The organism is Pseudomonas sp. 44 R 15 (genome assembly GCF_900004965.1).
GTDB classification, from domain to species: Bacteria; Pseudomonadota; Gammaproteobacteria; order Pseudomonadales; family Pseudomonadaceae; genus Aquipseudomonas; species Aquipseudomonas orientalis_A.
Genome location: NZ_CVTU01000114.1, coordinates 112,861 through 169,580, shown reverse-complemented (window position 1 = coordinate 169,580; position 56,720 = coordinate 112,861). Strand labels below are relative to the sequence as shown.

At 60.1% G+C, this 56,720-nt stretch carries 52 protein-coding genes, 1 tRNA gene and 1 pseudogene (1 of these 54 running past the window's edge); 38 read left to right on the top strand and 16 right to left on the bottom strand.

What is annotated here, in order from left to right:
* Together BFP93_RS23330 and BFP93_RS23325 are read right to left on the bottom strand one after the other, a co-directional pair.
* On the bottom strand, positions 1–735 hold the 5' portion of the coding sequence (locus BFP93_RS23330; protein ID WP_065895093.1) for a stage II sporulation protein M. Its footprint begins 240 nt before the window's first position; 735 of the gene's 975 nt are visible here — the first part of the coding sequence; the start codon lies at positions 733–735; its stop codon lies off the left edge, out of view.
* Positions 732–1,424 carry an RDD family protein gene (locus tag BFP93_RS23325; protein WP_065895092.1) on the bottom strand — a complete coding sequence of 231 codons (693 nt, stop codon included), beginning with the start codon at positions 1,422–1,424 and terminating at the stop codon, positions 732–734. Before BFP93_RS23325 ends, BFP93_RS23330 begins: the two co-directional genes overlap by 4 nt.
* A 166-nt stretch (positions 1,425–1,590) precedes the next feature.
* On the opposite strand from BFP93_RS23325, the gene sbcB reads away from it, so the two are divergent.
* A complete protein-coding gene (sbcB, locus tag BFP93_RS23320) occupies positions 1,591–3,018 on the top strand; it encodes an exodeoxyribonuclease I (RefSeq protein ID WP_065895091.1) in 1,428 nt (475 codons plus the stop codon).
* A gap of 90 nt (positions 3,019–3,108) precedes the next feature.
* Here sbcB and mvaT read toward each other — a convergent pair whose 3' ends face one another.
* Entirely contained in the window at positions 3,109–3,483 is a 375-nt protein-coding gene (mvaT, locus tag BFP93_RS23315) for a histone-like nucleoid-structuring protein MvaT (protein WP_003175830.1), read from the bottom strand.
* Positions 3,484–3,828: 345 nt separating this feature from the next.
* On the opposite strand from mvaT, the gene purU reads away from it, so the two are divergent.
* Positions 3,829–4,677, top strand: coding sequence for a formyltetrahydrofolate deformylase (gene purU, locus BFP93_RS23310; protein WP_065895090.1), 849 nt, complete (start codon positions 3,829–3,831; stop codon positions 4,675–4,677).
* A gap of 115 nt (positions 4,678–4,792) precedes the next feature.
* Here purU and BFP93_RS23305 read toward each other — a convergent pair whose 3' ends face one another.
* The 5 genes and pseudogenes from BFP93_RS23305 to BFP93_RS29750 all read right to left on the bottom strand — a co-directional run.
* Complete coding sequence (locus tag BFP93_RS23305; RefSeq protein ID WP_065895145.1) at positions 4,793–5,902, bottom strand: lysylphosphatidylglycerol synthase transmembrane domain-containing protein; 1,110 nt, start codon at positions 5,900–5,902, stop codon at positions 4,793–4,795.
* Positions 5,890–6,642, bottom strand: coding sequence for a DUF2334 domain-containing protein (locus BFP93_RS23300; protein ID WP_065895089.1), 753 nt, complete (start codon positions 6,640–6,642; stop codon positions 5,890–5,892). The genes BFP93_RS23305 and BFP93_RS23300 overlap by 13 nt, the downstream gene beginning before the upstream one ends.
* Positions 6,635–7,756: a glycosyltransferase family 4 protein gene (locus BFP93_RS23295; RefSeq protein WP_065895088.1), complete on the bottom strand. Its 1,122-nt coding sequence runs from the start codon at positions 7,754–7,756 to the stop codon at positions 6,635–6,637. The genes BFP93_RS23300 and BFP93_RS23295 overlap by 8 nt, the downstream gene beginning before the upstream one ends.
* A 586-nt stretch (positions 7,757–8,342) precedes the next feature.
* Positions 8,343–9,107, bottom strand: a complete 765-nt coding sequence (locus tag BFP93_RS29755; RefSeq protein WP_370737812.1) for a methyl-accepting chemotaxis protein — start codon at positions 9,105–9,107, stop codon at positions 8,343–8,345.
* Positions 9,108–9,200: 93 nt separating this feature from the next.
* Positions 9,201–10,232: pseudogene (locus tag BFP93_RS29750) on the bottom strand (cache domain-containing protein); the annotation flags it as partial.
* A gap of 205 nt (positions 10,233–10,437) precedes the next feature.
* Here BFP93_RS29750 and BFP93_RS23285 point away from each other — a divergent pair.
* Complete coding sequence (locus BFP93_RS23285; protein WP_065895086.1) at positions 10,438–11,916, top strand: helicase HerA-like domain-containing protein; 1,479 nt, start codon at positions 10,438–10,440, stop codon at positions 11,914–11,916.
* Positions 11,917–11,919: 3 nt separating this feature from the next.
* Here the strand turns inward: BFP93_RS23285 and BFP93_RS23280 are convergent, their stop codons facing one another.
* On the bottom strand, positions 11,920–12,375 hold the full coding sequence (locus BFP93_RS23280; RefSeq protein ID WP_065887591.1) for a DUF721 domain-containing protein: 456 nt from the start codon (positions 12,373–12,375) through the stop codon (positions 11,920–11,922).
* 305 nt (positions 12,376–12,680) lie between these two features.
* Between BFP93_RS23280 and secA the strand changes: the two genes are divergently transcribed.
* The 3 genes from secA to BFP93_RS23265 all read left to right on the top strand — a co-directional run bounded on the left by secA (position 12,681) and on the right by BFP93_RS23265 (position 17,827).
* Positions 12,681–15,416, top strand: a complete 2,736-nt coding sequence (gene secA / locus BFP93_RS23275) for a preprotein translocase subunit SecA (RefSeq protein WP_065887592.1) — start codon at positions 12,681–12,683, stop codon at positions 15,414–15,416.
* Between the two features lie 120 nt (positions 15,417–15,536).
* Positions 15,537–16,754, top strand: a complete 1,218-nt coding sequence (gene argJ / locus BFP93_RS23270; protein WP_065895085.1) for a bifunctional glutamate N-acetyltransferase/amino-acid acetyltransferase ArgJ — start codon at positions 15,537–15,539, stop codon at positions 16,752–16,754.
* A gap of 128 nt (positions 16,755–16,882) precedes the next feature.
* Complete coding sequence (locus BFP93_RS23265) at positions 16,883–17,827, top strand: Nudix family hydrolase (RefSeq protein WP_065895144.1); 945 nt, start codon at positions 16,883–16,885, stop codon at positions 17,825–17,827.
* A gap of 160 nt (positions 17,828–17,987) precedes the next feature.
* On the opposite strand, the gene BFP93_RS23260 is transcribed toward BFP93_RS23265, so the two are convergent.
* From BFP93_RS23260 to BFP93_RS23250, 3 genes are read right to left on the bottom strand one after another with little or no spacing between them, the layout of a single operon-like run.
* Complete coding sequence (locus BFP93_RS23260; RefSeq protein ID WP_065887594.1) at positions 17,988–18,566, bottom strand: cob(I)yrinic acid a,c-diamide adenosyltransferase; 579 nt, start codon at positions 18,564–18,566, stop codon at positions 17,988–17,990.
* Positions 18,567–18,568: 2 nt separating this feature from the next.
* A complete protein-coding gene (locus BFP93_RS23255; protein WP_065895143.1) occupies positions 18,569–20,605 on the bottom strand; it encodes a sensor histidine kinase in 2,037 nt (678 codons plus the stop codon).
* A gap of 45 nt (positions 20,606–20,650) precedes the next feature.
* Positions 20,651–21,568: a putative 2-dehydropantoate 2-reductase gene (locus BFP93_RS23250; RefSeq protein ID WP_065895084.1), complete on the bottom strand. Its 918-nt coding sequence runs from the start codon at positions 21,566–21,568 to the stop codon at positions 20,651–20,653.
* 123 nt (positions 21,569–21,691) lie between these two features.
* On the opposite strand from BFP93_RS23250, the gene BFP93_RS23245 reads away from it, so the two are divergent.
* Together BFP93_RS23245 and BFP93_RS23240 are read left to right on the top strand one after the other, a co-directional pair.
* Positions 21,692–22,177 (top strand): YajQ family cyclic di-GMP-binding protein, encoded by a 486-nt coding sequence (locus tag BFP93_RS23245; protein ID WP_003193880.1) that lies wholly within the window; start codon positions 21,692–21,694, stop codon positions 22,175–22,177.
* Positions 22,178–22,314: 137 nt separating this feature from the next.
* Complete coding sequence (locus BFP93_RS23240; protein ID WP_065895083.1) at positions 22,315–23,157, top strand: mechanosensitive ion channel family protein; 843 nt, start codon at positions 22,315–22,317, stop codon at positions 23,155–23,157.
* A gap of 203 nt (positions 23,158–23,360) precedes the next feature.
* On the opposite strand, the gene BFP93_RS23235 is transcribed toward BFP93_RS23240, so the two are convergent.
* Entirely contained in the window at positions 23,361–24,641 is a 1,281-nt protein-coding gene (locus BFP93_RS23235) for an OprD family porin (protein ID WP_065887597.1), read from the bottom strand.
* A 743-nt stretch (positions 24,642–25,384) separates the two neighbouring features.
* Here BFP93_RS23235 and BFP93_RS23230 point away from each other — a divergent pair.
* Together BFP93_RS23230 and BFP93_RS23225 are read left to right on the top strand one after the other, a co-directional pair.
* On the top strand, positions 25,385–25,810 hold the full coding sequence (locus BFP93_RS23230) for an HIT domain-containing protein (RefSeq protein WP_065895082.1): 426 nt from the start codon (positions 25,385–25,387) through the stop codon (positions 25,808–25,810).
* 3 nt (positions 25,811–25,813) lie between these two features.
* Positions 25,814–26,020, top strand: a complete 207-nt coding sequence (locus tag BFP93_RS23225) for a SlyX family protein (protein ID WP_065895081.1) — start codon at positions 25,814–25,816, stop codon at positions 26,018–26,020.
* Positions 26,021–26,091: 71 nt separating this feature from the next.
* On the opposite strand, the gene BFP93_RS29485 is transcribed toward BFP93_RS23225, so the two are convergent.
* Positions 26,092–26,694, bottom strand: a complete 603-nt coding sequence (locus BFP93_RS29485) for a cold-shock protein (protein WP_005790922.1) — start codon at positions 26,692–26,694, stop codon at positions 26,092–26,094.
* A gap of 427 nt (positions 26,695–27,121) precedes the next feature.
* On the opposite strand from BFP93_RS29485, the gene BFP93_RS23215 reads away from it, so the two are divergent.
* The 28 genes from BFP93_RS23215 to nadA all read left to right on the top strand — a co-directional run bounded on the left by BFP93_RS23215 (position 27,122) and on the right by nadA (position 55,415).
* Positions 27,122–27,595: a Dps family protein gene (locus tag BFP93_RS23215; protein WP_003193874.1), complete on the top strand. Its 474-nt coding sequence runs from the start codon at positions 27,122–27,124 to the stop codon at positions 27,593–27,595.
* Between the two features lie 182 nt (positions 27,596–27,777).
* Positions 27,778–28,116, top strand: a complete 339-nt coding sequence (locus tag BFP93_RS23210) for a ribbon-helix-helix domain-containing protein (RefSeq protein WP_065887599.1) — start codon at positions 27,778–27,780, stop codon at positions 28,114–28,116.
* A gap of 172 nt (positions 28,117–28,288) precedes the next feature.
* Positions 28,289–28,510 (top strand): FmdB family zinc ribbon protein, encoded by a 222-nt coding sequence (locus tag BFP93_RS23205; RefSeq protein WP_003193872.1) that lies wholly within the window; start codon positions 28,289–28,291, stop codon positions 28,508–28,510.
* Positions 28,511–28,618: 108 nt separating this feature from the next.
* Positions 28,619–30,394: an aspartate--tRNA ligase gene (gene aspS / locus BFP93_RS23200; protein ID WP_065895080.1), complete on the top strand. Its 1,776-nt coding sequence runs from the start codon at positions 28,619–28,621 to the stop codon at positions 30,392–30,394.
* A 135-nt stretch (positions 30,395–30,529) separates the two neighbouring features.
* The gene (locus BFP93_RS23195) at positions 30,530–31,276 is read left to right on the top strand and encodes a YebC/PmpR family DNA-binding transcriptional regulator (protein ID WP_065895079.1); all 747 of its coding nucleotides are present in this window, start codon (positions 30,530–30,532) and stop codon (positions 31,274–31,276) included.
* A gap of 156 nt (positions 31,277–31,432) precedes the next feature.
* On the top strand, positions 31,433–31,957 hold the full coding sequence (gene ruvC, locus BFP93_RS23190; RefSeq protein ID WP_019821257.1) for a crossover junction endodeoxyribonuclease RuvC: 525 nt from the start codon (positions 31,433–31,435) through the stop codon (positions 31,955–31,957).
* A gap of 67 nt (positions 31,958–32,024) precedes the next feature.
* A complete protein-coding gene (gene ruvA / locus BFP93_RS23185; RefSeq protein WP_003175802.1) occupies positions 32,025–32,636 on the top strand; it encodes a Holliday junction branch migration protein RuvA in 612 nt (203 codons plus the stop codon).
* Complete coding sequence (gene ruvB, locus BFP93_RS23180) at positions 32,637–33,695, top strand: Holliday junction branch migration DNA helicase RuvB (RefSeq protein ID WP_053135842.1); 1,059 nt, start codon at positions 32,637–32,639, stop codon at positions 33,693–33,695. It begins immediately after the preceding gene.
* A gap of 248 nt (positions 33,696–33,943) precedes the next feature.
* Positions 33,944–34,399: a tol-pal system-associated acyl-CoA thioesterase gene (ybgC, locus tag BFP93_RS23175; protein ID WP_003175800.1), complete on the top strand. Its 456-nt coding sequence runs from the start codon at positions 33,944–33,946 to the stop codon at positions 34,397–34,399.
* A 1-nt stretch (position 34,400) separates the two neighbouring features.
* Positions 34,401–35,096 (top strand): protein TolQ, encoded by a 696-nt coding sequence (gene tolQ / locus BFP93_RS23170; RefSeq protein ID WP_034115768.1) that lies wholly within the window; start codon positions 34,401–34,403, stop codon positions 35,094–35,096.
* A 23-nt stretch (positions 35,097–35,119) separates the two neighbouring features.
* Positions 35,120–35,572, top strand: a complete 453-nt coding sequence (gene tolR / locus BFP93_RS23165) for a protein TolR (RefSeq protein ID WP_161793227.1) — start codon at positions 35,120–35,122, stop codon at positions 35,570–35,572.
* Complete coding sequence (gene tolA / locus BFP93_RS23160; protein WP_065887602.1) at positions 35,572–36,645, top strand: cell envelope integrity protein TolA; 1,074 nt, start codon at positions 35,572–35,574, stop codon at positions 36,643–36,645. Before tolR ends, tolA begins: the two co-directional genes overlap by 1 nt.
* A gap of 17 nt (positions 36,646–36,662) precedes the next feature.
* On the top strand, positions 36,663–37,943 hold the full coding sequence (gene tolB, locus BFP93_RS23155; RefSeq protein WP_065887603.1) for a Tol-Pal system beta propeller repeat protein TolB: 1,281 nt from the start codon (positions 36,663–36,665) through the stop codon (positions 37,941–37,943).
* Positions 37,944–37,998: 55 nt separating this feature from the next.
* On the top strand, positions 37,999–38,499 hold the full coding sequence (gene pal / locus BFP93_RS23150; protein ID WP_003193861.1) for a peptidoglycan-associated lipoprotein Pal: 501 nt from the start codon (positions 37,999–38,001) through the stop codon (positions 38,497–38,499).
* 6 nt (positions 38,500–38,505) lie between these two features.
* On the top strand, positions 38,506–39,351 hold the full coding sequence (gene ybgF, locus BFP93_RS23145) for a tol-pal system protein YbgF (protein ID WP_065895078.1): 846 nt from the start codon (positions 38,506–38,508) through the stop codon (positions 39,349–39,351).
* A gap of 164 nt (positions 39,352–39,515) precedes the next feature.
* On the top strand, positions 39,516–40,163 hold the full coding sequence (queE, locus tag BFP93_RS23140) for a 7-carboxy-7-deazaguanine synthase QueE (RefSeq protein ID WP_034128580.1): 648 nt from the start codon (positions 39,516–39,518) through the stop codon (positions 40,161–40,163).
* Between the two features lie 121 nt (positions 40,164–40,284).
* A tRNA-Lys gene (locus BFP93_RS23135) sits at positions 40,285–40,360 on the top strand.
* Between the two features lie 373 nt (positions 40,361–40,733).
* Entirely contained in the window at positions 40,734–42,428 is a 1,695-nt protein-coding gene (gene leuA / locus BFP93_RS23130) for a 2-isopropylmalate synthase (RefSeq protein WP_065895077.1), read from the top strand.
* 1 nt (position 42,429) lies between these two features.
* Positions 42,430–43,170, top strand: a complete 741-nt coding sequence (locus BFP93_RS23125) for an AraC family transcriptional regulator (RefSeq protein WP_065895076.1) — start codon at positions 42,430–42,432, stop codon at positions 43,168–43,170.
* Positions 43,171–43,378: 208 nt separating this feature from the next.
* On the top strand, positions 43,379–44,881 hold the full coding sequence (locus tag BFP93_RS23120; RefSeq protein WP_065895075.1) for an efflux transporter outer membrane subunit: 1,503 nt from the start codon (positions 43,379–43,381) through the stop codon (positions 44,879–44,881).
* The gene (locus BFP93_RS23115; RefSeq protein WP_065895074.1) at positions 44,878–46,050 is read left to right on the top strand and encodes an HlyD family secretion protein; all 1,173 of its coding nucleotides are present in this window, start codon (positions 44,878–44,880) and stop codon (positions 46,048–46,050) included. Before BFP93_RS23120 ends, BFP93_RS23115 begins: the two co-directional genes overlap by 4 nt.
* Positions 46,043–47,587: an MDR family MFS transporter gene (locus tag BFP93_RS23110; protein WP_065895073.1), complete on the top strand. Its 1,545-nt coding sequence runs from the start codon at positions 46,043–46,045 to the stop codon at positions 47,585–47,587. Before BFP93_RS23115 ends, BFP93_RS23110 begins: the two co-directional genes overlap by 8 nt.
* A 459-nt stretch (positions 47,588–48,046) precedes the next feature.
* Positions 48,047–48,823 carry a DUF3050 domain-containing protein gene (locus BFP93_RS23105; protein WP_065895072.1) on the top strand — a complete coding sequence of 259 codons (777 nt, stop codon included), beginning with the start codon at positions 48,047–48,049 and terminating at the stop codon, positions 48,821–48,823.
* Positions 48,820–49,167, top strand: coding sequence for a DUF4437 domain-containing protein (locus BFP93_RS23100; RefSeq protein WP_065895071.1), 348 nt, complete (start codon positions 48,820–48,822; stop codon positions 49,165–49,167). Before BFP93_RS23105 ends, BFP93_RS23100 begins: the two co-directional genes overlap by 4 nt.
* Positions 49,168–49,192: 25 nt before the next feature.
* On the top strand, positions 49,193–50,122 hold the full coding sequence (locus tag BFP93_RS23095; protein WP_065887613.1) for a diiron oxygenase: 930 nt from the start codon (positions 49,193–49,195) through the stop codon (positions 50,120–50,122).
* A 12-nt stretch (positions 50,123–50,134) separates the two neighbouring features.
* The gene (locus BFP93_RS23090) at positions 50,135–53,611 is read left to right on the top strand and encodes an amino acid adenylation domain-containing protein (RefSeq protein WP_065895070.1); all 3,477 of its coding nucleotides are present in this window, start codon (positions 50,135–50,137) and stop codon (positions 53,609–53,611) included.
* A 20-nt stretch (positions 53,612–53,631) separates the two neighbouring features.
* Positions 53,632–54,099 (top strand): SRPBCC family protein, encoded by a 468-nt coding sequence (locus tag BFP93_RS23085; protein WP_065887615.1) that lies wholly within the window; start codon positions 53,632–53,634, stop codon positions 54,097–54,099.
* 257 nt (positions 54,100–54,356) lie between these two features.
* Positions 54,357–55,415, top strand: a complete 1,059-nt coding sequence (gene nadA / locus BFP93_RS23080) for a quinolinate synthase NadA (RefSeq protein WP_065895069.1) — start codon at positions 54,357–54,359, stop codon at positions 55,413–55,415.
* Positions 55,416–55,551: 136 nt separating this feature from the next.
* Here nadA and BFP93_RS23075 read toward each other — a convergent pair whose 3' ends face one another.
* Together BFP93_RS23075 and BFP93_RS23070 are read right to left on the bottom strand one after the other, a co-directional pair.
* Complete coding sequence (locus BFP93_RS23075; RefSeq protein ID WP_065887617.1) at positions 55,552–56,040, bottom strand: RDD family protein; 489 nt, start codon at positions 56,038–56,040, stop codon at positions 55,552–55,554.
* 94 nt (positions 56,041–56,134) lie between these two features.
* Complete coding sequence (locus BFP93_RS23070; protein WP_007253000.1) at positions 56,135–56,347, bottom strand: cold-shock protein; 213 nt, start codon at positions 56,345–56,347, stop codon at positions 56,135–56,137.
* Between the last annotated feature and the right edge of the window lie 373 nt (positions 56,348–56,720).

The following is a 56,720-nucleotide window of genomic DNA, read 5'->3' as shown; positions in this document are numbered from 1 at the left end:
CCAGCCCAGTTGCAGGCCCGCCGCACCGGCCAGTGCGATGGCGCTGAGTTCGAAGGCACCATGGCCGATCACGAATGACCAGAAGGTCTGGCCGTAGCCGATTTCACTCAGGTACCCGGACACCGCCCCGATGGTCAAGCCGTTGAAGACCAGGAAGAACACGCTGCCCAGGCCGAACAGCAAACCGGCGGCAAAGGTCTGGAAGGCGATGCCGATGTTGTGCATCACGTAGTAGCCAAACATCATCCAGTCTTCGCTGGAGGCGCGTTCGGCCGCGCGGCCCAGGCGACTGGCGGCGGGGTCGTACATGCTTTGCATCTCGGCCACCTGTTGCGGGCTGACGATGCTGTAGATCAGGTCGGGAAACAGGTAGACCAACAGGGCTATGCCCAGCAGGCTGCCAAAGAACAGCAGGCTGGCGATCAGCACGAACCGCCATTGTTCGCGTACCAGGCGCGGGAAATCGGCGAGGATGAAGGCCACCACGTTCGCCGTCGTTTGGCTGCGATGGCGATACAGTTGCTGGTGGCCGCGCAGCGCCAGTTGTTGCAGGCGGTCCACCAGGTAACTGCTGTAGCCGCGCTCCTGGGCCAGGGCCAGGTGTTGGCACAGGCGTCGATAGTGATAAGGGAAGTCGGCCACCTCGCAGGCTTTGCCTCGCTCCAACTGTTTCAGTTGTTCGGCGAAAGTCTGCCATTGCTGCTGGTGCCGGCTTTCAAAAAGGCTCTGCTTCATGTCGGCCCCAACAAACCGCGGGCCACACCGTTAAGTTGCTCCACGGCGCGGGCCGGGGACACCTGCAAGGGCGCCGCGAGGATTGCAGCCAGTTCATGCACCCGCTCGGCAGACAGGTCGGCCTGGCGTTCGGCGAAACCGAGGATTGCGCGCTGTTCACTCAGCTCCAGCGCGAAGGGCAGGCGCAGGGCGGCTGCCTGAGGTAGGGGCGGACGGGCCAGCGACTGTTCGCGGTAGACCACCAGCGTGCCCGCTGCCAGGTCGCCGAGCCGCTTGAAGTGCGGATGTTGCAGGCAACTGATGGCGCCGAAGAAGTAGCCGAAGGGCAGTATGTCGACAAACCGCAGCAGGTTGCGGATCAGTGATGCCGACCAACCGATGGCGGTGCCGTCATCCTGTACCACCCGCAGGCCCATGACTTGCTTGCCGGGCGAGCAGCCCTGGTTGAGCACTTCGAACAGCACCATGTACCACCAACTGACCAGGAACAGCAGCAGCGCGCCCAGGCCGAGGCCGAGGTTGCCAAGCAGCGCCAGGGGCACCAGCAGGATGCCCATGATCACGCCGCGCACGAGCAGATCGAAGGCAAAGGCCAATGCCCTTGGCGCAAGGCCGGCAGGGCGCAAGGGCAGGTCGATACCCTCGGGGGTCTCGATCTGGTAGCAGGTATCCAGAGGAGCTGTTGGCATTGCGATCCTTGGCAGTGCGAAGCGACTGAGAGACACGGATGCTAGCAGTGTCGAGGCGGGAAGCAACCCTTCAAGATTTTGCTGGATGTTTGTCCAGTAAGGTATCGCTGGCCCCTGGCCCCTTGCAGCGCCTAGACTTTGCCGGTCTTCAGCACAGGAACAGCCCGTGACCTCCATTTTCTGGTACGACTATGAAACCACCGGAATCAACCCGCGCAGCGATCGCCCGCTGCAGGTAGCCGGCATTCGTACCGACCTCGAGCTCAACGAGGTCGGCCCGCCGATCAATCTGTATTGCCGGCCCAGCGACGATATCCTGCCCCATCCGGCAGCGTGTGCGATCACCGGTATCACGCCGCAGGTCCTGGCGCACAAAGGCCTTGCCGAAGCGGACTTCATGACCCGGGTGCACGCCGAACTCGCGGCCCCCGGCACCTGCGGCGCGGGTTATAACACCCTGCGCTTTGACGATGAAATGACGCGCTACAGTCTCTATCGCAACTTTTTCGACCCTTACGCACGCGAGTGGCAGGGCGGCAACAGCCGCTGGGACTTGATCGATGTGATGCGTACCGCCTATGCCCTGCGCCCGGAGGGGATTGTGTGGCCCGAGCAGGACGGGCGCGTGACGCTCAAGCTCGAACGCCTGACGCAAGCCAACGGCATCGACCACGGCCAGGCCCACGATGCGTTGTCTGACGTGCGCGCGACCATCGCCCTGGCGCGATTGGTGCGGGACAAACAACCCAAGCTGTATGAGTGGCTGTTCCAGTTGCGGAGCAAGCAACGGGTGATGGACCAGGTGCGCCTGTTACAGCCGCTGGTGCATATTTCCGGACGCTTCAGCGCCGAGCGGCATTATCTGGGGGTGGTCTTGCCGTTGGCCTGGCATCCGCGCAATCGCAATGCATTGATTGTGTGCGACTTGGGGCTCGACCCGCAGGCCCTGCTCGAACTGGATGCCCAAACGTTGCGCGAGCGCCTCTATACGCGGCGCGATGAGCTGTCGGCGGGCGATCTGCCGGTGCCGCTCAAGTTGCTGCACATCAACCGCTGTCCGGTCGTCGCGCCCTTGAAAGTGCTGCGCGCGCAAGATCGCGAGCGGTTGCAATTGGATATGGAGGTTTACCAGGCACGGGCGCTGCGACTAACTGACGCACAGGAAGTTTGGCGTGACAAGTTGGCGAGCGTTTACGCCGAGGAGGAATATGCGCCGAATGCCGATCCTGAGCAGCAGCTCTATGAGGGTTTTATCGGCGACCGTGATCGGCGCTTATGTGAACAAGTTCGCATGGCAGAGCCGGTACAACTGGGACGCCAGCAATGGCCGTTCGATGATCATCGATTGCCTGAATTATTATTCCGCTATCGCGCGCGTAACTTTCCTGAAACCTTGAACAATGAGGAGCAAGAGCGCTGGAGACTTTTCTGTCAGCAACGGTTGTCAGACCCGGTATGGGGCGCACCCAATACCCTGGCGGCATTTAAGCTGGCCCATCAGGAATTGAAAAACAGTGCGACAGCGTTTCAGTGCCAGGTACTGGATGAATGGCAAGACTATGCTGACTCTTTAGCGGCCCGCCTGAATCTGTAGCCGAGCAACTGCAAAACATTCAGACAATAAAAAACGCCAGCGAGCTGGCGTTTTCAATGTGTCGCGTATCGGGTGCAGATCCGACCAGGCTTAGCCCAGCAGGGTAGCCCAACCTTCTACCACGTCACCGCCCCACTTGGCTTTCCACTCTTTCAGTGTCTTGTGATTGCCGCCTTTGGTTTCAATCACTTCACCGTTGTGCGGGTTTTTGTACTGCTTGACTTTGCGAGCACGTTTGGTGCCGGTAGTTTTCACAGCGCCACGCGGTGCTTTAACTTTCGATTCCGGATCCAGCAGCGCGATGATGTCACGCAGGGATTTGGAGTATTCGCCCATCAGGGTGCGCAGTTTGCCTTCGAATTCCAGCTCGGTTTTCAGCTTGTCGTCTTGCGACAGGTTCTTCAAACGGGCTTGCAGCTCTTTGATAGCTTCTTCGGTGGCGCGGTATTCGTTGATCAGAGACATGTGGACAACCTTATGTAGAACGCTGATTGACAGGGTGAGTGGCCTAATAATAGTCAGGCAATTTCATCAAGTAAACATTTAAGCAGCTATTTACGTGAATTAGATTGAAGTTTTTCGCCGCGGTGTGAAGTCGAGTTAATTATCGGGTACGCGGCTAAAAACAATCAGCTTAATTCTGCTAATTGCCGAGCTTGCCTGTGTAACGCCATATAACGCTGGTAAACCCTTACGCTGTTAAGGGGTGTTGCCAGCGCCAGGGATCAGAATAAGGCACAAGGAGTACTGCAGTTTTTCTGCGCAATCGCTAGAATGGCGGCCTTTGCGAAGTTCTGGAGTTTCCCCCTAATGCGCACTTTTCGGCTGGTGATTGCTTGCCCGGACCGGGTTGGCATCGTTGCCAAGGTCAGTAACTTTCTGGCTTCTCATAACGGTTGGATCACCGAGGCGAGCCATCACTCGGATGATCTCAGCGGTTGGTTTTTCATGCGTCACGAAATCCGTGCCGATACCTTGCCTTTTGGTCTGCAAGCCTTCCGTGAGGCGTTTGCGCCGATCGCCGAAGAGTTTTCGATGACCTGGCACATCACCGACACAGAGCAGAAGAAACGCGTCGTGCTGATGGCCAGCCGTGAATCCCACTGCCTGGCGGACCTGCTGCACCGCTGGCACAGCGATGAGCTCGATTGCGAGATCGTGTGTGTGATCTCCAACCATGACGACCTGCGCAGCATGGTCGAATGGCATGGCATCCCGTATTACCACGTGCCGGTCAACCCGCAGGACAAGGAGCCGGCGTTCGCCGAAGTGTCGCGCCTGGTCAAGCAGCACGATGCCGACGTGGTGGTGCTGGCGCGCTACATGCAGATCCTGCCGCCGGAACTGTGCCGCGAATACGCGGGCAAGGTGATCAACATTCACCACAGCTTCCTGCCGTCGTTCGTGGGTGCCAAGCCTTATCACCAGGCGTCCCTGCGCGGCGTGAAGCTGATCGGCGCAACCTGTCACTATGTCACCGAGGAGCTGGACGCCGGTCCGATCATCGAGCAGGACGTGGTGCGCGTCAGCCACAGCGACAGCATCGAAGACATGGTGCGTTTCGGTCGCGACGTCGAAAAGATGGTGCTGGCCCGTGGCTTGCGTTATCACCTGGAAGATCGCGTATTGGTGCACGGCAACAAGACCGTGGTGTTCTGACCGACGCGTCTGGTTGAACAAGCAGGGGTCCGGGAGTAAAACTCTCCGGGCCCTTTTTATTTTCAGGAGGCGACCATGACCGACCCACTCGACAAGGCGACTTCCAGGCCACCCGCTACCCTGGGCGAGGGCTGTCTGAGTCGCTACGACCCGGATGCGCTGTGTGCTGAGGATGGTACTGACTTTCCCGGCGCCGCCCAGTTGTGGGAGCAGTTGCAGGAGGATGAAAAGCCGCCCGCTGCCCCCGGAAAAGACGCTTGAGCAGCGGCTTGCCCACCATCAACAGAAACACGGGCGCACCGGCCAGCAGATAGAAGTAATAGGTCACTGCCCGCCAGATCAGAATGGCTGCCGCCGCCGTGGCATTGCCTACCATCGGCGCGAGCAATGCCGCCGACGTCAACTCCGCCGCCCCGGCCCCGCCTGGCAGCAGGCTCAATTGCCCTGCGGTCAATGACAGCATCTGGATCAGGAAGCTCCAGGCCCACTGCACCTGCCCACCCAGGCCACGCAGCGCCAGGTACAAGACGCTGTAGCGTAATAACCAATGCAGGCTGGTCAGCGCGAACACCCCGAGCAGGGTGCTCCAGGGCAATTTCAGCGTTTGGGTGAAGGCCGCAAGGAAGCGCAGCAACCGACGGGCCCACCGCCGGCGGGTGCCGGCGCGCACTTTCATGGCCTTGAGTGCACTTCCGGCCAGGCGAATCAGGCGGCGATGAAAGCGCACCACCAACACGCAGCCGACGACGCCACCGACCATCGACACGGCACTGAGCCCCAACAGCTCTTCCAGGCGTGGGCTGAGGCTATGGAACAGCGCATACAGCACGATGCCCACCAGTGCGCAGAAAAAGAACAGCAAGTCACTCAACTGGTCCATGGCGAACACCGCGCTGCCATGGGCCGGACGTATGCCGCTGCGTGCCAGCAGGCCCATCAGCGTGAGGGGCCCGCCGCTGCCGCCTGGGGTCGCGCACATGGCGAATTCGGTCGATATCACCACGCCCAGGCTTTTGCGCCATCCCAACCGAGCGCGCTGTGCGCCCAGCAATAAGCGCAGGCGCAGGCTGTTGATCAGCCAGCAGCCGATGATCATGGCAAACATTCCCAGTAATTGGAGCAGGGGAAACTGGCGCAGGCGCGCAACGGTTTCGCCGCCACCCAGCCACACCGGGATCACCAGCGCGACCAGCAGCGCCAGGCCCAGCCAGATCAGCCGGCGCATGGCAGCGTCGACAGCCACGCGGACTTGGTCTGTGGCGTGCGTCCATCCTCAAGCAGGCGCTCCAGGGTGTGCAGCCAATACTGACGGGAAAATTCGTGACGCATATCCACGGGGTGCAACCCTAACCGGATCACCGGTGCGGTCTGCCAGCGCTGCTCGCGTCGATCGCTCAAGACCTTGGACAAGCCTCGGCGCCATGCACTGCGCGCGCTCCACACCAGGCCGGGGGCGTGGATGGGCGTGAAGTTGGGCAGGCGATACAGGTGCTGCGGGTCGCTGGTGTAGCTCAGCGGTAACTGGCGCAATGCCAACCGGGTGCCCTGGCTCATCAGCCAGGCAGGTGCGACAAACCCTTGCAGGGGCCAGTCATTGCGCTGGAATACCTCAATGCCGTCGGTCAGGCGCTGCAAGGCTTCGGCTTGCGATAACTGGTAGAACTCGCCCTCATGGGTATAGATGCGCCGCATGAACCATTCCCGGGGTGTACGCGGCCGGGGTTGGTCGTCGCAGTGGTAATACCCGTGCAAGGTGAGTTCATCGCCCTTGGCTACCCGGTTGTCGAGCAGGCGCCGGAAGTCTGCATGGGTGGCCAGGGCGTTGTGATGATGAAAGTCCGGGACCACCAGCCAGGTCACAGGGACATTGCCGATGGCGTCGACGGCTTCGACAAAGGGCCGGTAATCGGCCCAGGTGCTCGGCGCCACGTCGTGCAGCACCAGCATGACTGAACGTTCAACCATGAGCGAGCATCGGCTTTTGTGTGCCGAGCACGGCATGGTAATGCCCCAGCAGACTGTCCACCACCGCATCCCATGCGTAATGCTGTTCGACATGGCGCCGCGCCTGTTCCCCGAGACGGCGGCTGTCGGCGCCAAACAGTTCGCGTACCGCATCGGCCATCGCCTTGGGGTTGTTGGGTGCGCAGAGCAGGCCGCAGCGCTCGTCGACAATCTCGGTAAAGGCGCCCGCCGCCACGGCGACCACCGGAATGCCGCAGGCCATGGCTTCCAGAATGACCAGGCCGAAGGTTTCCTGGTCCCCGCCATGCAATAACGCATCGGCGCTGGCCATCAAGCGGGCCACGTGATCGGCCGGGCGGAAGCCATCGATCACGGTGACATTGTCCGGCACATTGGCCGGCATGCCGGAACCCACCAGCAATAAGTGATAACCCTCGCCCAGGCGCTTCATGCAGTTGAGCAGCACCGGCAGGTTCTTTTCCTTGGAGCCACGCCCGGCGAAAATCAGCAGCCTGGTGTCTTCATCGATCCCCAGTTCGGCGCGCAGGCCGGGGTCGCGTACCTGTGGCGTGAAGGTTTGCAGGTCGACGCCCAAGGGTTGCACGAAGACGTTTTTTACCCCAAGTCCAATGAGTTTGTCGGCCATTACCTGGCTGGGAGCCAGTACGCGGTCAAAATTCCCATAGAGCTTGCTGACATAAGCTTCGACGTTGGGGGTAAACCAGGCGCCCATGCGGTTACGCACCAGCAGGGGGAGATCGGAGTGGTAAAAACCGATGACGGGCACATCCAGCTGGCGCCGGGCGTCCAGGGCGGCCCAGGCGGTCAGGTAAGGATCGCCGACTTCGATCAGATCAGGCTGCAAATCGTGCAGGACATTTCGCCATGGCGCCAGGCGCAGGGGGAAGCGGTAGCCTTTGCCGAAGGGCAGCGGCGGCGCCGGCACCTGGAAAATACCATCGCGCTCGCTCAAGTGGGCGCCCGGCACCAACAGACTGTGGCGAATGCCGGGCTTGAGCGCCAGGCGCCGGTGCTTGGCGTCCAGATAAGTGCGTACGCCACCGCTGGCCGGGGCGTAGAACATGGTTATGTCAGCGATATGCACGATGAACATCCCTCCGATCCATTGCTCTCCTTAACGTGGACCTGAGGTAAGGATAGATGTTCGATCGGGATTGGGGTCGTGCTGCGTGTTCGAGCTTGAAATGATGGGGGAGGGTGCTTGCCCTGATACCAGTCAGTTAAGCGAACACCGCCGTCTGTAGGAGCGAGGGGGGCGCCTAGCTCTTGCTCGCGAAAAACGTCAACGATAACGCGTGCTTCCTGAATGAACGCGGCGCCTGTGAGTTTTTCGCGAGCAAGCTCGCTCCTACATAAAGCAGCCGCACCCACCCGTAACCACGATGCGAAGCGAGTCGCTTTTTATTTTGATGTTGATCTCGGGCACACCGAGCATTAGCGAGGTGCCGAGTGGTGGGGCAAGAGCGTTTTGCTTACTTTTGCGCTTTTCAAAAGTGAGCCGCTGTAAAAGCGGAACCATTAGCAGCCGTGACCGCAGAAACGGATATGTACTCGGTCCAATCCAACATCCTGGTCGGCCCAGAGGCCGCCATCGGGGGCAAGCCCCCTCCCACATTTGGATTGTGGAGCATCAGTAAGATAGTCACTTTTTACCGAGTACCGCCAAGCTCCTCTGTGTATCAGATACGGAAGCTGCCCACCAATTGCTTCAGGCGCGACGCCTGTTGCTCCAGGTCCGTGCAGGCGCGCAGCGTCGATTGCAGGTTTTCCACGCCTTCCTGGTTGAGGGTGTTGATTTCAGTAATGTCCATATTGATCGACTCCACGACCGAGGTCTGCTCTTCGGTGGCGGTGGCCACGGACTGGTTCATCCCGTCGATCTCGCCAATGCGCTGGGTCACGCTGTTCAAGCGCTCGCCGGCCAGGTTGGCGATTTCCACGCTGTCCTGGCTGTGGCGCTGACTTTCACTCATGGTGCTCACCGAGTCGCGGGCGCCGACTTGCAGTTCCTCGATCATCTTCTGCACCTGTTGCGCCGATTCCTGGGTGCGGTGCGCCAGGTTGCGCACTTCATCGGCCACCACCGCGAAGCCGCGACCGGCTTCACCGGCACGCGCGGCTTCGATGGCGGCGTTGAGTGCGAGCAAGTTGGTTTGCTGGGAAATACTGGTGATCACTTCAAGGATCTGGCCAATGTTCACCGTCTTGCTGTTCAGCGCCTCGATATTGCTGCTGGAGGCGCTGATCATGCTCGACAGCTGGGTCATGGCCTTGATATTGCGCTCTACCACCTGCTGGCCGTCTTCGGCCAAATGCCGCGCATCACTGGCCTGGCTGGAGGCCTGCGCCGCGTTACGCGCGATTTCCTGGGCGGCAGCGCCCAGCTCATTGATCGCAGCGGCGACGCTGTTGGTGCGGTTGGCCTGTTCATCCGAATTGACCATCGACGAGTTGGACGCGCTGACCACCCGCAGTGCCACTTCATTGACCTGCTCGGTGGCCGATGACACTTCGCGGATCGAGGTGTGGATGCGCTCCACGAAACGGTTGAATGCGGTGCCCAGGGTGCCGAACTCGTCGTTGTTCTGGATGGTCAGGCGCCGGGTCAGGTCGCCTTCGCCGTCGGCAATGTCCTGCATGGCGCGGGTCATCACGTGCAGCGGTTGCAACAACACGCGGATCAGCATGCCCAGCAACGCGATGATGATCACCACGGCGATGAGGGTGGCGATGACTGCCGACGTGCGGAACTGGGTGAGCATGGCGAACGATTTGGCTTTATCCACCGAAATGCCCAGGTACCAGTTTACCGAGGGCAGGCCCTTGATCGGGGTAAACGTAACGATATTGGTCTTGCCATTGGCCTGCACTTCGCTGAAATCAGCGCTGATCTTCGGCGTGTCGTTGGGGTACACGTCAGCCAGGGTCTTCATGACCAGGGCCTTGTCCGGGTGCACCAGCACTTTGCCGTCGGCGCTGACCAGAAACGCGTAACCCATGCCGCCCAAGTCCAGCGCGCCAATGTTGTCCACCAGGGTTTGCAGGCTCAGGTCACCGCCCACCACGCCGATGCTCTGGCCGGCCTTGGCACTCGGGGTGGCGATGGAAATAATCAAACTCCCCGTGGCCGCGTCGATATAGGGCTCGGTCAGGGTCGAGCCGTTGCTGTTCTGGGCGTCCTTGTACCAGGGGCGCACACGCGGGTCGAAACCGTCGGGCATCTTGGTGTCGGGGCGGATCGTGAACTTGCCCTGGCTGTCGCCGACGTAGGTGGCCATGAACGATGAGGTCAGGGCTTTCTGTTCCAGCAGGCTGGCAACCACGGAAGGCTCGGGATTGAGGGCGATATTCTGTGCGGCGTTTTCGACCAGCGCGATACGCCCGGTGAGCCAGGTCTGAATACTGCCGGCGGTGACGTCGCCCATTTCATGCAGGTAGCTATTGAGATCGTCACGAATCGCATTGCGCTGAAGGTAGTCGTTATAGAGGGTAAACAACGCAAAGGCGGCGATGACGATAAGGGAGGCTGCAAGCAAAATTTTGTGGCTGAAGCGCAGGTTTTTATTCATGGCTTGTAAGGTCCGCTAAGGTCTTGATGTCCGGGGCGCGCCCTCTAGACAAGGCGCAAAATGGCAGCGTAAAAAAAGGTGTGATATTTCTGCTGATAGCTCCGTTGGTCCGTATAGGAATTATCTGACTATTTTTTAGTCTTTGTCGGGCTTACATCCGTCTATATCGACCTCGCGGCACTAAAGATTAACCATAGGTGACGAAATGCCTGACTCCACACAACTGCTTATCGGTGCCGGCCCGGATGGCCAGCCCATCGCCCAGCCCATGCGCCTGGCCAACCGTCACGGGTTGATCGCCGGCGCCACGGGCACCGGCAAGACCGTCACCTTGCAGCGCCTGGCCGAAGCGTTCAGTGACGCGGGGGTGGCGGTATTCGCCGCCGACATCAAGGGCGACCTGTGCGGCCTGGGCGCTGCGGCCAATCCCCAGGGCAAAGTCGCCGAACGCATCGCCGGGATGCCCTTCCTTGATTACGCGCCGAAGGCTTATCCGGTCACGCTGTGGGATATCCACGGTCAGTCCGGTCATCCGTTGCGCACCACCATCAGTGAAATGGGCCCGTTGTTGCTCGGCAGCCTGCTGGAACTCACCGACAGCCAGCAGTCGGCGCTGTACGCGACGTTCAAGGTGGCCGACCGTGAGGGCCTGCTGCTGCTGGACCTTAAAGACCTCAAGGCATTGCTCAACCACCTGCGTTATCACCCTGAACTGTTGGGTGACGATGCGGCGTTGATGACCACCGGTTCCAGCCAGGCGTTGTTGCGGCGTCTCGCGGTGCTGGAGCAGCAGGGCGCCGAGGCGCTGTTCGGCGAGCCGGCCCTGCAGCTCGAGGATATTTTGCAGCCCGCCGGCGACGGGCGCGGCCGTATTCATCTGCTGGACGCCAGCCGCCTGGTGCATGACGCGCCGAAGGTCTACGCGACCTTCCTGTTGTGGCTGCTGGCGGAACTGTTCGAGCAGTTGCCCGAGCGCGGTGATGCGGAAAAACCGCTGTTGGCGCTGTTTTTCGATGAAGCGCACCTATTGTTCGCCGACACACCCAAGGCGTTGCAGGACCGTCTGGAGCAAGTGGTGCGGTTGATTCGCTCCAAAGGGGTGGGCGTGTACTTCGTCACGCAGTCGCCGGGCGACTTGCCTGACACGGTGCTGGCGCAACTGGGCCTGCGTATTCAGCATGGCCTGCGGGCATTCACCACCAAAGAGCAAAAATCCCTGCGGGCGGTGGCGGACGGTTTCCGGCCTAACCCGGCCTTCGATGCCCTGGCGGTGCTGACCGAGTTGGGCACCGGGGAAGCGCTGGTGGGCACCTTGCAGGAAAAGGGCACGCCGGAGGTGGTCCAGCGAGTGCTGGTCGCACCGCCACAGTCGCGGATCGGGCCGCTGACCGAGGCCGAACGGGCGGCATTGATCGCCAGTTCGCCGCTGCAGGGCCGTTACGACAAGCCGATTGACCGCGAATCGGCCTACGAGGTGCTGATGGCCCGCAAGGACTTGGGGCCGACCGAGGAGACCAAGCCCGCCACGCAAGAGCCCAGCTTCACCGACAAGGCCGGTGCGTTCCTTGGAACCACGGCAGGCAAGGCGCTGAAATCCGCCATGCAGCAGGCCGCCAATCAGATGGGGCGGCAGTTGGTGCGCGGCTTGCTGGGCTCGTTGCTGGGCGGCAGCAAGCGCAAGTGAGGTTCAGGGTTTGGGCCTGGCATGGGCGGCCAGCCGTTGCAGGGCCGCGCGCAGACCCGGATCGTTGATCCCTTCAGCCGTGGCCTGGAGGGTTTCGGCGGCATTTTCCGACAGGTCCATCGTATGCCCCGCCGTGCTGCGCAGTACGGTGGGCGGCTGGACCTTGAACTGGATACGCACCAGGCCGGCAAACTCATCGAACACCATCAATTGTCGCTGCAGGCGTTTTTGCTGGTAACGCAAACGGGTCGCCCAATGGCCGTCAGTGACAATTAATAGCAGATTGCCTTCACGCCAGGACGCCACATGACAGTGTTCGCGCGCGGCCGGTTGCAACTGGCTTTCGAGCAGGCGTTGCAAATGCCCCAGCCGTTTCGCGTGGCCAAAGATGGCTTTCAACGGCTTGGCTTCGCGAAGCAACACGCCGGGAGCGCGGGCTGGAAGAGGGCGAAATGCCATGTTTAGACACCTTAGGTAACAGAGCCGCCATCTTAACAGAAAGCGCCTGTGGGCCCCGAAGCCATGCATCGGCAGGGCTTTTCCCGTGAAATCAATAAGTAACTTCTGCGCTTGATGGGTTGAAGTTCCAGCAAAAGCCCTTATTTTAAACAGGCCCTCTCACAGCGCCGTGCCCGCATCCGGGAACAACGCCACTTTCCTCACCCACGATTCCGGGTAGAATGCGCGTTCGCATGCGGCCGTGAGGGCTGCTCGGGCCACTGACGGTGCGCCCTCCATCCCTATGTGTGGAAGAACCTGCCGATATGTTTGCGCCTTTGTTAAAGAAACTTTTTGGAAGCAAGAATGAGCGCGAAGTCAAACGCATGCTCAAGACGGTGCAGCTGGTCAATGCCTTCGAAGAGCAGATGGTTGCCCTGTCGGACGAGCAATTGCGCGCCAAGACCGAAGAGTTCAAGGCCCGCATAGCCAAAGGTGAAACCCTCGACAAGCTGCTTCCCGAAGCCTTTGCGGTCGCCCGTGAAGCCGGTAAGCGTGTCATGGGCATGCGCCACTTCGATGTCCAGTTGATCGGCGGCATGACCTTGCATGAAGGCATGATTGCCGAAATGCGCACCGGTGAAGGCAAGACCCTGGTGGCCACCCTGGGCGTTTACCTCAACGCATTGTCCGGCAAGGGCGTGCACGTTGTGACGGTGAACGACTACCTGGCTCGCCGCGACGCCAACTGGATGCGCCCGCTGTATGAATTCCTCGGCCTGACCGTCGGCGTGGTAACGCCGTTCCAGCCGCCGGAAGAGAAGCGCGCCGCCTACGCCGCCGACATCACCTACGGCACCAACAACGAATTCGGTTTCGACTACCTGCGCGACAACATGGCGTTCAGCATGGAAGAAAAATTCCAGCGCGAACTCAACTTTGCCGTGATCGACGAAGTCGACTCCATCCTCATCGACGAAGCCCGTACCCCGCTGATCATCTCCGGCCAGGCCGAAGACAGCTCGCGCCTGTACACCGAGATCAACAAGTTGATCCCGCGCCTGGAGCAGCACATCGAGGAAGTCGAGGGCGTGGTGACCAAAGAAGGTCACTTCACCATTGACGAGAAGACCCGTCAGGTCGAACTCAACGAAGCCGGTCACCAGTTCGTCGAAGACATGCTGACCCAGATCGGCCTGCTGGCCGAGGGCGAGAGCCTTTACTCGGCGCATAACCTGGGCCTGCTGACCCACGTGTATGCCGGCCTGCGCGCGCACAAGCTGTTCCATCGCAACGTCGAATACATCGTGCAGGAAGGCCAGGTCGTTCTGGTCGACGAACACACCGGCCGTACCATGCCCGGTCGTCGTCTGTCCGAAGGCCTGCATCAGGCCATCGAAGCCAAGGAAATGCTCAATATCCAGGCCGAGAGCCAGACGTTGGCATCCACCACCTTCCAGAACTACTTCCGTCTGTACAACAAGCTGTCCGGCATGACCGGTACGGCCGACACCGAAGCGTTCGAATTCCACCAGATCTATGGTCTGTCAGTGGTGGTCATCCCGCCGAACAAGCCACTGGCGCGTAAAGACTATAACGACCTGGTGTTCCTGACCGCCGAAGAGAAATACGCGGCGATCATCAACGACATCAAGGACGGCATGGCCAAGGGCCGCCCGATCCTGGTGGGTACCGCGACCATCGAGACGTCCGAGCATGTGTCCAACCTGCTCAACAAGGAAGGCATCGAGCACAAGGTCCTCAACGCCAAGTTCCACGAGAAGGAAGCCGAGATCATCGCCCAGGCCGGTCGCCCCGGCGCGCTGACCATCGCCACCAACATGGCCGGTCGTGGTACCGACATCCTGTTGGGCGGTAACTGGGAAGTGGAAGTGGCCTCCCTCGACAACCCGACCCCCGAGCAGATCGCCCAGATCAAGGCGGACTGGCAGAAACGCCACCAGGCCGTGCTGGAATCCGGCGGTTTGCAGGTGATTGCGTCCGAGCGTCACGAATCGCGCCGTATCGACAACCAGTTACGTGGTCGTGCCGGTCGCCAGGGTGACGCCGGTTCCAGCCGTTTCTACCTGTCCCTGGAAGACAGCCTGATGCGTATCTTCGCCTCGGACCGGGTGAAGAACTTCATGAAGGCCCTGGGCATGCAGTCCGGGGAAGCGATCGAACACCGCATGGTGACCAACGCCATCGAGAAGGCCCAGCGCAAGGTAGAAGGGCGCAACTTCGACATCCGTAAACAGCTGCTCGAGTTCGATGACGTCAACAACGAACAACGTAAAGTGATCTATCACATGCGTAACACGTTGCTGGCCGCCGACAACATTGGCGAAACCATCGCTGACTTCCGCCAGGACGTGCTCAACGCCACCGTCAGCGCGCACATCCCGCCGCAGTCGCTGCCTGAGCAGTGGGATGTGGCCGGCCTGGAAGCCGCGTTGAAGAGCGACTTCGGCGTCGACCTGCCGGTTCAGCAGTGGCTGGACGAGGACGATCACCTGTACGAAGAGACGCTGCGCGAGAAGCTGATGACCGAGCTGCTGGCCGCGTACAACGAGAAAGAAGAGCAGGCGAGTGCCGAAGCACTGCGCACCTTCGAGAAGCAAATTGTCCTGCGCGTGCTGGACGATCTGTGGAAAGACCACCTGTCGACCATGGACCACTTGCGCCACGGTATCCATTTGCGTGGCTACGCCCAGAAGAACCCGAAGCAGGAGTACAAGCGCGAGTCGTTCACGTTGTTCTCCGAGCTGCTGGATTCGATCAAGCGCGACTCGATTCGCGTGCTGTCCCACGTTCAGGTGCGTCGCGAAGACCCGATCGAGGAAGAAGCACGTCTGCGTCAGGAAGCCGAGGCACTGGCTGCGCGCATGCAGTTCCAGCATGACGAAGCGCCTGGCCTGGACGCGCCTGAAGTGTTGGGCGAAGAGGTCGATGTGGCCCTGGCTCAAACCCCGGTACGCAATGATCAGAAGCTGGGCCGCAATGAGCTGTGCTACTGCGGTTCGGGCAAGAAATTCAAACACTGCCACGGCCAGATCGAATAAGATTTTCGCCTGACGCTGCAACATCCTGCGCCGCGACCGGCATCAGCCGTCGCGGCGTTTTGCCATTAATTCCCGTCGACAGTGACGGCATACACATCCTCTCTCTCAAGGAGCGCATACATGGCTGTTGGTCTTGGTCCTTTGCCCACATTGCACCCGGTCGCCGGTTTTGAACTCGGTATCGCTTCGGCCGGTATCAAGCGTCCGGGGCGCAAGGATGTGGTGGTGATGCGCTGTGCCGAAGGCTCGACCGTCGCCGGTGTGTTCACCCTCAACGCCTTTTGCGCTGCGCCGGTGATCCTGGCCAAGCAACGTGTGGCCGGGTCGATTCGTTACCTGCTGACCAACACCGGGAATGCCAACGCAGGCACCGGCGAACCTGGCCTGGTCGCCGCCGCGCGCACCTGCGCCAAGCTGGCTCAGTTGACCGGCGTAGACGCCAGCCAGGTGCTGCCCTATTCCACCGGCGTGATCGGTGAGCCACTGCCGGTGGAGAAAATCGAAGGCGCCCTGCAAGCCGCGCTGGATGACCTGTCTGTGGATAACTGGGCGGCTGCGGCCACCGGTATCATGACCACCGACACCTTGCCCAAAGGCGCGAGCCGTCAGTTCGTGCACGATGGCGTCACCGTCACCGTGACCGGTATCAGCAAGGGCGCCGGCATGATCCGCCCGAACATGGCCACCATGCTCGGTTATATCGCCACTGACGCCAAAGTCTCCCGCGATGTGCTGCAGCGCCTGATGCTGGACGGCGCCAACAAGTCGTTCAACCGCATTACCATCGACGGTGACACCTCCACCAACGACTGCTGCATGCTGATCGCCACCGGCCAGGCCAACCTGCCGGAAATCACCTCCACCGAAGGCCCGCTGTTTGCAGCGTTGAAGCAGGCGGTATTCGAGGTGTGCATGGACGTGGCCCAGGCCATCGTGCGGGACGGCGAGGGCGCGACCAAGTTCGTCACCGTTGAAGTCAACGGCGGCGGCAACCATCAGGAATGCCTGGATGTGGGTTACACCGTGGCGCACTCGCCGCTGATCAAGACCGCCTTGTTCGCTTCCGACCCGAACTGGGGTCGCATCCTCGCAGCCGTTGGTCGCGCCGGGGTGCCTGACCTGGACGTGAGCAAGATCGACGTGTTCCTCGGCGACGTGTGCATTGCCAGCCGTGGCGCCCGCGCCGAAACCTACACCGAAGCCCAGGGCTCGGCAGTGATGCAGCAGGAAGAAATCACCATCCGCATCGAGCTGGGTCGCGGCGAGTGCAGCGAAACCATCTGGACCACGGACCTGTCCCACGAATACGTGAAGATCAACGCGGAATATCGCACCTGAAAGTAGGAGCGAGCTTGCTCGCGAAAAACTCAACGCCAACGCGTTATCCAGGATGTACGCGTTATCGTTGACGTTCTTCGCGAGCAAGCTCGCTCCTACAAGGGTTATAACGAGAGGAAGCAGTGGCGGTGAAACGAGTGCATGTAGCAGCAGCGGTGATCCGCGGTGTCGATGGCAGGATCCTGCTGGCACGCCGCGCCGATACTCAACATCAAGGCGGCCTCTGGGAATTTCCCGGCGGCAAGGTGGAGGCCGATGAGTCGGTCTCCACGGCCTTGTCCCGCGAATTGCAGGAAGAGCTGGGTATCCAGGTCACCACCGCGCGGCCGTTGATCCAGGTGCAACATGACTACCCGGACAAGCAGGTGCTGCTGGATGTCTGGGAGGTCTCGGCCTTCACTGGCGAACCCCACGGCGCTGAAGGGCAGCCGTTGGAATGGGTGACGCCACGGGACCTGGTCAACTATGCGTTCCCTGCGGCGAATACGCCGATTGTCGCTGCTGCGCGCTTGCCCGCCGAGTACCTGATCACCCCTGGCGAGCTGGAAACCCCGACGCTGCTGCGTGGCATCCAGAAGGCTATCGCCGGTGGCATCAAGCTGGTTCAACTGCGCGCACCCAACGGCTACGACCCCAAATACCGTGACCTGGCAGTGGATGCGGTGGGCCTGTGTGCCGGCAAGGCGCAATTGATGATCAAGGGGCCGTTCGAATGGCTGGGGGATTTCCCCGCAGCCGGCTGGCACATGACCTCGGCGCAATTGCGCCAATATGCAAGCAAGGGCCGTCCGCTGCCTGAGGATCGTTGGCTGGCGGCTTCTTGCCACAATGCTGAGGAGCTGGCGCTGGCGGAAATGATGGACGTGGATTTCGTCACGCTGTCGCCGGTTCAGCCGACTCAAACCCATCCCGAGGCCCAGCCGTTGGGTTGGGAGCAGGCGGCCGAGCTGATCCGTGGGTTCAGCAAGCCGGTGTTTCTACTGGGCGGCGTTGGGCCTGCGCAGCGTGAGCAGGCGTGGGCGGCTGGAGCGCAGGGTGTGGCGGGGATTCGGGCGTTTTGGCCCGAAGACTGATGCTGCTCTGACGGGCGCTATCGGGATGTAGGAGCGAGCTTGCTCGCGAAAAGCGTCAACGATAACGCGAGCTTTCTGAATGGGCGCGGCGCCTGTGAGTTTTTCGCGAGCAAGCTCGCTCCTACACCCCGATGATGCCCTGTCGGTCGCCCGTGAAACATCAGTGTGGCTTGGCAGCCGCCTGCCACAACACCTCGGCCACCCCCTGGCGCCTGGCAATCACTCTGGCCGCCACGAACAGCAAGTCCGACAACCGATTGATATACGCCAACCCCACCCCTTCCAACGGTTCTACCGCATTCAAGTGCTGACAGCGACGTTCGGCACTGCGCGCCAGGCTGCGGCACACATGGGCCTGGGCGATCAGCGCTGAACCACCGGGCAGGATGAAATTCTCCAACGGCCCTACCTCTTCGTTCCAGCGATCGATTGCCGCTTCCAGCCGATCCACTTCCGCTGCCGTCAACGCTTTGTACACCGGCATCGCCAGCTCGCCGCCGAGGTCGAACAATCGATGCTGACAGGGCGTGAGCACTTCGATGACATCATTCAATTCGGGGTGCTTGCCGCTCTGTTCCTCCAGATTGGCCAACAGCAACCCCAACTGACTGTTCAGCGTATCCACCTCGCCGATGGCCTCGACCCTGGGGTGATCCTTGGGCACGCGGCGGCCGTCGCCGAGGCCGGTTTCGCCCTGGTCGCCGGTGCGGGTGTAGATCTTTGACAGGCGAAAGCCCATGGTCATTGCTCCAGTCGGGTGAGTTCAGCAGGGGATAATTGGCTGCCGGCCAGCGGCAGACGCAAGGTGAAACACGTGCCTTGGCCGAGGGTCGAGTGCACTTCCATCTGGCCCTTGTGGTTATTGGTAATGATGAAATATGACACCGACAACCCAAGCCCGGTGCCCTGGCCTATTTCCTTGGTGGTGAAGAACGGCTCGAAGGTGCGTTTGCGCACGTTTTCGCTCATGCCGATGCCATTGTCTTCCACCTGGATTTCGGCCCAGGGCGGGTTGAGGCGGGTGCGCAGGATGATGCGCCCCGGTTCGCTGTCGTCTTCACGCAGGTGAATCGCCTGGGCGGCATTTTTCAGCAGGTTGAGCAGCACTTGCTCCAGTTCGTTGGCCGTGCCCGGCACCGGGCCCAGTTGCGGATCGAACTGGCGAATGATTGCCTGGCCCTTGAAGTCAAAGCCGATGGCCAGGTCGAAATCGTTACCGGCGATCTCCACGGCCTGGTCGATCAGGGCCGGCAAGTCGCAGGGCGCCATTTGCCGGTTGCTGCGTCGGCTGAAACTGAGCATGTGCGTGACGATTTTCGCTGCACGCGCGCCCGCCTGCTGAATGCCGTCAAGTAATTGCGGGACTTCGCGCGCTTGCAGGTAACGGTTGACGGTTTCCAGTTCGATACCTGCCTGTTCGGCGTGTTCCAGGTTCCTGGGCAGGTCGGGTGACAGGCGCCGCCGGATGTTTTGCACGTTGTGCAGGATCGCGCCCAGCGGGTTGTTGATTTCATGGGCCATGCCGGCCGCCAGGCCGCCGACGGAGAGCATTTTTTCCGATTGCACCATCATTTCTTCCAGGGACAGGCGCTGGGTGATGTCGTCGATGCGGATCACCACGCCACGCCCGGCACCGCCCATCAGCGGGTAGAACGTCAGCGCGTAGTGCTTTGGCTCGTCGTCCTTGACCCAGGTGACCCGCTCGATCCGCTCCACCGTGTGCTGTTCCACCGTAGCCTTGATTTGCGGCAGGTACGGCTTGAGCGGTTGGAACGCGAGGAAAATCGGCTGATTGAGGGCTTCATCCAGGCGCGTGCCGGAAAGCGCAGTGGCTTCCTGATTCCACTGGGTGACGTAGAGCTGTTCGTCCAGGGCAATCAGCGCTGAAGGCATTGAGTCGATAATGCTGTTGAGGTAATTCTGAAAACCGGTGAGTTTTTTCTCGATTTTGCTGCGCACCTGGACTTCCAGTTCCAGCTTGCGGTTGGTATGGCGGGTTTCCTCGGCCAGGCCCTGGGCCTGGTCGTAGGCGGCCTGGGAATCATCCCGCGCACGTTTGAGCTGTTGTTCACGGGCCTCGATGCGCGACAGCATGGTGTTGAACGCTTCCGCCAGGCTGCCGATTTCGTCACGGTTGCCGGGGGCTGCGCGCAGGGCGTAGTTCTCTTCGCGCGTCACCTGGCGCGACAGTTCTTCAAGCTCATGGATGGGGCGGGTGATCAAGCGTTTGATCTGCCGGGCAATCACCAGCCACAGCAAGACGCTGAAAATCAGGATGCCCAGGCTCGCGGTCAGGGTGCCGGTATAGAACGCCACCGGTAGCTCACTGCTGGCCACCAGCAGCAAATGCCCCGAAGGCTGGCCGGGGCGGGGCAGGGTGATGATCTGGTTGCTGCGAAACTCGGTGAGGCGCCAGGCTTCGACATGCCGGTAATTGTCGGGCAGGTGCAGGCGGTCGCCGTGTTGCATCTGCGCCAGGCGATTGCCCTCGCCGTCGTACAGGGCGGCGGCGCGCAACGGTGAATAGCTGGTCAGTTCATTGAGCAGGGCGTCGGCCTTGTCCGGGGACTGAAGGGCCTCGGCGGCGAGTGCCGGGTTGGACACCAGTCGACCGATGGCCTGCAACGCCTGGGGCGCCATGCTTTCCTGGGAGATCCAGTAGGCGGCGCTGATAAAGGTCAGGTTGGCCACCAGCAATACGGTGGTCAGCAGTACCAGCAGGGCGGCCAGCAATTTCTGCCCTACCGGTAAGTTTTCAAGACGCTGGCGCAGTGGCATCAGGTTTTTCGCAGGCAATAGATATAAGGCAGGGTAGCGCGTGCCTCAGTCGTGGGGCAATCGGCGTGCAACCAAGTGCTCGATCAAACGCGCCTGCACCTGCTGCAGATGCGGCAGCACCCGTCGATGACGAGCCGCCGCCTGGCAGGCATAGCCCAATAAGTAGCTGATTTCGGTACGCCGCGCGTTGGCCACGTCCTGGTACATGGACGAGTAGTTGGCCGCGGTGGCCTGGATCACCCGTTGCACTTCACTGAGCAAGTCCTGCGCTGCCGCAGGCTGGCCGCAGCACTCCAGCAGTTCGCTCAATTCGGCGCACAAGGTGGCGACTTCGCATTGATGGGCCTGGAGTCCCCCGTTGCGGCACTGGTAAAGCACGGTCAGCGGGTTGATCGCGCAATTGAGCGCCAGCTTGCGCCACAGCCGCGTGAGAATATCGGTGCTCCATTCATGGGCAATGGCGGCGGCCTGCAAGTCCTCCAGCCACAGCGGCGCGGTCGGGCGCGCGGGGTCCCCCAGCCAGGTGTAGCCGTGGCCGGCAAATACCACGCGCCAATCGCCATCGCGAAACGCGCCTTCGGTGCTGGAGGCAAAGATGCAACGCGCCTGCGGCACCTGCGCGGCCACGGCATCCTGGCTGCCGAGGCCGTTTTGCAGCAGGATCAGTTCCGCGTCAGGCGCCAGGCGATGTTGCAACTGTGCGACAGCGCTTTGGGCATCGTAGGCTTTGCACGCCACCAGCAGGCGGTGGATAGGTTCAGTGCTGTCGGGCGTTTCGCCGGTTACGCGGTAGGTGTGCGCAATGCCTTGTTCAACCAGGGTCAGGCCCGCGCCCGACGCATAGCTGGCCAGGCGCGCCTGATCGCGCAGGATCAGCCGCACCGGCACGCCCGCCCGCGCCAGACGCGTGGCCCAGAGGGTGCCCAGGCTACCGGCGCCGAGAATATGCCAGGTGGTCGCCATCAGTGTGTGCTCCTTGGGGTCGCCAGCGGTGAACGCGGCGAAAGAACCGCTATAATGCCCCGGCATTTTAGCTCGGGCGCGCTCCATCTCTACTGAGCCCGCCCCTTATATTGGAGAAATGACATGCCTTCGTTCGACGTGGTATCCGAACTGGACAAACACGAAGTCACCAACGCCGTCGAAAACGCCGTCAAGGAACTGGACCGTCGCTATGACTTGAAAGGCAAGGGCAGCTTCGAATTCAAGGAAAAGGAACTGACCGTCAACCTGACCGCTGAAGCCGATTTCCAGCTGGAAGCGATGATCGAAATCCTCAAGCTGGCCCTGGTCAAGCGCAAGATCGATGTGCAGTGCCTTGAAGTCAAGGACGCCTATGCTTCCGGCAAGCTGATGAAGCAGGAAGCCGTGCTCAAGGAAGGCATCGACAAGGAGCTGGCGAAGAAGATCGTCGCGCACATCAAGGATGCCAAGCTCAAAGTCCAGGCGGCCATCCAGGGCGAACAGGTGCGTGTCACCGGCAAGAAGCGCGACGACCTGCAAGAGGCCATCGCGGCCCTGCGCGCCAAGACGTTCGACATGCCGCTGCAATTCAATAACTTCCGCGACTGATGGCCATTTGTGGAACCTGTGGCCGTTTTTGACGTCCCACGGCCCAGAATCGGCGCCTACAATTGAGCCCTACGGGGCTCAATTGCGTTTTCAGGCAGTCAATCAAGCCGCATATCCGCTAAGACAGGAGAAGCTACATGGATTTAAACGCAGAAGTGGATCACTTGATCAAAACCTCGCAGTCCTGGATCCCGATGATCATGGAATACGGCAGCCGGGTGCTGCTGGCCGTTATCACCCTGGCCATCGGTTGGTGGCTGATCAACGTGTTTACCCACCGCGTAGGGCGCCTGCTGGCGCTGCGTAACGCCGACCTGGCGCTGCAGCACTTCATCACCAGCCTTGCGAACATTGCGCTGAAAGTCATGCTGATCGTCAGCGTGGCGTCGATGATCGGCGTGGCAACCACCTCGTTCGTCGCCGCCATCGGTGCGGCTACCCTGGCTATCGGCCTGGCACTGCAAGGCAGCCTGGCCAACTTCGCCGGCGGCGTGCTGATCCTGCTGTTCCGTCCGTTCCGTATCGGTGACTGGATCGAAGCCCAGGGCACCTCGGGCACCGTCGACAGTATCCAGATTTTCCACACGGTGCTGCGTACCGGCGACAACAAGACCGTGATCGTGCCGAACGGCATCCTGTCCAACGGCATCATCACCAACACCAACCGCCAGCCGACCCGCAAGGTCGTGTTCGATGTGGGCGTGGACTACGAGGCTGACCTGCAGAAAGCCCGTGAAGTGTTGCTGGAACTGGCCAAGGACCCGCGCGTGCTGGCCGACCCTGCGCCCGTCGCAGTGGTATCGACCCTGGGCGACAGTTCCATCACCGTTTCCCTGCGCTGCTGGACCAACACTGCGGATTATTGGGATGTTGTATTTATGCTCAATGAACTGGCGCGCGACCGCTTGAAAGCGGCGGACATTGATATTCCGTTCCCGCAGCGCGTTATTCGCGTGATGCAGGAAGCCCCGGTGAAGTGATAAAGCCGTGTTGCGTTTAAGTTGGCCGAAAGGTCAGCTTAAACGCGACGGTTATATGTCATGGGCGAATATAGTTACTTAGCTTGCTAGTTACTTTTCCGTTGACATATAACTGCAATAAAAAAGCCGCTCCCTTGCAAACAGGGGAGCGGCTTTTTATTCAAGGTCGAAACCTTAAGTCATCGTTGTAAGGGCTTTCGCGATTACAGGATGTTCAGCGGGTAGTTCGCGATCAGACGCAGTTCGTCGATCGAAGGCGAACCGTAGTAAACGCCATCACCGGAACGATAGGTCGCTTGACGCAGACGCAGGCTGAGGTTTTTAGCCGGGCCGCTCTGGATCACGTACTTGGCTTCGATGTCACGTTCCCACTCTTTACCGTTGCTGGTGGTGGCCGTGTTGGCGCCGCTACCGGTAACGTAACGGGTCATGAAGCTCAGGCCGGGAATGCCGAAGGTCGCCATGTTGATGTCGTAACGCGCCTGGTAGGACTTCTCGCCTTCGGCGTTGAAGTCGGAACGGGCGATGGAGTTGGCCAGGAACACGGTGCCGCCGCCATCTACGCCATAGCCGTAGTCGCCGTCGCCGGAAACCTTCTGCGCAGCCAGGGTAAAGGTGTGAGCGCCGATGGTGTACGCGCCCTGCAGGCTGAATGCGCGGTTGTCGAGCTTGGTCACGCCATCTTTCGCCGCGCGCTGCAGGCCGGCGCCTTCGCTCTTGGTGTCGTAGATGTTGAAGTCCAGCGCGAACGACTGGTCATCGCTCAGGGCGTGGGTCCAGTTCAGGTTGCTGTAGTACTTGCGGAAGTAATCTTCGGTTTTCGCGTAGTACAGGCTGCCGGTGACTTCAGGCGTGAAGGCATAGACACCGCCGACAAAGTCGGTCTTGGTCAGGCCCAGGCTGTCATGGAAGGTCTGGTTCTGCGCGACGCTGGAAGTGAAGTGACCGCCTTCGAGCTTCAGGCCCTTGATTTCGTTGCTGGTGATCGAAATGCCTTGTGGCAGCTCGGGCAGCAGACGGCTGTCATCGGAAGCGAATACAGGGGCTGTGGTGTACTGGTCACCGATTTTCAGCACGGTATTGGAGATGCGGAACTTAACGGCGGCGCCGCCTTTGGAGTAATCGTCCTGCGAGCGACCGTCGGAACCGGTAGGGAACAGGCCGGTGCCGGCGCGGCCCTTGCCGCTGTCGAGCTTGAGGCCCATCAGGCCGATCACGTCGACACCGACACCAACGGTGCCCTGGGTGAAGCCCGATTCGTACAACGCGTTGAAGCCCAGGCCGGTTTCTTCGGCACGGCTTTTGGAGCCGGGGCCCGACGGGTTGTTACGGAAGTCGCGGCTGAAGTACAGAGCGCGAGTATTGATGCTGAACGTGCTGTCTTCAACAAAGCCCTTGGAATCGTCCTGGGCGGACGCCATTGCGAACTGCGAGGTGCCTGCTGAAACAGCCAGGGCGATCATGCTCCACTTCATCACGCGCATCGTGATTTGCTCCTTTGGTTTTAGGAAGAGTACTGCCGTCCCACCTGTATTTTTATCTGGGCGGCTCTTTCTTTATTGTGTCGGCGCAAAGTTATCTCACGCCGGCGCTATTGACGATACTTACTCAACTATCCTTTCAGCTTCTTTACGAGGCTGTCGTAAATTGCTAGCTCCGTGTCGCAAATCACAGCCCGGTTATCACCCGGCTGACAACTTCAATGTTCTCTTCAAACGGTTTAAAAGTTTGAAACCCGTCCCTGGTACACATTGAAACGCTACTGTTTCCTATCGCGAAACCCCGGCATCCCTCCAGGTGTCGTTGCCGACGATAATGAGGTGAATGCAACAAGCGTGCACAAAGCGCTGATCGAATGTCATTTTTTCGTGAAAAACGTTACGGGAATGTAAAAACCGCATAAACACGGGCTTTTTAAGCCATTTGGTTCTCACTTGGCAGGCAGGGGTTACCCCTTTTCTGTGATCCACCCAACCAGCGCCTGGGCAAAACGTTACCGATTGACCCTCCATGTGGGTAGGCGCCGGACCTCTTTGAGGCACGGCTGGGTCATTTTGGTGCATCCCTTCGAGGCCCGAGGTAGGGTGGTTCAAACCTCCCGTTGCCTCGAAAGGGTGCGTGGATGCGATCCGTCTGCCTCAAGGCTTCCTGCGCATTCACCGTGAAGCCGTGAGCATTCGGCGTTATGCTGGGCACCTGAAATTGACCTGCCGAACGGAGTGCCCACGTGTTCGCTTTAGATCAACGCCTGCAACAAGACACTCTGGCCATTGGGGACTTCCCGCTCTGTCGCCTGCTGCTGTCCAATGACGCGAACTACCCCTGGTTCATCCTGGTGCCGCGTATCAACGGTATCAGCGAAGTGTTTCAGCTGGATGTCGCCGATCAACAGAGGTTGTGGCAGGAAACGACGGCCCTCGCCCAACTGCTGAACGAAGGCCTGTGCGCCGACAAGATGAACATCGGCGCGCTGGGCAATGTCGTCAGCCAATTGCATGTGCATGTCATCGTGCGCAAGCGCGATGACGCAGCCTGGCCGGCGCCGGTGTGGGGCAGGCATCCGGCCGTTCCCTACAACCCGGAGCAGGTGGCGGCGATCCGCAGCCGACTGCGTGAATTGCTGCCTGCCGACTTCATTTTTACCCAGGACTGAACCATGGACCTGCAAAATCGCGTCACCGACCTGGAAAGCCGCCTGGCTTTCCAGGACGACACCATCGAAACCCTCAATGACATTCTGGTCGCCCAGCAGCACGCCGTGGAGCGCCTGCAATTGCAGATGAACGCATTGCTCAAGCGCCAGGAAGAGATGGGCGGCCAGTTCGAAACCTCGGAAGAAGAAGCACCGCCGCCGCACTATTGAATGAGCGCGCAATAAAAAACCGCGATCCGGGCAACGCCGGATCGCGGTTTTTTTTGCAGCGCCGTCTGGAATCAGCGACGCGGCAGGGCAGCGATTACATCTTCAGCTTGCAGGCCTTTGTCGCGGTTCATCACCGAGAACTCCACGCGCTGGCCTTCGACCAGGACGCGGTGGCCTTCACCGCGGATAGCCCGGAAGTGGACGAAGATATCGTCGCCCGAGTCGCGCGAAATGAAGCCGAAGCCTTTGGAGGTGTTGAACCACTTGACGGTCCCGGTATCCCGGTTGGTCATGTCGTAGTTTTGCGACGCGGCCGCTGGGGACGAACGGTAGAAGCTGATGGCCAGGTGAAGAACGATGGCGACCACAGCAATCACCAGGCTGAGCAGGATGGCCGGGTGGCCGCCCACTTCAGGCATGGGTGCCAGCAGGGTGAGGGTTTGAACGACAACGGTCAGTACCAGCAGCGCGCTGACCAGGTTTTGCAGTTGATGACGCGTGCCTTTGTTCCAGTAAGGGATTACCGGTGCCAGTGTCAGGTTGAGAAGGCCGAACAAGGCCAGGTATAGAGCGTCGTGTTGTTGCAGGTAGGGCAGGCTTTCAGGCTGCAGGCTCGGGATAAAGGACAGCAGCAAAGCCGCAACGCCCGTCAGCAGGTGGACGATTTTCAACATTTTGATTAACTCACGTTAAGACGGATCACAAGGAAGAGCTGACTGGCACGGTTCGCTTCTGAACAATGGGAGGCGTTGAGCACGTGCGCGGGTATCAGCCTATGTGACGTGCCGCAGAAATGAACGGCAGCCACACGGCGCCTATTTAACAGCAAAGGCTGTGCCTACTCAAATCAAGCGTTTCGGGGTATTGCAATCGCGGTGGCATTTTTGCGCCGAAGGCTTGTCCTAGACGGGTGCAGGTAATTTGAGCGGCCTCTCGAGCGTTTTTCCTACAGGACACAGGCTCGCCGGCCGCTGCCTCGCAAGCGATGCGGGGCGATTTGCCGCACATCGCCTGGACGTGCCGGGCTGCACGTGAGCGACACTCTTGCTAGAGTGGTCCTGCACCTGATCAATGAATGCTCATCAATTGAAGGGGAAAAACATGGCAATCGATATTGGTATCAGTGAAGAAGACCGTAAATCCATCGTCGACGGACTTTCGCGGCTGCTGTCCGATACCTATGTACTGTATCTGAAGACCCACAACTTCCATTGGAACGTCACGGGCCCCATGTTTCGTACGCTGCACCTGATGTTCGAGGAGCAGTACAACGAACTGGCACTGGCGGTGGATTCCATCGCCGAGCGTATTCGTGCCCTGGGCTTCCCGGCGCCGGGCGCCTACTCGATCTACGCCCGTCTGTCTTCGATCAAGGAAGAAGAGGGTGTGCCGAGCGCCGAAGAGATGATCAAGCAACTGGTGGCCGGCCAAGAGGCCGTCACTCGCACCGCGCGGGGCATTTTCCCGTTGCTCGACAAGGTCAGCGATGAGCCGACGGCTGACCTGCTGACCCAGCGTATGCAAGTGCACGAAAAAACCGCCTGGATGCTGCGCTCGCTGCTCGAAAACCAGTAACCGTCAAGCTTGGGTGGCGTCTTCATGCCGCCACCCACTTGTTTCCCTGTGTTTCCTGGCGTTGTCCTACGACGCCCAACTCCCGCGTCTTCTGGCTGCCCATCGCTTCCTGCGGTTTTATAGGCCTACCGTCCAATGGGACAAACCCATGGACCGATGTTTGGCAAGGGAGTGTCAGGTGTATGTCGTGTGGATTGGGTAAGGGCGTGGAAACCGCAGGTTTTCACAAGATAAAGGTCGACCCTTTCGCGAAAGGGTTCGACATGGGGCTCGCCAAACCCTTATCGCGGTCGGTGCGCCTCAACGGGTTTTCCACGTGCCTGCGGCTTGAACAGATCTATTGGAACATTCTGACGGAAATAGCCAGGATCAATACCTGCTCGGTCAGTGCGTTGTTGTCCTATGTCGACCGCGAAGTGCATCTGCGTTATGGCGGCGTGAAGAACTTCAGCGGGCTGGTGCGGGTGGTGTGCGTCGTTCACCTGTTGAAAGATCGCGTTGGCACCTGCGGGTCAGTCTGACTGGAGGGCGCCAGGCCCCGGCCCATGCTTGCGGCGGGCCGGGCCTCGGGCAGAAAGCCGGCTGCGCTGCCTCGATTTACCAGATATAATCCCGCGCTTTGCTGCGCATGCCGGGTTATATGCACGACGGCAGGGCGTGGCGCCGTTACGATCTGATCGCCGAGACATCTCCATGCCCATGTACGACTATCAATGTGCTTCCTGTGGTCATCAGTTGGAAGCCATTCAGAAGATCAGCGCCGCGCCGTTGGTCGATTGCCCAGCCTGCCAGGCACCTGAGTTGAAAAAGATGTTGTCCATGCCGGGCTTCCGCCTGAGCGGCAGCGGCTGGTACGAGACCGATTTCAAGACCGGCGCCAAGAAGAACCTGGCGGGCGGCGACAAAGCAGACTGAGTTGAACTCTACGCGCAGGCTCCTGCATTATCCGTCCCCTGCTTTAATGTACGGTGACGCGGCAGGCCTGCCACCGAATTTCGAATTACGAGAAGTGAAACCACTACCATGATGCGCAGCCACTATTGCGGCCAACTGAACGAGACCCTGGAAGGTCAGGAAATCACCCTTTGCGGATGGGTTCACCGTCGCCGCGACCACGGCGGGGTGATCTTCCTCGATATCCGTGATCGTGATGGTCTGGCCCAGGTGGTGTTCGACCCGGATCGCGCCGAGAGCTTCGCTGCCGCCGACCGCGTGCGCAGCGAATACGTCGTGAAAATCACCGGCAAGGTGCGTCTGCGCCCGGCCGGTGCGGTGAACAAGAACATGGCGTCCGGCGGCATTGAAGTGCTGGGCTATGAGCTGCAGGTGCTGAACGAGTCGGAAACCCCGCCGTTCCCGCTCAACGAATATTCCGACGTTGGCGAGGAAACTCGCCTGCGCTATCGCTTCCTGGACCTGCGTCGCCCGGAAATGGCCGAGAAGCTGCGTCTGCGCTCGCGCATGACCACCAGCATCCGCCGCTTCCTCGACGAGAACGGCTTCCTTGACGTTGAAACGCCGATCCTCACCCGCGCCACCCCGGAAGGCGCGCGTGACTATCTGGTGCCTAGCCGTACCCACCCAGGCAGCTTCTTCGCCTTGCCGCAATCGCCGCAACTGTTCAAGCAGCTGCTGATGGTGGCCGGCTTCGACCGTTACTACCAGATCGCCAAGTGCTTCCGCGACGAAGACCTGCGCGCCGACCGCCAGCCGGAATTCACCCAGATCGACATCGAGACCAGCTTCCTCGATGAAAAAGAGATCATGGGTCTCACCGAACAAATGATCCGCAACCTGTTCAAGGAAGTGCTGGACCTGGAATTCGGCGACTTCCCGCACATGACCTTCGAAGAAGCCATGCGCCGCTACGGTTCCGACAAGCCGGACCTGCGTAACCCGCTGGAACTGGTGGACGTGGCCGACCAGTTGAAAGAAGTCGACTTCAAGGTGTTCAGCGGCCCGGCCAACGACCCGAAATGCCGCATCGCCGCCCTGCGCGTGCCGGGCGGTGCGAGCATGCCGCGCAAGCAGATCGACGACTACACCAAGTTCGTCGGCATCTACGGTGCCAAGGGCCTGGCTTACATCAAGGTCAACGAGCGCGCCAATGGCGTTGATGGTCTGCAATCGCCGATCGTTAAAAACATCCCGCTGGACAACCTGAACGAAATCCTCGATCGCGTTGGTGCGGTCGATGGCGACATCGTGTTCTTCGGCGCCGACAAGGCCAAGATCGTCAGCGAGGCCCTGGGCGCGCTGCGCATCAAGCTGGGCCACGACCTGAACCTGCTGACCTGCGAATGGGCGCCGATGTGGGTTGTCGACTTCCCGATGTTCGAAGAAAACGACGACGGCAGCTTCAGCGCCTTGCACCACCCGTTCACCGCGCCGAAGTGCTCCCCGGCCGAGCTGGAAGCCAACCCGGCCGGCGCGCTGTCCCGTGCCTACGACATGGTGCTCAACGGCACCGAGCTGGGTGGCGGCTCGATCCGTATCCACCGCAAGGAGATGCAACAAGCGGTATTCCGCCTGCTGGGCATCAACGAAGCGGAACAGGAAGAGAAGTTCGGCTTCCTGCTCGACGCGCTCAAATACGGTGCACCGCCCCACGGTGGCCTGGCGTTCGGCCTGGACCGCCTGGTGATGCTGATGACCGGCGCCCAGTCGATCCGTGAAGTGATTGCGTTCCCGAAAACCCAGAGCGCCGCGGACGTCATGACCCAGGCCCCGGGTGTGGTGGATGCCAAGGCACTGCGCGAACTGCACATCCGTCTACGCGAGACGCCGAAGGCTGAGTAAGGCTGCTGCGTGAAAGCGCGATAAGGTTGTAAGCAGTCAAAAAGGCGCATCTTCGGATGCGCCTTTGCGTTTAAAAGAGGGAAATCTCGCCGGCGGCGGGATTGATAGGTTTCTAGAGAATTTCGGAGTTGTGTTATGGCTGGCCATTCCAAGTGGGCGAACATCAAGCACCGCAAAGAGCGTCAGGATGCCAAGAAAGGCAAGATTTTCACCAAGTGGATTCGCGAACTGACCGTCGCCGCCCGCCAGGGTGGCGGTGACCCGGGCTCCAACCCGCGCCTGCGCCTGGCGCTGGACAAGGCGCTCGGCGCCAACATGAGCCGCGACATCATCGACCGCGCCGTGGCCCGTGGTGCCGGTGCGGCCGATACCGACGACATGGTCGAGTTGACCTACGAAGGCTACGGCCCGGGCGGCGTGGCGGTGATGGTCGAATGCATGACCGACAACCGCAACCGTACCGCCGCAGCGGTGCGCCACGCGTTCAGCAAGTGCGGCGGCAACCTGGGGACCGACGGTTCGGTGGCCTACCTGTTCGAGCGCAAGGGGCAGATCACCTTTGCGCCGGGCACGGATGAGGACGCGCTGATGGAAGCCGCGATGGAGGCGGACGCCGACGACGTGGTCACCAACGAAGATGGCTCCATTGAGGTGTTCACCTCATTCGCCAGCTTCTACTCAGTGCGCAATACCCTGGAAGCCACAGGCTTCAAGGGCACCGACGCGGAAATCGTGATGCTGCCGACCACCAGCGCCGAACTCGACCTGGACGGTGCGCAGAAGGTGTTGAAGCTGCTGGACATGCTCGAAGACCTGGATGATGTGCAGAATGTGTACTCCAACGCCGACATCCCCGAGTCCGTGGCTGAACAGCTAGTCTAAAAAGCGATGAGGTCAAAATGTGGGAGGGGGCTTGCCCCCGATGAGGGCGTGTCAGTAGGCACATTTGTGACTGACCCACCGCCATCGGGGGCAAGCCCCCTCCCACATTGAAACTACGGTGTGTCAGAAAATGTACTTATTTAACCCGCAGGCGTTATGACTTTAATCCTAGGTATCGACCCCGGTTCGCGCATCACCGGTTTTGGCGTGGTGCAACAGACCCCGCGCGGCTGCGTGTATGTCGCCTCAGGCTGCATCCGCACGGGCGCAGGCGAACTGGCCGAACGCCTGCAGATCGTCTATCGCGGCGTGCGGGAGGTCATCCAGACCTACGGCCCGGTGACCATGGGCATCGAAAAAGTCTTTATGGCCAAGAATGCCGATTCGGCGCTCAAGCTCGGCCAGGCGCGTGGCGCGGCCATCGTGGCGGGGGCCGAGGAGGGCATGGAGATCGCCGAATACACCGCGACCCAGGTCAAGCAGGCCGTCGTGGGTACGGGTGGGGCCAATAAAGAGCAGGTGCAGATGATGGTCATGCACATGCTCAAACTCACCTCAAAACCCCAGATCGACGCCTCCGACGCCCTGGCCATCGCTATTTGCCACGCCCACACCCGCTCCAGCCTGCTGCCCCATGGCCTGGGTGCGGCACGCAGTCGTGGCGGACGCCTGCGTCTCTGATAGCATCAGCGCAATCGTTATTTCCGGTCAGGCCTGCTCTGACCCCCAAGCTTTAAGGATCTGAACCGTGATTGGACGCTTGCGCGGCACCCTGGCTGAGAAACAGCCGCCGCACCTGATTCTGGATGTGAATGGATTGGGTTATGAGCTTGAAGTGCCCATGACCACCTTGTACCGCTTGCCGTCGGTCGGCGAGCCGATAACCTTGCACACGCATTTAGTGGTGCGCGAAGACGCGCAACTGCTCTATGGTTTCATCGGCAAGCGCGACCGCGATTTCTTCCGCGAGCTGATTCGGCTCAATGGCGTCGGGCCCAAATTGGCCCTGGCATTGATGTCGAGCCTGGAAGTGGATGAACTGGTACGCGCCGTTTCAGCCCAGGACACCTCGGCCCTGACCAAGGTGCCGGGTGTGGGCAAGAAAACCGCCGAGCGTTTGCTGGTGGAACTCAAGGACCGTTTCAAGGCCTGGGAAGTGGTGCCGAGCATGTTCGCCCTGGTCCCGAACCAGCCGGATATGCCGGCAGGCCAGGTCGCCAGTGCCGAAAGCGATGCGGTCAGTGCGTTGATCTCCCTGGGCTACAAGCCACAGGAGGCCAGCAAGGCCGTATCGGCCATCAAGGACAAGAACCTGAGCAGTGAAGACATGATCCGCCGAGCCCTGAAGGGAATGATTTAAGTGATAGAAGCTGATCGTCTGATCGCGGCTACCGGCCCGCGCGACCGTGAAGAAGTCCAGGACCGCGCCATCCGCCCCCTGAGCCTGGCCGACTATATCGGCCAGCCCACCGTGCGCGAGCAGATGGAGCTGTTCATCCAGGCCGCACGCGGGCGCAGTGAGTCGCTGGATCACACGCTGATCTTCGGCCCGCCGGGCCTGGGCAAGACCACCCTGGCCAACATCATTGCCCAGGAAATGGGCGTGTCGATCAAGTCCACGTCCGGCCCGGTGCTGGAGCGCCCCGGCGACCTGGCCGCGTTGCTGACCAATCTGGAACCCCACGACGTCCTGTTTATCGACGAGATCCACCGGTTGTCGCCGATTGTCGAAGAAGTGTTATACCCGGCGATGGAGGACTTCCAACTCGACATCATGATCGGCGAAGGCCCGGCGGCTCGTTCGATCAAGCTTGACCTGCCGCCGTTCACGCTGGTGGGGGCCACGACCCGCGCGGGCATGTTGACCAACCCGTTGCGAGACCGTTTCGGCATTGTTCAACGTCTGGAGTTCTATAGCACGGCAGACCTTGCGACCATCGTCAGCCGTTCGGCGAACATCCTCGGCTTGCCGTTGGACCCGGAAGGCGCGTTCGAAATCGCCCGGCGTGCCCGCGGTACACCTCGGATCGCCAACCGCTTGCTGCGCCGCGTGCGCGATTTTGCCGAGGTGCGCGCCAAGGGGCATATCACCAAGGCGGTCGCGGACCTGGCCTTGAACCTGCTGGATGTGGACGAACATGGCTTCGATCACCAGGATCGGCGTCTGCTCCTGACCATGATCGAGAAGTTCGACGGCGGACCGGTGGGCGTGGACAGCCTTGCGGCTGCAATCAGTGAAGAGCGTCACACCATTGAAGATGTACTGGAGCCCTACCTGATCCAGCAGGGCTATATCATGCGCACGCCGCGGGGCAGGGTGGTGACGCGTCATGCCTATCTGCACTTTGGGCTAAACATTCCGTCACGATTGGGAGAGATGCCTGTGGTAGACGAATTCCTTGATGCAGTGGACGATTAAAAACTGTAGGAGCGAGCTTGCTCGCGAAAAACGTCAACGATGACGCAGTGTGTCTGGTGATACGCGTCGCGCTCAGGTGCTTCGCGAGCAAGCTCGCTCCTACAGGGTATTTGCCATGTGGGGTGATTTATCTGAAGTTTGTGCTGTCCCAGTGTCTGGCGTCGTCATTCAGGCGTTGGAAATATGTTCAGGTATTGAAAAAACAGTTGTCCAGCCGGATTGGCAACCTGAGGAGTAAGCACTAGAGTATGCGCGCGCAAAACGGGGATCAGTCGTTCGCACATCGCTGTCGCGTTTATTACGAGGACACTGATGCCGGCGGCATCGTTTATTACGTCAATTACCTGAAATTCATGGAACGGGCTCGAACCGAGCGGCTAAGGGAGCTGGGCTTTGCCCAATCCACGCTGGCCGGGGAGGACCTGTTATTCGTCGTGCATTCCAGCGAGGCGCGTTACCACGCACCGGCGCGACTGGACGATGAGTTGCTGGTCAGCGCTGAAGTCATCGAATTGAACCGTGCCAGCCTGCGATTCAAGCAGCAGGTCAGGCGGGCTACGGATGCAACGCTGCTCTGTGAGGGGCAGTTCCTGGTGGCATGTGTACGCACCAACAGTTTGAAACCTCGGGCCATTCCCGAAACTCTACGTGCGGCCTTTGCTGCCGTGAGCGGCGCGGGTAAACAATCAAAGCAGGAGATTTAGCGTGGAACCTACCGTCGTCGACCATTCCTCGATGTGGAGCCTGGTCAGTAATGCCAGTATCGTGGTGCAACTGGTCATGCTGACCCTGGTAGCCGCATCGGTTACCTCTTGGGTCATGATTTTTCAGCGCAGCAACCTGCTGCGTGCCGGTCGACGCGCCCTGGAGAGCTTCGAGGAGCGCTTCTGGTCGGGTATCGACCTGTCCAAGCTGTATCGCCAGGCCGGCAGCAATCCGGACCCGGATTCGGGCGTCGAGCAAATCTTCCGCGCCGGCTTCAAGGAATTCTCGCGCCTGCGCCAGCAGCCGGGCGTTGACCCGGAAGCCGTGATGGAAGGCGTGGCCCGAGCCATGCGCGTGGCCATCTCCCGCGAAGAAGAGAAGCTGGAGCAAAGCCTGCCGTTCCTGGCGACCGTCGGCTCCGTCAGCCCGTACATCGGCCTGTTCGGTACCGTATGGGGCATCATGAACTCCTTCCGGGGTCTGGCCCAGGCGCAGCAGGCGACCCTGGCTACCGTAGCCCCGGGCATTGCCGAAGCCCTGATCGCCACCGCGATCGGCCTGTTCGCCGCTATCCCCGCAGTAATCGCCTACAACCGTTTTGCCGCCACCAGCGAAACCTTGATCGGCCGTTACTACACCTTCGCCGATGAATTCCAGGCGATCCTGCACCGTAAAGTGCACACCAGCGAAGAATAAGCAGGTAATTCCCAATGGCTTTAATCGCTCGAGCTCGCAAAAAGCGCAAGCCGGTCGCCGAGATGAACGTAGTGCCCTACATCGACGTGATGCTGGTGCTGCTGGTTATCTTCATGGTGACCGCGCCGATGCTCAACCAGGGCGTGAAGGTTGATCTGCCCAAGGTTTCCAGTGAAGCCTTGCCGCAGGACAACAACACTCAGGTCCTGACCATTTCGATCAAGGCTGACAAGACCTACTACTGGAACCTTGGCAGCGAAGTCGACACGCAGAAACAGCAGGACAAGGCCCTGACCTTGCCGGCGATGACCGATGCCGTGACCAAGATCATTCGTTCCGGCAACGAAGGCGGCAAGCACACCCAGGTGTTCATCCGCGGCGACAAGTCGGTCGACTACGGTTCCGTCATGGGCGCCATGGGCGGGCTGCAGAAGGCCGGCGTGGGTAACGTTGGCTTGATTACCGAGGCGCCCTGATGCAGCAACAGCGAGAGCCGTCCGCCTCGGAAAGCTTCTTCTGGCCTAGCGTCTGGGCAATTGCCCTGCACGTCCTGGTGTTCGGCATGCTGTTCGTCAGCTTTGCCATGACCCCGGACCTGCCGCCAGCCAAGCCGATCGTGCAGGCGACCCTGTATCAGCTGAAATCGAAAAGTCAGGCCACCACCCAGACCAATCAGAAGATTGCGGGTGAGGCCCAGAAGTCGGCTGCGCGCCAGACCGAAGTCGAGCAGATGGAACAGAAGAAGGTCGAGCAGGAAGCGGTGAAGGCTGCTGCGGAACAAAAGAAAGAAGAGGCGGCTCAAAAGGCCGAGGAATCGAAAAAGGCTGACGAAGCGAAGAAAGCCGACGAGGCGAAAAAGGCTGATGAAGCCAAGAAGTCCGAGAAAGCTGCCGAAGCCAAAAAGGCCGAAGAGAAACAATTGGCTGATATAGCCAAGAAGAAGTCCGAAGAAGAAGCCAAGAAAGCTGCCGAAGAAGAGGCCAAGAAAAAGGCCGCTGAGGAAGCCAAGAAAAAGATCGTCGAAGACGCGAAGAAGAAAGCCGCCGAAGACGCCAAGAAAAAAGCTGAAGCAGACGAGGCGAAGAAGAAAGTCGCCGACGACGCGAAGAAGAAAGCTGCCGCCGACGCCTCCAAGAAAAAGGCCCAGGAAGCAGCCCGTAAATCCGCCGAAGAGAAAAAGGCCCAGGCCCTGGCAGATTTGCTTTCCGACACGCCGCAGCGTCAGCAAGCCTTGGCCGATGAACGTGGCGATGAAGTCGCGGGCAGTTTTGACGACCTGATCCGGGCGCGGGCAGCGGAAGGCTGGACACGTCCACCTTCGGCACGTAAAGGCATGACAGTAGTGCTGCAGATCGGCATGTTGCCGGACGGTACGGTGACTTCGGTCAGCGTGGCCAAGTCCAGTGGTGACGGTTCGTTCGACAGTTCGGCGGTTGCCGCAGTCAAGAATATTGGCCGGTTGACCGAGATGCAGGGAATGAAACCAAGCGACTTCGCTCCCTATCGTTCATTCAAGATGACATTCACACCTGAGGATCTAGCCTTGTGAGAAACCTTCTTCGAGGAATGCTTGTCGTTATTTGCTGTATGGCAGGGATAGCGGCGGCGGATGAAAAGAACATCCTGGTTACCAGCGGCAGCGATCGGGCCACCCCGATCGCGGTGGTACCGTTCGGCTGGCAGGGCGGCAGTGTGCTGCCGGATGACATGGCCCAGATCGTCAGTGACGACCTGCGTAACTCCGGCTACTACGCACCGATTCCAAAAGGCAACATGATCAGCCAGCCCAACCAGGCCAGCGAAGTTGTGTTCCGTGACTGGAAAGCGGTGGGCGCGCAGTACCTGATGGTCGGCAACATCACGCCGGCCGGCGGTCGCCTGCAAATCACCTACACCTTGTTCAACGTGGCCACCGAGCAGCAGGTCCTGACCGGCAATGTCTCCGGCACCGCTGAACAACTGCGTGACATGGCCCACTATATTTCGGACCAGTCGTTTGAAAAACTCACCGGTATCAAGGGGGCGTTCTCCACGCGCCTGTTGTATGTGACCGCTGAGCGTTTCTCTGTCGACAACACCCGCTACACCCTGCAGCGTTCGGACTACGACGGTGCGCGTGCAGTGACCTTGCTGCAGTCCCGTGAGCCCATCCTGTCGCCGCGCTTCGCGCCGGACGGCAAGCGTATTGCCTACGTATCGTTCGAACAGAAGCGTCCACGTATCTTCGTCCAGCACATTGATACCGGCCGTCGCGAGCAGATCACCAACTTCGAAGGCCTCAACGGTGCACCGGCCTGGTCGCCGGATGGTTCGCGCCTGGCATTCGTGCTGTCCAAGGACGGTAACCCGGATATCTACGTGATGAATATGGCCTCGCGTCAGCTCTCGCGTGTGACCAGCGGCCCGGGTATCAACACCGAACCGTTCTGGGGTAAAGATGGTTCGACCATCTACTTCACCTCTGACCGTGGCGGCAAACCTCAGGTCTACAAGGCAAATGTGAACGGTGGCGGCGCGGAACGTGTGACCTTTATCGGTAACTACAACGCCAATCCCAAGCTTTCGGCCGATGAAAAGACGTTGGTAATGATTCACCGTCAGGATGGTTTCACTAATTTCCGGGTTGCGGCCCAGGATTTGCAGCGCGGAACCGTGAAAATCCTTACAGATACCAACCTTGATGAGTCAGCCACTGTTGCGCCCAACGGCACCATGGTAATCTACGCCACCCGCCAGCAGGGCCGGGGAGTCTTGATGCTCGTGTCCATCAACGGACGCGTAAGGCTCCCGCTTCCTACCGCACAAGGCGAAGTCAGAGAACCATCCTGGTCCCCTTACCTGAACTGACGCGGCGCTACAAAAAGAAGTACTTAACACACTGGGGTTCATTAGGAGTTTCACGATGGAAATGCTGAAGTTTGGTAAGTTTGCTGCTCTGGCTCTGGCTCTGTCCGTAGCCGTTGGTTGCTCCTCTAAAGGCGGCGACAATGCCGGTGAAGGCGCAGCTGTTGATCCAAACGCTGGTTACGGCGCTAACACTGGTGCAGTCGACGGCTCCCTGAGCGAAGAAGCTGCTCTGCGCGCGATCACCACTTTCTACTTCGAATACGACAGTTCGGACCTGAAGCCAGAAGCCATGCGCGCTCTGGACGTTCACGCCAAGGACCTGAAAGCTAACGGCGCTCGCGTTGTTCTGGAAGGTAACACTGACGCCCGTGGTACTCGTGAGTACAACATGGCTCTGGGCGAGCGTCGTGCGAAAGCCGTTCAGCGCTACCTGGTACTGCAAGGTGTTGCTCCAGGCCAACTGGAACTGGTTTCCTACGGTAAAGAGCGTCCAGTTGCAACTGGCAACGACGAGCAGTCGTGGGCTCAGAACCGTCGCGTCGAACTGCGTAAGTAATTCGTCATGCGAACGTGCCGTCGTGCTCTGACTGTATTGGCTCTCAGCCTCGCACCGCTTGCGGTGTGGGCTGCGGTTCCTGTAACGGATAGCAACTCTGGCTATAACAATAGCGGCAGCAGTTATCCGCCAGCAGGTTATGGCACGAACGGCGCCTATGCTGGGGGCGCGGCTACGGCCGCGCCCTCGGCACAGGGCGAGCTGTTCAACCAGCTGCAACGCATGCAGGATCAATTGGCCCAGCAACAAGGCGCCATTGAAGTTCTGCAGAATCAAGTGAACCAACTCAAGCAAGAAGGCCTGGAGCGTTACCAGGATCTTGATCGACGTATTGGAGCCGGTGTTGCACCTGCCGCTACTCCTGATAATTCTTCTGCCGGTGGCGCGCCCAGTGCCGCTGCCGGTGGTGCCGCTGCCGGTGGCGCAGCAGCGGGGGCCGCAGCGGCTGCCCCTGCCGCGAGCAGCGAACCGGGCGATCCGGCGAAGGAAAAACTGTATTACGATGCAGCCTTCGACCTGATCAAGGCCAAGGACTTTGATAAGGCCAGCCAGGCCTTTACCGCGTTCCTGCGCAAGTACCCGAACAGCCAGTATGCGGGCAATGCCCAGTACTGGTTGGGTGAGGTCAACCTGGCAAAAGGTGATTTGCAGGGGGCGGGCCAGGCGTTTGCCAAGGTCAGCCAGCTGTACCCCAAGCATGCCAAGGTGCCTGACTCGCTGTACAAGCTGGCTGACGTAGAGCGCCGCCTGGGTCATACCGACAAGGTCAAAGGCATTCTGCAGCAGGTGGTTGCCCAGTATCCGGGCACCTCCGCCGCGCAGTTGGCCCAGCGGGACCTGCAACGCTTGTAGGCAATGCAGCCCGTTTAGAAGAAACCCGCGCCTGGCGCGGGTTTTTTCGTTAGAATCCACGCCCTTTTATGAAACACGCTTCCTGGGGTTGACGCGTTGGCGCAATCCCTTGAAGTGCCTGACGGAGGCGGACAGCCTGTTTAGCTGTTACGCCCGTGGCGACTATGCAAGACACATTACGTATTACCGAAGTTTTTTACTCGTTGCAGGGTGAAACGCGCACTGCCGGCCTGCCCACCGTATTCGTACGGCTCACCGGCTGCCCCTTGCGTTGCCAATACTGTGACAGCGCCTATGCCTTCAGCGGCGGCACCGTACGCACCCTGGATGACATCCTCGAGCAGGTTGCCGGTTATCGGCCGCGCTACGTCTGTGTAACGGGCGGCGAGCCGTTGGCGCAACCCAATGCCATCCCCTTGCTCAAGCAGTTGTGTGATGCCGGTTACGAGGTCTCCCTGGAAACCAGTGGCGCCTTGGATATCTCTGCGGTCGATCCGCGAGTCAGCCGAGTAGTCGATCTTAAGACCCCCGACTCCAAGGAAGCCCATCGCAATCGCTACGAGAACATGGACTTGCTGACGGCCAACGATCAGGTCAAGTTCGTCATTTGCTCTCGCGACGATTATGACTGGGCGACTTCCAAGCTGATCCAGTACGGCCTTGAGCGTCGAGCGGGGGAGGTGCTGTTTTCCCCAAGTCATCACGACCTCAACGCACGCGATCTTGCGGACTGGGTAGTGGCGGATAACCTGCCGGTACGCCTGCAGTTGCAGTTGCACAAATACCTGTGGAATGACGAACCAGGTCGCTGAGACGGCTGTGGAAGGCCTTCAAACCGCGCCATTTTTGGCTTCAATGGGTTTTTTCTGATTTATTTCAAATAAGGTGTTGAATAATCCTTAGAAATCAGTATTATACGCGCCACCACACAGCGGGTCGTTAGCTCAGTTGGTAGAGCAGTTGGCTTTTAACCAATTGGTCGTAGGTTCGAATCCCACACGACCCACCATTTTTGGCGGTTTAGAAAATCCGGAAGGCCCACGCAAGTGAGGATTTCCGGGTTTTTTTTTGCCTGTCATTCCGCGTCACCCAATCGATACGCATTGCGCCGTGATCGATTCATCTCGCTGGTCAGCCGATACACCATCTTTTGTCTCGCCTCCCTGCCGATCCATCCAAGTTATTGCTCTTAAAATAGACAAGTTGAACAAATTCACCAATATTTTTATAGATATTGGTTGTTTGTGTATTTTTCTTCACGTTGTCGACTCAAATACGCAATTCATGCCAAGCTTTCTTTGTTTAGTATTGGATCCAATGTCGAGCGCGGTCAGCGAGGCCGCCCAGGCAACCGACGATCAGTTCTAAAAAGGAGAAGCCGCATGATGCTCAAGGACCCTTCCAGCAAATACCGCCATTTCACCACCGTGGATCTGCCGGACCGCCAATGGCCCAGTGTCGTGCAGGCTGCTGCGCCGACCTGGTGCAGTGTCGATATGCGTGATGGCAACCAGGCGCTGATCGAACCCATGAATGCCGAGCGCAAGCGTCGCTTCTTCGAGCTGCTGGTGAAGGTGGGTTTCAAGGAGATCGAGGTGGGGTTTCCCGCTGCATCCCAGACCGATTTCGATTACGTGCGTGAACTGATCGACAGTGGCGCGATTCCCGACGATGTGACTATCCAGGTGATGACGCAGGCGCGCAGTCATTTGATCGAGCGCACCTTTGAGGCCTTGAAGGGCGCACCGCGAGCGATTGTGCACGTGTACAACGCCACCGCCCCGGTGTTTCGCGAAGTGGTGTTCGGCGTCGACCGCGCCGGCTGCATCGACATCGCCACCCAGGCAACGCGTGAAATCAAGCGTCACATGGACAACAATCCAGATACGCAATGGACGTTCCAGTATTCTCCCGAAACCTTCTGCTTTACCGAACTGGACTTCGCGCTGGAGGTTTGCGAGGCGGTGACGGATGCGTTTGGGCCGACCCCGTCGAACAAAATGATCCTGAATCTGCCGACCACCGTGGAAGTCTCCACGGCGAACGTCTTCGCCGATCAGATCGAGTGGTTTTGCCGACATTTCAGCCGGCGCGACAGCGTGGTCATCAGTGTTCACCCGCATAACGATCGCGGCACCGGGGTGGCGACGGCCGAGCAGGCTTGTCTGGCCGGGGCCGAGCGTGTCGAGGGCACCTTGTTCGGCAACGGTGAGCGCACCGGCAACGTGGATATCCTGACGCTGGCAATGAACCTCTACACCAGCGGCATCGACCCGCAACTGGATTTCTCCGACATCATTCATGTGCAGCGTGAGGTCGAGTTCTGCAACCAACTGCCCACGCACCCGCGCCATCCCTACGCCGGGGAATTGGTGTTCACGGCGTTCTCGGGCTCGCACCAGGACGCGATCAAAAAAGGTTTCGCGGCGCGCCAGGCCAATCCCGACGGACGCTGGGAAGTGCCGTACCTGCCGATCGACCCGGCCGACATGGGGCGCAGCTATGAGGCGGTGATTCGTGTCAACAGCCAGTCGGGCAAAGGCGGCGTGGCGTACCTGCTGGAACAGCATGGCATTGTCATGCCACGCCGTTTGCAGATGGAATTCAGCAGCCTGGTCCAGCAGGAAGCCGATGCTTCCGGCCAGGAAGTCAGCGGCGAGATGATCCTGGCCTGCTTTACCCGACACTACCTGGATCAGGGCAACCCTTACACGTTGTTGCAGCCCAAGTTGGTCAGCGAAGGCAACGTGACGTATCTGGAGGGTACGCTGACCGGCGGCGCGAGAGACATCGAACTGAGCGGCGAAGGCAACGGCCCGCTGGCGGCGCTGGTGGACGCATTCGCTCAACGCGGCGTGCACTTCGACATCGCCGATTACCATGAGCATGCCACCCGTGACGGTGCCCAGGCCGAGGCGCTGGCCTACGTGGAGATCCGTGTGAACAACCAGCTGCTGTTTGGTGCTGCCCGCGATGGCAGTATTCTGCTGGCGTCCCTCAAGGCGGTGACGAGTGCGGTCAACCGCGCATCGCGTCTGGGCCTGCTCAGCGTGGCGAGTGCTGCGGTGCCTTCCTGAGATGAATGCGCATACCGCATTGGCGGCGCTCACCGGTAACTTTGGTCACGGTGACATCGTTGCCTCGCATCGACATGAAGAAGGCCAGTTGGTCTATGCCATCAACGGCGTGATGCTGGTATCGGTGGTCGGCACCACGTGGGTGGTGCCTTCCGGACACGCGTTGTGGGTGCCCTCGGGGCAGGAGCATCAGATCCGCATGACCGGCGAGGTGCGCATGCGCACGTTGCTGATCACCCCCGGCGCCCACCGTGCCTTGACCGAGGAGTGCCACGTCATCCGCGTATCGCCACTGCTGCGCGAGTTGATCATCGCTGCGTCCGAGGTGCCTGACAGTGAGTCGGCCGCGGTGCGTCATGTGCAGATTGTCGACCTGATTTTCTCCGAACTCGACCGGGCACAAAGGGTGTTGGCCCATGTGCCGATTCCGGACGAGCCGCGGCTCAAGTCGCTGTGCGCCGACTTTATCGACAACCCTTCCCAGGAGTCGAAGCTGGAGAGCTGGGCGGTGCAACTCAATATGAGTTCGCGCACCCTGGCTCGGCTGTTCCAGAAAGAGTTGGGCATGAGTTACGGCGAGTGGCGCAAGCGCACGCGGCTGCTGCTGAGCATGCAGCGCCTGGCCTGCGGCGTGTCCATTCTGGAAGTGGCGCTGGAGCATGGTTATCAAAGCCCGAGCGCTTTTACCGCGATGTTCAAACGCACCATGGGTTATACACCGAGCAACTGCCGTCTGGTCTGAGCCGCACCCGGCGTTCACACCCCTCCCACTGGACATGGCCCGCGGCTGCGCAGGGCCATGTTTGCGTCTGCGCGGCCGACGGTTGCTCAGGATTCAACGGTGGCACGCAGGTTGTCCCAATCGAAACGATGGTTGTCTGGAACTCGGGAGATGCGCGACGCGGTGCTCTCTTAATCTGCGTCTCTACTTAGCACTCTGGATTTCTGCGATGGGTTCGCCTTCTTTTTCCGCGCGGCACTGCCGTCTTTCGCTCCTGGGCGTGGCGGTTGTCTGGTTGACGGGGTGTTCCTCCTGGGTCGCCCATACGCCGGCGCAACCCCACCCGCAGCGCATCGATGCCTTGAGTCGCCTGCCGCAAGGCGTATCGGCCCAGGCGTTACCCGACCGTTGGTGGCAGTTGTACAACGACCCCAGACTCGATGCGCTGGTGCAGCAAGCGTTGGCGCACAACCGTGACCTGGCGGCGGCGCAGGCCCATGTGCAGGCGATGCTGGCCGGGATCATGCAAGCCGACGCCGAGCGTTGGCCGTCCACGCAGGCCTCGCTGGGCGCCGTTTACGGCAAGACGGCCGACGATCAGACCCTGGCCAAAGCCACCGACAGCCACGCGCCGTCGCAGTGGGCGTTCAACCCGGGCTTCGAGTTGGCTTACCAGGTGGATGTGTGGGGCCAGGTCCAGCGCAGCATCGAGCGGGCGCAGGTGCAGGCGGCGGCGGCCCAAGACGCCGAAGACCTGCTGCGTATCACGGTCGCTGCGCAAACCACTCGCGCTTACGTGAATGCCTGTGCCCTGGGCGCACGCGCCAAGGTGCAGCGCCATTCACTGGAAGTGGTCGGGCACAGCCTGGCACTGACCGATCGCCAGCGTCAGGCAGGCGTGGTCACGGATCTTGAATACAGCCGCATGCAGGCATTGCAGGGCGAAACCCTGGCCTTGCTGCCGATGCTGGAGGCGCGTCGCCAGGCCGCGTTGTATGAACTGGCGATGCTGACTGGCGTGGCGGACCTGGAGCAAGGCTCAGGCGCGGCGACCTGCGAAGCGGTGCCGCAACTCGCCGCCGCACTGCCGGTGGGGGACGGCTGGCAATTACTGGCGCGTCGCCCGGATATTCGCCAGGCCGAGCGGGCATTGCAGGCAGCCACGTTACAAGTGGATATCGTCCAGGCCGACCTGTATCCGAAGGTGACCTTTGGTGCATCAGTGTCTTCCTCGGCCAGCAAACCCCATGAACTGGGCGACAGCAGCGCGGTGATGTTCGGCATCGGCCCGCTGATCACCTGGCAGTTCCCCAACTGGCGTGCCAATCGCGCACGGGTCAACCAGGCCCGGGCGCTTGAGCAGGTGCAGGTCGCGCAATTCGAGGCCAGCGTGCTCAACGCCCTCAAGGACGTGCGCCAGGCACTGGCGTTGTACGACGGCGAGCGCCAGCGCCACGCCGCCCTGAGCCAGGCGCTGGAGAGCAGTCAGCACGCCTACAGGCTCGCGCAGTTCAATTACAACGCCGGCTCCATCGACTTTCTCGACGTGCTCGACAGCGAGCGTGAGCTGATCCGCCTGCAAGCCACGCGCGCCGACGCCGATGGCCAGTTGCTGCAGCGCCAGATCAGTCTGTTTCGCGCCCTGGGCGGCGGTTGGCAGTCCGCTTCCAGCCAGGCCCCGACCGCTGCGCTCACCCACGCTTCCGTCAATTCTTCCGGTACCCAGCCATGAATATCGCTGTTGATGAAAAAAACACTGTGCAGGATGAGCAGGAGCAGGTGGTCGAGCAACTCATGCACGACCGCAAGCAACGCCGCAAACGCAACCTGATCCTGCTCGGTGGTGCTGTTTTATTGATCGCGGCAGTGGCGTTCGGCGTGTATTGGATGACCATCGGGCGCTACCTGGAACAGACCGATGATGCCTACGTGCGCGCCGACTGGATTCCCATCAGTCCGCGGGTATCGGGCTACGTGGCCCAGGTGCTGGTCGAGGATGACCAGCCCGTCAAGGCCGGGGATGTGCTGGTGCGCATCGAGGACCGTGACTACCAGGCGAGGTTGGCCCAGGCCCGTGCGGAGTTGGCTGAAACGCAAGCCTCGATTGCCGCCCAGCAGGCCAACCTGCAAGTCACCGACAGCCTGATCGCGCAACAAAAGGCCGGTATTGCCCAGGCTGAGGCGCACACGCGCAGCGTAGGAGCGGAGTTGCGCCGCGCCGGTCTGGATCAGCGTCGCTATGAAGGCCTGGTCCGTGAGCATGCCGCCAGCGCCCAGCGCCTGGAAAGCGCAGCCGCCAGTTACACCCAGGCCAGCGCTGCGGTGGAAATTGCCCGGGCGATGCAGCGCCAGCAGGAAACCCGGCTGAATGTCGCCATTACCCGGCGCCAATTGGCCGATGCCTCGCTCCAGCAGCAAATAGCCCGGCGCGGCCAGGCCGAGGCGCAGTTGAAACTGGCGACCAACGCGCTTGAAGACACCTTGATCCGCGCGCCGATCGACGGGGTGGTGGGGCAGCGCAAGGTGCGCACGCGCCAGTACGTCGCGCCGGGCCTGCCGTTGCTGGCGGTGGTGCCTCTGCATCAGGCCTATGTGGTGGCCAACTACAAGGAAACCCAGCTGCGCGACATGCGCGCCGGGCAACCGGTGGATATCAGTGTCGACAGCTATTCGGGACGCAAGCTCACGGGGCATGTGGTGAGTTTTTCGCCGGGCTCGGGAGCGGTGTTCGCGCTGCTGCCGTCGGACAACGCCACCGGCAATTTCACCAAGATCGTGCAGCGCTTCCCGGTGAAGATCGTGATTGATCAGCACGATGAAGGTGGCCCGATTCTGCCGGGCATGTCGGTGATTACCACGGTAGATACCCGTCCTGCCGTGCAGGACGCCAAGCATGACTGAGGCCGGCGAGAAAACCGTCTCCTTTCGCGCCTGGGTGGCGGTGATCGGCGGGCTGTTCGGCTGTTTCATGGCCGGCATGAACGTACACGTGACCAGCGCCGCGCTGCCTGAAATCGAAGGCTCGCTGGGCGCGACTTTTGAGGAGGGCTCGTGGATTTCCACGGCGTATCTGGTCGCCGAAATCGTCATGATCCCGCTGACCGCCTGGCTGGTGCAGGTGTTTTCCCTGCGCCGGGTGATGCTGGTGGGCTCGTTTGTATTCCTGGTGGCTTCCATCGCGTGTTCCTGGGCGCCCAACCTGGAAGTCATGATCATCATCCGGGTCATCCAGGGCGCTGCCGGCGCGGTGCTGATCCCGTTGTCGTTCCAACTGATCATCACCGAACTGCCACCGAGCAAGATCGCCATGGGCATGGCGCTGTTCGCCCTGTCCAACAGCGTGGCCCAGGCCGCCGGGCCGTCGATTGGCGGCTGGCTGACTGACGCCTATTCCTGGCGCTGGATTTTCTACCTGCAACTGGCCCCCGGCATTCTGCTGTTGCTGGCGGTGGCGTGGTCCATCGATGCCAAACCGATGCAGTTGAGCCTGCTCAAGCGCGGCGATTGGGGCGGTATTTTGGCCATGATCGTCGGCCTGGGCGGTTTGCAGATCGTGCTCGAAGAGGGTGGGCGCAAGGACTGGTTCGGCTCCGATTTCATCGTGTGGATGTCGTTGGTCGCAGGCATCGCCCTGGTGTATTTCGTGCTGTCACAGCTCTACGGCAGCCGCTCCTTCATCAACCTGCGCTTGCTCAAAAGCTACAACTTCGGCGTGGCGAGCGCGGCGATGTTCATTTTTGGCGGGGCCACGTTCGGCCTGGTCTTTCTGGTACCCAATTACCTGTCCCAGTTGCAGGGCTACAACGCGCGCGAAATCGGCATCAGCCTGATTGCCTACGGGATGGTGCAACTGGTGCTGGCACCGTTCATGCCGCGCCTGATGAAGTGGCTCAACCCCAAGCTGATGGTTGCCAGCGGATTTTTCATCATGGCCCTGGGGTGCTATCTCGGTGCGCATCTGGACGTGGACAGCGCCGCCAACGTGATCATCCCGTCCACCGTGGTACGGGGCATCGGGCAGCCATTGATCATGGTGGCGTTGTCGGTGTTGGCCGTGTCCGGGTTGGCCAAGGATGAGGCCGGTTCGGCTTCCGCCTTGTTCTCCATGCTGCGCAACCTGGGTGGCGCCGTGGGCACAGCCGGGTTGACGCAGATCGTTGCGATGCGCGAGCGCTTTCATTCCGAGCGCGTCGGCGAGTCGATCACCCTGTTTTCCCCGTCATTGCAGGAGCGCCTGCGCGCCAGCATGGCAGACAGTGAAGCATTCATCTTCAACCAGCTATTGCCCGCCCAACAGCAAGTGATTGAAAGCCTGATGCATACGGTGCGTCGCGAGGCCTACCTGATGGCCTACAGCGATGCGTTCTACGTGTCCTGTATCGCGTTGATCCTGTGTGGTGTGGCGGCATTGGCATTGCGTCAACAAGCAAAGAATTAAATGCATAAAGTCCGCAATTGATACGCGGTACTTCTCAACGAGCAAGAGGGAACTTGAATGGTGAAAAGGCGAATGGCCTGTTGACAGTTTGGTGACTTGCTAACTTAGCAATGACATACAGTTTGCAAATGCTCAGATCCGGTGAGTAGGCAAACTCACGCCCGACAAAGTTGATGTCTATAACTTTGATCGGGCTTCTGTTGTTGTATGTTTTATAGTTCGGAAATATTTTGTATTATTTATTGAGAAAACACTTGCTGAGCGTAATGAACTTCCTCTAAGTTTCGTCTTGCTTCGGCGGCTGACCGCTCGGTCCGACGAAGTGTCATGCTGTAATTCAACTGAAATACATAGTGTGCTGGCCGGTAATGGCGAGATAAGCCTGCTCATGCCTGAAAAAAGGCAGGCTGGTTTATATCGATCGGTCGGGACCCAACTAAGCCTGATGAGGAGAGCAACATGGAAGATAAAAAGTCGCACTTGAACGCCAAGAAAACCGAACTGGGCAATCATCGGATCTTTGCTGAGATCAATTCATTGCCGGTCTTGCGCGCCTTTATGGAAACCCATGTCTTTGCCGTGTGGGATTTCATGTCTCTGGCCAAGCGTCTGCAACAGGACCTGACCTGTACTCGACTGCCATGGCTCCCACCCTTGGACCCGGCGGCAGCGCACTTGATCAACGAAATCATCCTCGGCGAAGAGTCTGACCAGAACCTGCAGGGCGGTCACTACAGCCACTTCGAACTCTACCTGCACGCTATGCGTGAAGTCGGCGCCAGCACCGACAAGATTGAATTCTTCGTCAAACTGATGCGTGAAGGTGTCGACCTGCAGACCGCGTTGAACCGCTGCGGCGCAGGCCTGGCAGCCTCGGCCTTTGTGACCGACACCATCGAAACCGCCATAAACGCCTCCACGCACTGTGTCGCCGCAGCGTTCCTGCATGGGCGTGAGAGCGTTATTCCGGAGATGTTCCAGCGCATTCTTGATGACTGGGATATCACCGCCGACGACGCCCCGACCTTCCGCTACTACTTGCAACGCCATATTGAAGTCGACTCCGAAGATCACGGCCCGGCGGCGGAAAGCCTGCTCGCGCGCCTGGTCAACGGTGATGCTCAGCGCCAGGAAGAAGTCTACGAGTCGGCCATCGCAGCCGTGCAAAGTCGCCTGGCGCTCTGGGACAACTTGCGCGTGGCCATGCGCGAAAATGTCAGTGAGTGCGTGGCATGAACATAGAAATCATCGAAGCGGACCAGGCCCAATGGTTCGAGGTCAAGTCCGAGCGCGGGATCACCCTGACGGTATTCAAGGACACGTTGGACCCCATCAATAAAACCGGTATTCGCACGCGTCTGGTGCGTTTTCATCCGGGCGGCGGCACCCGTGAAATTTATACACATGATTATCACGAAGAAGTGTACTTGATCGAAGGCGATCAAACAGAGTTGGCCAGTAATGAACGTCCCGAGAAGACGTACCGTGATGGTGCTTACTTCTTCAGGGCGGCGCACACCGAGCACGGTCCGTTCAACTCCAAAGACGGTTGCCTGTTGTTTGAAGTGCATTACTACTGATCATCATGAACAAAGGGAACGCTTCATGAGAGCTGAAGAATATCAATCATTTTCCGAAGCGTGGGAGGAGCGTGCGACGATTCGTACGCGCCCGAGGCGTCGTTTGGAAGATGATGAAAAGTTAATATTCCCGATCAGTCGCCAACCGCTGGTAATGGGCGCAACGTTCATCCGCGAATGTGCGCACTTGCAGCACTTTGTGCTTGTTCAAAGCCTGTACAAGTTCATTAACGATGTGGTGATTTTCGAGACGGAAATCGTCGACAAAACCGCCAGGAGCATCGCGAAAGATAACTTCGCCATCCGCTTCCCGTTTGCCTGCCGGTATGACGCGATGACCGTGGTAGTCGATGAGGACTATCACGCATTGGTGGCGATGGATTACATGCAGCAGACCATCGAGCTGACCGGGATCGAGCCCATCACCTTGCCTGCGGAAATCGAACTCAGCCGTTCGATTCCCAAAGCCCTGGCGATGGCGCCCGAGCACCTCAAAGCGGCTGTGGAGTTGATCTGCGTCGCGGTGGCCGAAAACACCTTGACCAACGATGTCGCGGCATTTGCCCGGGACGACTCGGTGAAGGCATCGGTCAAGGGGTTGATGGCAGACCATTTGGCGGACGAAGGTCGGCACTCCGGCTTTTGGGCCAAGTTGACGCGCATTTACTGGCGCACGGCGAGCGAGGAAGACAAGCGCACGCTGGCCGCGATCATGCCGGTGTTTCTCGCTGAGTACCTGACGAACGAGATCCAGCAGGGGTTCGATTTCGCCTTGATCGAGCAGTTGCCAGTGAGCCCTGCTGTCAAGGCGGCGCTGCGCGAGGAGGTCGAAGGCATGAGTTTTCCGATCACGCCGACGCACCCGCTGGTGGGCAACATCGTCCGATTCTTCAAACACAGCGCCATGCTCGACGCTCCCTGCATGCAGGAAGCGCTCGCCGATTATTTGCGCTAGAGGAGAACTTCAATGAGACATCTTGATATCGTTCTGTGCGGGCGCAGCCATGCGCTCGCCTGCCTTACGCAAGAGCTGCAGCAGATGGGCCATACCACCCATCTGCTGCCCACTGACAGTGCCAATGAGCGCGCCCGGTTACCGGTTCCGGACCTGCTGATCGACGACGCCAGCACGACGCGGTTTCCTCAGTATCCCGCGTGTCACCATCTGTCCTTACGGATGCGGTCCGACGATGCCGGCGATGTGTTCGCGCCCTTGCACCTTGAATGCCTGTGGCGTGCGGGGGAGGGCGACTGGATGACGCTGGGACGTCGTGAAGTCGATGCCGACACGGCCGGCAATGGCGCCGACCTGATGCAGGAAGCCATCGCACAACTGGTGGACATGGCCAGCGTGCACATTGGCCGCTACTCGCGCAGTGCCGACTACCTCGAGACGCCGCGTGAGCCGGTCAAGGCGCTCGACAGCCTGTCGAGCCTGACCCAGCTGGATCGACTGGCCTGGCAGCATCGCCACAATGCGACTGCCAACGTCGGGTTGCTGCAGGAAGCCCGGCAACCCTTCGTCCAGCGCCTGGCCGACAGTCTGCTGGCCAATGCCGAGCGCAGTGCCTTGAAAGTCGATGGGCACGGCATGTCCTATGCGCAACTGCATGCCTACAGCGTGGCCATCCAGGAGCGCTTGCAGCCTTTGCTTCAAGCGCAGGGCGGTGGGCTGACCGTGGTCGGCATCTCCTTGCCCAAAGGCTCGGCACTGTACGCAGCGATCCTGGCGGTGATCGGCTGCGGCGCCGTGTACCTGCCGCTGGACCCGAACCATCCTGCGGAGCGTCGTGGGGCGATCCTTAAGCATGCCAATGCCAGCTTGCTGATCCAGGAGACCGACGCCGTCAACCCGCTTGCGGGCCTGGCAACCCTGGACATCAGCCACCTGGATTTCTTCCACCATGGCGCCAAAGGCTACAGCCGCGTGGCCCTGGCGCCGGATCAGAGTCTGCTGCGCGTGCCGTTGGCGGGGGCGGCGCCCTGTGTGGCGATCTATACCTCGGGCACCACCGGGCAACCCAAGGGGGTCTTGCTGAGCGTCGACAACCTGAGCCACTTTTGCGCGTGGTATGCGCGCTATGTGGAGCTGGACCGTCACAGCCGTGCGTTGCAGTTTTCCACGATCAATTTCGATGCCTCGCTGCTGGACATCTTCCCCACGCTGATCCAGGGCGCCGAACTGATCGTCCCCACCGAGGACCAGCGCCGCGATCCCGTCGCGCTGGCCGAGTTGATTGAGCAGGAGCAGGTGACTCACGCCTTCCTGCCACCGGCCTTGCTCAGCATCCTTGCGCTCGAATCGTTGTACGGCCTGCAGCATCTGGTGACCGGGGGCGATGTGTGCGAGCCCCATGTCATCGAGCAACTGGTGGGCCACTGCCAGTTGCATAACATTTATGGCCCGACCGAGACCACGGTGCTTGCCACGTGCCGCACGTTCCAGGCAGGCGACAATAACCGCAACCTCGGCGTGCCGATTGCCAATACCGCGATTTACCTGCTCGATGAGCAGGGGCAGCCGGTCGGGCAAAACGGCAGTGGTGAGATCCATATCGCCGGGCCGGGGGTGGGCCTGGGGTATCTGGACGCCGCGCAAATGACCGCCGAGCGTTACCGCCTGCATGAATTGCCCGACGGGCAACGGTTGCGCCTGTACCGCACCGGCGACCTGGCGCGTTGGACCGAGGACGGCATCCAGATCATCGGACGCCTGGATAACCAGGTGAAGATTCGCGGTTTTCGTGTCGAGCCTGAAGAGATCGAACACTTGCTGCAATCGAGCCAGTTGTTCCGTCAGCTGGCGGTGGTGATCGATCAGCAGCGGCGCATCCTCGCGTTTTTCTCCCAGCCCCACGGCGGTGACGGCCACGCCGCCAGCGAACAGCTGCAGGCTTACGCACTCAAGCACTTGCCCGACTACATGCGCCCCAGCGCTTACTGCCTGCTGGAACGCCTGCCGGCCACGGCCAACGGCAAAGTCGACCGCAAGGCCTTGAAGAATCTGCCCGTGAACTACAAACCCCAAGGGCCGCGCCAGGCGCCACAGAACCCCACGCAGGAGCAGTTGCTCGGGCTGTGGTCCACCCTGCTCGATATGCCCGGCGTCGATATTTCCGTGGAGGACAGCTTTTTCAATCTCGGCGGCCACTCCATCCTGCTGTCGCAAATGCTCATGGGCATTCGCGAGATGTTCGGCAAAGGGGTTTCGATCAACCGCTTTATCGAACAGCCGACGCTGATCAACCTCGCCAACCTGATCGACCAGGACGTCGAAGCCACCGCCACCGTCAGCCCGCAGGCATTGCGTGACGCGACGCTGCGGCCTGAGCTGGACGTGTTGCCGATCAGCCGCCTGGGCAACCTGCATAAAGTCATCGTCACCGGCTCCAACGGGTTTCTGGGTGTGCACATCGTTGAGGCACTGCTGGAACTGGGCAGCACCGAAGTGGCGTGCCTGGTGCGTGAATCGGGGGGAATGAGCGCTCAGCAGCGTTTCGAACAGGCGTTGATTCAGAACCGCCTCGAGCACCTTGACCTGAGCCGGGTGCGGGTGTTGGCGGCCGATATCAGCCAGCCTCGCCTGGGCCTGTCGGAAGCGGACTACGAGTGGCTGGACCGTGAATACGGCGTGTTGATCTATAACGCGGCCAACGTCAACCACGTGCTCGACTATGAATCGCTGGTCAAGGACAACGTCACGCCCGTGCTGGAATGCCTGCAACTGTGTGAGGGGCGCAGCAAGAAGGTGTTCAATTTCATCTCCACCTTGTCCGCGTCCAGCACGGTGGATGCACAGGGGCGCGTGCTGGAAGAACCACCGGCGTTCACACCGCCGATCTACATTCGCAATGGCTACAACCTGTCCAAGTGGGTGGCCGAGCGCATCTTGTGGAACGCCAGTGAGTCGGGGGTGTGGGTCAACCTCTATCGTCCGGGAAACATTGCCTTCAATACGCGGACCGGTGTGTGCCAGCCCCATCAGAACCGCTTGATGCTGATGCTCAAGGGGTCATTGCAGCTTAAGGAAGTGCCTGAGCTGGCGCTGAACTTCGACCTGATGCCGGTGGACTTCCTGGCTCGCTTCATCGCGTTTCACGCCAGCCGGCATAACCGCTCCAAGGCCGTCTTCAACCTGCACAACCCGTTGCCCTTGAGCTGGGCGCATTACCTGGAGGCGTTTCGCGCCGCTGGTCACGATTTCCAGATGGTCCCGGTGACACAATGGCAGCAGCGCCTGTCGGCAATCGACAGTGACAATGCGTTATTCGGTGTCGTCGGCTTTTACCTCAATGGCTTTGAAGAGGACATCGGCGATATCTCGATGATCGAGTACCACAATGCGCTCTCAGGCATCCGTAGCATGGGTGAAGACTACCCGGCCAAAAACAGTGCGCTGCTGCAAAAAGGCTGCGACTACCTCAAGCAAATCGATTTCATCTAAGCAAAAAAAGGAGCTGTCCCATGCAACATTTTGAACCCGATACCCTGGTACGCAACCCCGTGGGCAACCCTGTGGTCGCCAGCGTCACGGTCAATGGCGACGCGCGCAGCGTGTGGAATATCGTCGGAGACTTTTCCGGTTTCGCCAAATTCATCCCGGCGTTGTCCCACATCGAAATGACCGGGGAGGGCGTGCGCTCGGTACGCAAGAAGCTGTTCAAGGACGGCAATGTGGTGATCGAGCAACTCAACAGCCATGACAACGAAGGCATGACCATGACCTGGTCGCTGATCTACACTTCGCTGAATATCGGCAACCTGTGGGCCGTCATGCAAGTGGAGCCGCAAGGTGCGAATCAAAGCCTGGCGACCTGGACCATCATTGGCCAGCCCTATACCGGCGGCCCGGAGGACGTACCGGCGTTCGAGGCATTCCTGCAAGGGTTTGCCGATGATGCGATGAGCAACGTGCAGAAGTTGTTTGCCTGACGCTTCAGGTGTACCGCCCTGTGAGTACCGTTGGATCAGCGGTATTCGCGGGGCTTTGAACCCGCCGTACTCCCCCCGCAAAATGCCCGCGCACTGCCAGATTAGGCTTTTGAATCCATTCGATATTCTGTAGCCTTGCGCAGCTTCAGCTTTACCCGTGCTTGATGAACACACACTTCGTCCGGCGGCGCCCGAAGGGCTCCAGAGCCGGTGGTACACTCGACTTTCGCGCTACTGCGCCTGCAGGTCTTGCGAACATGACCCATATTTCCGAACGCCTACTGGTTCAAGCCCATCTCGACGCCAAGCAGCCCAAGGCCCTCAGCGCCAGTGAAGAGGCGAGCCTGCGTGCCGCCATCGCCGCCGAGCTCAAAGCGCAAGACGCGGTGCTGGTCGCCCACTTCTACTGCGACCCGGTGATTCAGGCGCTGGCCGAAGAGACCGGCGGTTGTGTTTCCGACTCCCTGGAAATGGCGCGCTTCGGCGCCGCGCACCCAGCCAAAACCGTGCTGGTGGCGGGGGTACGGTTCATGGGCGAAACCGCGAAAATCCTGACCCCGGAAAAACGTATCCTGATGCCGACCCTGGAAGCCACCTGCTCCCTGGACCTGGGTTGCCCGGTGGACGAATTTTCCGCGTTCTGTGACCAGCACCCCGAGCGCACGGTGGTGGTCTACGCCAATACCTCGGCGGCAGTCAAAGCCCGCGCCGATTGGGTGGTGACGTCCAGTTGCGCGCTGGAGATCGTCGAAAGCCTGATGGACAACGGCGAGACGATTATCTGGGGCCCGGACAAGCACCTGGGCACCTACATCCAGCGCCAGACCGGCGCCGACATGCTGCTGTGGGACGGTGCCTGCATCGTCCACGAAGAGTTCAAGTCCAAGCAGCTCGAAGACATGAAGGCGCTGTATCCGGACGCGGCGATCCTGGTGCACCCGGAATCGCCGACCTCGGTGATCGAGCTGGCGGACGCCGTCGGTTCCACCAGCCAGTTGATTGCGGCAGCGCAGCGCCTGCCGAACAAGACGTTCATTGTCGCCACCGACCGCGGCATCTTCTACAAGATGCAGCAGCTGTGCCCGGACAAGGTCTTCATCGAAGCGCCTACCGCCGGCAACGGCGCCGCGTGCCGCAGCTGCGCGCACTGCCCGTGGATGGCGATGAATACGCTGGAACGTACGTTGCAGTGCTTGCGCGAGGGCAGTAACGAGATATTCGTCGAGCCGTCGGTGATCCCGCAGGCGGTGCGGCCGCTCAAGCGCATGTTGGATTTCACCCAGGCTGCGCGGCTCAAACTGGCCGGCAACGCCTGATTCAAGGCTGCCTGGGTAAAAACTGTGGGAGGGGGCTTGCCCCCGATGGCGGTGTGACAGTCACCCTGTATGTTGACTGATCCACCGCTATCGGGGGCAAGCCCCCTCCCACATTTGGATCTGCACTATCCTGCGATTACTTTTTTTGCTTCGGGATCCGCACCAGTTGCGTGTCCGAATAGATGTCATGCCAGCTGCGCTTTTGCTTGTCGAACAGCGACCAGATAAACCCCAGCCCCACACACAACCACGACGCAATCGACACCACAAAGCGTAGCAACGCCTGCCACAGGCTGATACGCGTGCCGTCGGCGTTTTGCACGCGCACGCCCCATACCTGCATACCCAGGGTCTGCCCGGAATGGGTCCAGAATTTGGCGAAAAAACCGAACAGCACAAACAGCAGGATCGTCGACAGCAATGGGTCACCGTCCAGTGCGCCGGACTCGGTGAGTGTGCGCATCTTCGCTTCACCCACGAAGGCGATCCACACCAGCTTGTAGATAAAGGCGGTGACGATCAGCAGGGCGGTGCACAACAGGAAATCATAGAACATCGCTGCCAGGCGGCGGCCCAGGCCAACGGCGGGGAACTCGCCTTGGGGGCGCAACAGGGGCTTGGGCATGGCAGGGCTCTCTGGTGAAAACGTGCAGTTTACGCAATGGCGCCCATAAAAAAGCCCCTGATGTCATATCAGGGGCTTTTTGTCGCAGGAAGGATCAGCCTTCTGCTTGTACTTCGTCAGCCTGCAGGCCTTTCTGGCCTTGCACTGACACGAAGGTGACCTTCTGGCCTTCCTTCAGGCTCTTGAAGCCGTTGCCCTGGATAGCGCGGAAATGCACGAACAGATCCGGACCGCTTTCTGGAGTGATAAAACCAAACCCTTTCTCGTCGTTGAACCACTTGACGGTACCGCTCTGACGTTCAGCCATTTTCTTCTTTCCTTTGACGCTAAAAATTAATGACAGCCTCTTTCACACGAAAGAGTACTGGGCTGGGTTGCAGGAAAGTAAGAGACGTCGAACGGGTTGTAGCATTACTACTTCAGCTACTGCCCAGGTCCAGGTTCCAAGCGACCCATGCAAACACAGTGGGCAAACTCTACGCCAACTAATATGGAAAAAACAAGCCCTGCCAGAAAGCCCGGTTTTGCTCGGGCTGATGACAGTTTGGTGAATAAATTCACGCCGGCTTATTCGATAGGCGTGCTCACTTGTTATAGGGCAATCCCTATAACAAAGACTATCGCTTGTGCACTGTTATATGGCGGCTGCGTTACAGTTTAGTGCACGTAACGCAGCCGCG

What these genes read in the sequence shown, in the direction of transcription:
- BFP93_RS23325 (WP_065895092.1), bottom strand. Translation starts at nt 1,424, where the DNA reads ATGCCAACAGCTCCTCTGGATACCTGCTACCAGATCGAGACCCCCGAG.
- mvaT (WP_003175830.1), bottom strand. Translation starts at nt 3,483, where the DNA reads ATGTCTCTGATCAACGAATACCGCGCCACCGAAGAAGCTATCAAAGAG.
- purU (WP_065895090.1), top strand. Translation starts at nt 3,829, where the DNA reads ATGCGCACTTTTCGGCTGGTGATTGCTTGCCCGGACCGGGTTGGCATC.
- BFP93_RS23305 (WP_065895145.1), bottom strand. Translation starts at nt 5,902, where the DNA reads ATGCGCCGGCTGATCTGGCTGGGCCTGGCGCTGCTGGTCGCGCTGGTG.
- BFP93_RS23300 (WP_065895089.1), bottom strand. Translation starts at nt 6,642, where the DNA reads ATGGTTGAACGTTCAGTCATGCTGGTGCTGCACGACGTGGCGCCGAGC.
- BFP93_RS23295 (WP_065895088.1), bottom strand. Translation starts at nt 7,756, where the DNA reads ATGTTCATCGTGCATATCGCTGACATAACCATGTTCTACGCCCCGGCC.
- BFP93_RS29755 (WP_370737812.1), bottom strand. Translation starts at nt 9,107, where the DNA reads ATGGTCAATTCGGATGAACAGGCCAACCGCACCAACAGCGTCGCCGCT.
- BFP93_RS23285 (WP_065895086.1), top strand. Translation starts at nt 10,438, where the DNA reads ATGCCTGACTCCACACAACTGCTTATCGGTGCCGGCCCGGATGGCCAG.
- BFP93_RS23280 (WP_065887591.1), bottom strand. Translation starts at nt 12,375, where the DNA reads ATGGCATTTCGCCCTCTTCCAGCCCGCGCTCCCGGCGTGTTGCTTCGC.
- secA (WP_065887592.1), top strand. Translation starts at nt 12,681, where the DNA reads ATGTTTGCGCCTTTGTTAAAGAAACTTTTTGGAAGCAAGAATGAGCGC.
- argJ (WP_065895085.1), top strand. Translation starts at nt 15,537, where the DNA reads ATGGCTGTTGGTCTTGGTCCTTTGCCCACATTGCACCCGGTCGCCGGT.
- BFP93_RS23260 (WP_065887594.1), bottom strand. Translation starts at nt 18,566, where the DNA reads ATGGGCTTTCGCCTGTCAAAGATCTACACCCGCACCGGCGACCAGGGC.
- BFP93_RS23255 (WP_065895143.1), bottom strand. Translation starts at nt 20,605, where the DNA reads ATGCCACTGCGCCAGCGTCTTGAAAACTTACCGGTAGGGCAGAAATTG.
- BFP93_RS23250 (WP_065895084.1), bottom strand. Translation starts at nt 21,568, where the DNA reads ATGGCGACCACCTGGCATATTCTCGGCGCCGGTAGCCTGGGCACCCTC.
- BFP93_RS23245 (WP_003193880.1), top strand. Translation starts at nt 21,692, where the DNA reads ATGCCTTCGTTCGACGTGGTATCCGAACTGGACAAACACGAAGTCACC.
- BFP93_RS23240 (WP_065895083.1), top strand. Translation starts at nt 22,315, where the DNA reads ATGGATTTAAACGCAGAAGTGGATCACTTGATCAAAACCTCGCAGTCC.
- BFP93_RS23235 (WP_065887597.1), bottom strand. Translation starts at nt 24,641, where the DNA reads ATGCGCGTGATGAAGTGGAGCATGATCGCCCTGGCTGTTTCAGCAGGC.
- BFP93_RS23225 (WP_065895081.1), top strand. Translation starts at nt 25,814, where the DNA reads ATGGACCTGCAAAATCGCGTCACCGACCTGGAAAGCCGCCTGGCTTTC.
- BFP93_RS29485 (WP_005790922.1), bottom strand. Translation starts at nt 26,694, where the DNA reads ATGTTGAAAATCGTCCACCTGCTGACGGGCGTTGCGGCTTTGCTGCTG.
- BFP93_RS23215 (WP_003193874.1), top strand. Translation starts at nt 27,122, where the DNA reads ATGGCAATCGATATTGGTATCAGTGAAGAAGACCGTAAATCCATCGTC.
- BFP93_RS23210 (WP_065887599.1), top strand. Translation starts at nt 27,778, where the DNA reads ATGTCGTGTGGATTGGGTAAGGGCGTGGAAACCGCAGGTTTTCACAAG.
- BFP93_RS23205 (WP_003193872.1), top strand. Translation starts at nt 28,289, where the DNA reads ATGCCCATGTACGACTATCAATGTGCTTCCTGTGGTCATCAGTTGGAA.
- aspS (WP_065895080.1), top strand. Translation starts at nt 28,619, where the DNA reads ATGATGCGCAGCCACTATTGCGGCCAACTGAACGAGACCCTGGAAGGT.
- BFP93_RS23195 (WP_065895079.1), top strand. Translation starts at nt 30,530, where the DNA reads ATGGCTGGCCATTCCAAGTGGGCGAACATCAAGCACCGCAAAGAGCGT.
- ruvC (WP_019821257.1), top strand. Translation starts at nt 31,433, where the DNA reads ATGACTTTAATCCTAGGTATCGACCCCGGTTCGCGCATCACCGGTTTT.
- ybgC (WP_003175800.1), top strand. Translation starts at nt 33,944, where the DNA reads ATGCGCGCGCAAAACGGGGATCAGTCGTTCGCACATCGCTGTCGCGTT.
- tolA (WP_065887602.1), top strand. Translation starts at nt 35,572, where the DNA reads ATGCAGCAACAGCGAGAGCCGTCCGCCTCGGAAAGCTTCTTCTGGCCT.
- tolB (WP_065887603.1), top strand. Translation starts at nt 36,663, where the DNA reads ATGCTTGTCGTTATTTGCTGTATGGCAGGGATAGCGGCGGCGGATGAA.
- pal (WP_003193861.1), top strand. Translation starts at nt 37,999, where the DNA reads ATGGAAATGCTGAAGTTTGGTAAGTTTGCTGCTCTGGCTCTGGCTCTG.
- ybgF (WP_065895078.1), top strand. Translation starts at nt 38,506, where the DNA reads ATGCGAACGTGCCGTCGTGCTCTGACTGTATTGGCTCTCAGCCTCGCA.
- queE (WP_034128580.1), top strand. Translation starts at nt 39,516, where the DNA reads ATGCAAGACACATTACGTATTACCGAAGTTTTTTACTCGTTGCAGGGT.
- leuA (WP_065895077.1), top strand. Translation starts at nt 40,734, where the DNA reads ATGATGCTCAAGGACCCTTCCAGCAAATACCGCCATTTCACCACCGTG.
- BFP93_RS23125 (WP_065895076.1), top strand. Translation starts at nt 42,430, where the DNA reads ATGAATGCGCATACCGCATTGGCGGCGCTCACCGGTAACTTTGGTCAC.
- BFP93_RS23120 (WP_065895075.1), top strand. Translation starts at nt 43,379, where the DNA reads ATGGGTTCGCCTTCTTTTTCCGCGCGGCACTGCCGTCTTTCGCTCCTG.
- BFP93_RS23115 (WP_065895074.1), top strand. Translation starts at nt 44,878, where the DNA reads ATGAATATCGCTGTTGATGAAAAAAACACTGTGCAGGATGAGCAGGAG.
- BFP93_RS23110 (WP_065895073.1), top strand. Translation starts at nt 46,043, where the DNA reads ATGACTGAGGCCGGCGAGAAAACCGTCTCCTTTCGCGCCTGGGTGGCG.
- BFP93_RS23105 (WP_065895072.1), top strand. Translation starts at nt 48,047, where the DNA reads ATGGAAGATAAAAAGTCGCACTTGAACGCCAAGAAAACCGAACTGGGC.
- BFP93_RS23100 (WP_065895071.1), top strand. Translation starts at nt 48,820, where the DNA reads ATGAACATAGAAATCATCGAAGCGGACCAGGCCCAATGGTTCGAGGTC.
- BFP93_RS23095 (WP_065887613.1), top strand. Translation starts at nt 49,193, where the DNA reads ATGAGAGCTGAAGAATATCAATCATTTTCCGAAGCGTGGGAGGAGCGT.
- BFP93_RS23090 (WP_065895070.1), top strand. Translation starts at nt 50,135, where the DNA reads ATGAGACATCTTGATATCGTTCTGTGCGGGCGCAGCCATGCGCTCGCC.
- BFP93_RS23085 (WP_065887615.1), top strand. Translation starts at nt 53,632, where the DNA reads ATGCAACATTTTGAACCCGATACCCTGGTACGCAACCCCGTGGGCAAC.
- nadA (WP_065895069.1), top strand. Translation starts at nt 54,357, where the DNA reads ATGACCCATATTTCCGAACGCCTACTGGTTCAAGCCCATCTCGACGCC.
- BFP93_RS23075 (WP_065887617.1), bottom strand. Translation starts at nt 56,040, where the DNA reads ATGCCCAAGCCCCTGTTGCGCCCCCAAGGCGAGTTCCCCGCCGTTGGC.
- BFP93_RS23070 (WP_007253000.1), bottom strand. Translation starts at nt 56,347, where the DNA reads ATGGCTGAACGTCAGAGCGGTACCGTCAAGTGGTTCAACGACGAGAAA.